Annotated in this window: 47 protein-coding genes, 7 tRNA genes and 1 pseudogene; 22 read left to right on the forward strand and 33 right to left on the reverse strand. The window is 34.8% G+C overall.

Annotated elements, in window-relative coordinates:
- Together ACFFIT_RS07605 and ACFFIT_RS07610 are read right to left on the reverse strand one after the other, a co-directional pair.
- The coding region (locus ACFFIT_RS07605) for an Ig-like domain-containing protein (protein WP_385877064.1) at positions 1 to 3,823 on the reverse strand (3,823 nt) is incomplete at its 3' end.
- 588 nt (positions 3,824 to 4,411) lie between these two features.
- Entirely contained in the window at positions 4,412 to 4,813 is a 402-nt protein-coding gene (locus ACFFIT_RS07610) for a hypothetical protein (protein WP_385877065.1), read from the reverse strand.
- Between the two features lie 619 nt (positions 4,814 to 5,432).
- Here ACFFIT_RS07610 and ACFFIT_RS07615 point away from each other — a divergent pair.
- Positions 5,433 to 6,065, forward strand: coding sequence for an IS1634 family transposase (locus ACFFIT_RS07615; RefSeq protein ID WP_446697453.1), 633 nt, complete (start codon positions 5,433 to 5,435; stop codon positions 6,063 to 6,065).
- Positions 6,066 to 6,345: 280 nt separating this feature from the next.
- On the opposite strand, the gene ACFFIT_RS07620 is transcribed toward ACFFIT_RS07615, so the two are convergent.
- The 11 genes and pseudogenes from ACFFIT_RS07620 to ACFFIT_RS07670 form a co-directional block, all read right to left on the reverse strand.
- Complete coding sequence (locus tag ACFFIT_RS07620; protein ID WP_385877066.1) at positions 6,346 to 7,092, reverse strand: UU032 domain-containing protein; 747 nt, start codon at positions 7,090 to 7,092, stop codon at positions 6,346 to 6,348.
- A gap of 3 nt (positions 7,093 to 7,095) precedes the next feature.
- Positions 7,096 to 7,563, reverse strand: coding sequence for a Panacea domain-containing protein (locus ACFFIT_RS07625; protein ID WP_385877067.1), 468 nt, complete (start codon positions 7,561 to 7,563; stop codon positions 7,096 to 7,098).
- 60 nt (positions 7,564 to 7,623) lie between these two features.
- Positions 7,624 to 8,355 carry a hypothetical protein gene (locus ACFFIT_RS07630; RefSeq protein WP_385877068.1) on the reverse strand — a complete coding sequence of 244 codons (732 nt, stop codon included), beginning with the start codon at positions 8,353 to 8,355 and terminating at the stop codon, positions 7,624 to 7,626.
- A 34-nt stretch (positions 8,356 to 8,389) separates the two neighbouring features.
- Positions 8,390 to 8,854 (reverse strand): Panacea domain-containing protein, encoded by a 465-nt coding sequence (locus tag ACFFIT_RS07635; protein WP_385877069.1) that lies wholly within the window; start codon positions 8,852 to 8,854, stop codon positions 8,390 to 8,392.
- A 143-nt stretch (positions 8,855 to 8,997) separates the two neighbouring features.
- Entirely contained in the window at positions 8,998 to 9,435 is a 438-nt protein-coding gene (locus ACFFIT_RS07640) for an antiterminator Q family protein (RefSeq protein WP_385877070.1), read from the reverse strand.
- Between the two features lie 18 nt (positions 9,436 to 9,453).
- Positions 9,454 to 10,029 carry an ATP-binding protein gene (locus ACFFIT_RS07645; protein WP_385877071.1) on the reverse strand — a complete coding sequence of 192 codons (576 nt, stop codon included), beginning with the start codon at positions 10,027 to 10,029 and terminating at the stop codon, positions 9,454 to 9,456.
- A gap of 3 nt (positions 10,030 to 10,032) precedes the next feature.
- A complete protein-coding gene (locus ACFFIT_RS07650) occupies positions 10,033 to 10,185 on the reverse strand; it encodes a hypothetical protein (protein WP_385877072.1) in 153 nt (50 codons plus the stop codon).
- The gene (locus ACFFIT_RS07655; protein ID WP_385877073.1) at positions 10,169 to 10,537 is read right to left on the reverse strand and encodes a hypothetical protein; all 369 of its coding nucleotides are present in this window, start codon (positions 10,535 to 10,537) and stop codon (positions 10,169 to 10,171) included. Before ACFFIT_RS07655 ends, ACFFIT_RS07650 begins: the two co-directional genes overlap by 17 nt.
- A gap of 18 nt (positions 10,538 to 10,555) precedes the next feature.
- Positions 10,556 to 10,801, reverse strand: coding sequence for a helix-turn-helix domain-containing protein (locus ACFFIT_RS07660; RefSeq protein WP_385877074.1), 246 nt, complete (start codon positions 10,799 to 10,801; stop codon positions 10,556 to 10,558).
- Positions 10,802 to 10,938: 137 nt separating this feature from the next.
- Positions 10,939 to 11,265, reverse strand: a complete 327-nt coding sequence (locus tag ACFFIT_RS07665) for a hypothetical protein (protein WP_385877075.1) — start codon at positions 11,263 to 11,265, stop codon at positions 10,939 to 10,941.
- Between the two features lie 35 nt (positions 11,266 to 11,300).
- A pseudogene (locus ACFFIT_RS07670) lies at positions 11,301 to 11,522 on the reverse strand (transcriptional regulator); the annotation flags it as partial.
- A gap of 156 nt (positions 11,523 to 11,678) precedes the next feature.
- Here ACFFIT_RS07670 and ACFFIT_RS07675 point away from each other — a divergent pair.
- The 5 genes from ACFFIT_RS07675 (at position 11,679) to ACFFIT_RS07695 (ending at position 14,859) form a co-directional block, all read left to right on the forward strand.
- On the forward strand, positions 11,679 to 12,347 hold the full coding sequence (locus ACFFIT_RS07675) for an XRE family transcriptional regulator (RefSeq protein WP_385877076.1): 669 nt from the start codon (positions 11,679 to 11,681) through the stop codon (positions 12,345 to 12,347).
- A 163-nt stretch (positions 12,348 to 12,510) separates the two neighbouring features.
- Positions 12,511 to 13,233: a PD-(D/E)XK nuclease-like domain-containing protein gene (locus ACFFIT_RS07680; RefSeq protein WP_385877106.1), complete on the forward strand. Its 723-nt coding sequence runs from the start codon at positions 12,511 to 12,513 to the stop codon at positions 13,231 to 13,233.
- Positions 13,230 to 14,144 carry a RecT family recombinase gene (locus ACFFIT_RS07685; protein WP_385877077.1) on the forward strand — a complete coding sequence of 305 codons (915 nt, stop codon included), beginning with the start codon at positions 13,230 to 13,232 and terminating at the stop codon, positions 14,142 to 14,144. Before ACFFIT_RS07680 ends, ACFFIT_RS07685 begins: the two co-directional genes overlap by 4 nt.
- 46 nt (positions 14,145 to 14,190) lie before the next feature.
- On the forward strand, positions 14,191 to 14,577 hold the full coding sequence (locus ACFFIT_RS07690; protein WP_385877078.1) for a hypothetical protein: 387 nt from the start codon (positions 14,191 to 14,193) through the stop codon (positions 14,575 to 14,577).
- Between the two features lie 51 nt (positions 14,578 to 14,628).
- Complete coding sequence (locus ACFFIT_RS07695; RefSeq protein ID WP_093319356.1) at positions 14,629 to 14,859, forward strand: MerR family transcriptional regulator; 231 nt, start codon at positions 14,629 to 14,631, stop codon at positions 14,857 to 14,859.
- Positions 14,860 to 14,865: 6 nt separating this feature from the next.
- On the opposite strand, the gene ACFFIT_RS07700 is transcribed toward ACFFIT_RS07695, so the two are convergent.
- The 7 genes from ACFFIT_RS07700 to rhlB all read right to left on the reverse strand — a co-directional run bounded on the left by ACFFIT_RS07700 (position 14,866) and on the right by rhlB (position 20,183).
- Complete coding sequence (locus tag ACFFIT_RS07700; RefSeq protein WP_385877079.1) at positions 14,866 to 15,849, reverse strand: tyrosine-type recombinase/integrase; 984 nt, start codon at positions 15,847 to 15,849, stop codon at positions 14,866 to 14,868.
- Between the two features lie 390 nt (positions 15,850 to 16,239).
- Positions 16,240 to 16,326: transfer RNA gene (locus tag ACFFIT_RS07705), tRNA-Leu, on the reverse strand.
- A 16-nt stretch (positions 16,327 to 16,342) separates the two neighbouring features.
- Positions 16,343 to 16,416: transfer RNA gene (locus ACFFIT_RS07710), tRNA-Cys, on the reverse strand.
- 14 nt (positions 16,417 to 16,430) lie between these two features.
- Positions 16,431 to 16,506, reverse strand: a tRNA-Gly gene (locus ACFFIT_RS07715).
- Between the two features lie 183 nt (positions 16,507 to 16,689).
- Positions 16,690 to 17,265, reverse strand: coding sequence for a CDP-diacylglycerol--glycerol-3-phosphate 3-phosphatidyltransferase (gene pgsA, locus ACFFIT_RS07720; protein ID WP_385877080.1), 576 nt, complete (start codon positions 17,263 to 17,265; stop codon positions 16,690 to 16,692).
- Between the two features lie 30 nt (positions 17,266 to 17,295).
- Positions 17,296 to 18,882, reverse strand: a complete 1,587-nt coding sequence (locus ACFFIT_RS07725) for a Ppx/GppA phosphatase family protein (protein ID WP_385877081.1) — start codon at positions 18,880 to 18,882, stop codon at positions 17,296 to 17,298.
- The gene (gene rhlB / locus ACFFIT_RS07730) at positions 18,879 to 20,183 is read right to left on the reverse strand and encodes an ATP-dependent RNA helicase RhlB (protein ID WP_385877082.1); all 1,305 of its coding nucleotides are present in this window, start codon (positions 20,181 to 20,183) and stop codon (positions 18,879 to 18,881) included. The genes ACFFIT_RS07725 and rhlB overlap by 4 nt, the downstream gene beginning before the upstream one ends.
- 422 nt (positions 20,184 to 20,605) lie before the next feature.
- Here rhlB and rraB point away from each other — a divergent pair, with 422 nt between their 5' ends.
- A complete protein-coding gene (rraB, locus tag ACFFIT_RS07735; protein ID WP_385877083.1) occupies positions 20,606 to 21,013 on the forward strand; it encodes a ribonuclease E inhibitor RraB in 408 nt (135 codons plus the stop codon).
- Positions 21,014 to 21,275: 262 nt separating this feature from the next.
- On the opposite strand, the gene hemN is transcribed toward rraB, so the two are convergent.
- Positions 21,276 to 22,661 carry an oxygen-independent coproporphyrinogen III oxidase gene (hemN, locus tag ACFFIT_RS07740; RefSeq protein ID WP_385877084.1) on the reverse strand — a complete coding sequence of 462 codons (1,386 nt, stop codon included), beginning with the start codon at positions 22,659 to 22,661 and terminating at the stop codon, positions 21,276 to 21,278.
- Between the two features lie 240 nt (positions 22,662 to 22,901).
- Between hemN and ung the strand changes: the two genes are divergently transcribed.
- Positions 22,902 to 23,555 carry a uracil-DNA glycosylase gene (gene ung, locus ACFFIT_RS07745; RefSeq protein ID WP_385877085.1) on the forward strand — a complete coding sequence of 218 codons (654 nt, stop codon included), beginning with the start codon at positions 22,902 to 22,904 and terminating at the stop codon, positions 23,553 to 23,555.
- 572 nt (positions 23,556 to 24,127) lie between these two features.
- Here the strand turns inward: ung and ACFFIT_RS07750 are convergent.
- The 5 genes from ACFFIT_RS07750 to ftsB form a co-directional block, all read right to left on the reverse strand.
- Complete coding sequence (locus ACFFIT_RS07750; RefSeq protein WP_385877086.1) at positions 24,128 to 25,231, reverse strand: peptidoglycan DD-metalloendopeptidase family protein; 1,104 nt, start codon at positions 25,229 to 25,231, stop codon at positions 24,128 to 24,130.
- Positions 25,232 to 25,364: 133 nt separating this feature from the next.
- On the reverse strand, positions 25,365 to 26,009 hold the full coding sequence (locus tag ACFFIT_RS07755; protein ID WP_385877087.1) for a protein-L-isoaspartate(D-aspartate) O-methyltransferase: 645 nt from the start codon (positions 26,007 to 26,009) through the stop codon (positions 25,365 to 25,367).
- 3 nt (positions 26,010 to 26,012) lie between these two features.
- Positions 26,013 to 26,486 carry a 2-C-methyl-D-erythritol 2,4-cyclodiphosphate synthase gene (ispF, locus tag ACFFIT_RS07760; protein ID WP_385877088.1) on the reverse strand — a complete coding sequence of 158 codons (474 nt, stop codon included), beginning with the start codon at positions 26,484 to 26,486 and terminating at the stop codon, positions 26,013 to 26,015.
- Between the two features lie 28 nt (positions 26,487 to 26,514).
- Positions 26,515 to 27,261 (reverse strand): 2-C-methyl-D-erythritol 4-phosphate cytidylyltransferase, encoded by a 747-nt coding sequence (gene ispD, locus ACFFIT_RS07765; RefSeq protein WP_385877089.1) that lies wholly within the window; start codon positions 27,259 to 27,261, stop codon positions 26,515 to 26,517.
- Between the two features lie 33 nt (positions 27,262 to 27,294).
- Entirely contained in the window at positions 27,295 to 27,579 is a 285-nt protein-coding gene (gene ftsB / locus ACFFIT_RS07770; RefSeq protein ID WP_385877090.1) for a cell division protein FtsB, read from the reverse strand.
- A gap of 558 nt (positions 27,580 to 28,137) precedes the next feature.
- Here ftsB and ACFFIT_RS07775 point away from each other — a divergent pair.
- The 8 genes from ACFFIT_RS07775 to ACFFIT_RS07810 all read left to right on the forward strand — a co-directional run bounded on the left by ACFFIT_RS07775 (position 28,138) and on the right by ACFFIT_RS07810 (position 33,222).
- The gene (locus ACFFIT_RS07775; protein WP_385877091.1) at positions 28,138 to 28,638 is read left to right on the forward strand and encodes a hypothetical protein; all 501 of its coding nucleotides are present in this window, start codon (positions 28,138 to 28,140) and stop codon (positions 28,636 to 28,638) included.
- 257 nt (positions 28,639 to 28,895) lie between these two features.
- Positions 28,896 to 29,969, forward strand: a complete 1,074-nt coding sequence (locus tag ACFFIT_RS07780) for a methyltransferase (protein WP_385877092.1) — start codon at positions 28,896 to 28,898, stop codon at positions 29,967 to 29,969.
- Between the two features lie 11 nt (positions 29,970 to 29,980).
- A complete protein-coding gene (ampH, locus tag ACFFIT_RS07785) occupies positions 29,981 to 31,168 on the forward strand; it encodes a D-alanyl-D-alanine-carboxypeptidase/endopeptidase AmpH (RefSeq protein ID WP_385877093.1) in 1,188 nt (395 codons plus the stop codon).
- A gap of 58 nt (positions 31,169 to 31,226) precedes the next feature.
- The gene (locus ACFFIT_RS07790; RefSeq protein ID WP_385877107.1) at positions 31,227 to 32,687 is read left to right on the forward strand and encodes an aminoacyl-histidine dipeptidase; all 1,461 of its coding nucleotides are present in this window, start codon (positions 31,227 to 31,229) and stop codon (positions 32,685 to 32,687) included.
- A 148-nt stretch (positions 32,688 to 32,835) separates the two neighbouring features.
- Positions 32,836 to 32,912: transfer RNA gene (locus ACFFIT_RS07795), tRNA-Met, on the forward strand.
- Positions 32,913 to 32,917: 5 nt separating this feature from the next.
- Positions 32,918 to 33,002, forward strand: a tRNA-Leu gene (locus tag ACFFIT_RS07800).
- A gap of 41 nt (positions 33,003 to 33,043) precedes the next feature.
- Positions 33,044 to 33,118: transfer RNA gene (locus ACFFIT_RS07805), tRNA-Gln, on the forward strand.
- A 29-nt stretch (positions 33,119 to 33,147) separates the two neighbouring features.
- Positions 33,148 to 33,222, forward strand: a tRNA-Gln gene (locus ACFFIT_RS07810).
- 67 nt (positions 33,223 to 33,289) lie between these two features.
- On the opposite strand, the gene ACFFIT_RS07815 is transcribed toward ACFFIT_RS07810, so the two are convergent.
- The gene (locus ACFFIT_RS07815; protein WP_385877108.1) at positions 33,290 to 34,036 is read right to left on the reverse strand and encodes a Nif3-like dinuclear metal center hexameric protein; all 747 of its coding nucleotides are present in this window, start codon (positions 34,034 to 34,036) and stop codon (positions 33,290 to 33,292) included.
- 252 nt (positions 34,037 to 34,288) lie between these two features.
- Between ACFFIT_RS07815 and ACFFIT_RS07820 the strand changes: the two genes are divergently transcribed.
- Positions 34,289 to 35,830, forward strand: a complete 1,542-nt coding sequence (locus tag ACFFIT_RS07820) for a methyl-accepting chemotaxis protein (RefSeq protein WP_385877094.1) — start codon at positions 34,289 to 34,291, stop codon at positions 35,828 to 35,830.
- Between the two features lie 682 nt (positions 35,831 to 36,512).
- Here ACFFIT_RS07820 and ACFFIT_RS07825 read toward each other — a convergent pair.
- On the reverse strand, positions 36,513 to 36,665 hold the full coding sequence (locus ACFFIT_RS07825; RefSeq protein ID WP_385877095.1) for a hypothetical protein: 153 nt from the start codon (positions 36,663 to 36,665) through the stop codon (positions 36,513 to 36,515).
- A 121-nt stretch (positions 36,666 to 36,786) separates the two neighbouring features.
- Between ACFFIT_RS07825 and ACFFIT_RS07830 the strand changes: the two genes are divergently transcribed.
- Positions 36,787 to 36,948 carry a hypothetical protein gene (locus ACFFIT_RS07830; protein ID WP_385877096.1) on the forward strand — a complete coding sequence of 54 codons (162 nt, stop codon included), beginning with the start codon at positions 36,787 to 36,789 and terminating at the stop codon, positions 36,946 to 36,948.
- Between the two features lie 139 nt (positions 36,949 to 37,087).
- Positions 37,088 to 37,216, forward strand: coding sequence for a transposase (locus ACFFIT_RS07835; RefSeq protein ID WP_385877097.1), 129 nt, complete (start codon positions 37,088 to 37,090; stop codon positions 37,214 to 37,216).
- 438 nt (positions 37,217 to 37,654) lie between these two features.
- Here the strand turns inward: ACFFIT_RS07835 and ACFFIT_RS07840 are convergent, their stop codons facing one another.
- The 4 genes from ACFFIT_RS07840 to ACFFIT_RS07855 all read right to left on the reverse strand — a co-directional run bounded on the left by ACFFIT_RS07840 (position 37,655) and on the right by ACFFIT_RS07855 (position 41,880).
- On the reverse strand, positions 37,655 to 38,125 hold the full coding sequence (locus tag ACFFIT_RS07840) for a Dps family protein (protein WP_385877098.1): 471 nt from the start codon (positions 38,123 to 38,125) through the stop codon (positions 37,655 to 37,657).
- 142 nt (positions 38,126 to 38,267) lie between these two features.
- The gene (locus ACFFIT_RS07845; RefSeq protein WP_385877099.1) at positions 38,268 to 38,915 is read right to left on the reverse strand and encodes an ATP-binding cassette domain-containing protein; all 648 of its coding nucleotides are present in this window, start codon (positions 38,913 to 38,915) and stop codon (positions 38,268 to 38,270) included.
- A gap of 3 nt (positions 38,916 to 38,918) precedes the next feature.
- A complete protein-coding gene (locus ACFFIT_RS07850; RefSeq protein WP_385877100.1) occupies positions 38,919 to 40,613 on the reverse strand; it encodes an ABC transporter permease family protein in 1,695 nt (564 codons plus the stop codon).
- Between the two features lie 40 nt (positions 40,614 to 40,653).
- Positions 40,654 to 41,880, reverse strand: coding sequence for an ABC transporter substrate-binding protein (locus ACFFIT_RS07855; RefSeq protein ID WP_385877101.1), 1,227 nt, complete (start codon positions 41,878 to 41,880; stop codon positions 40,654 to 40,656).
- A 170-nt stretch (positions 41,881 to 42,050) separates the two neighbouring features.
- Here ACFFIT_RS07855 and ACFFIT_RS07860 point away from each other — a divergent pair, with 170 nt between their 5' ends.
- Both ACFFIT_RS07860 and dolP read left to right on the forward strand, forming a co-directional pair.
- Positions 42,051 to 42,638, forward strand: a complete 588-nt coding sequence (locus tag ACFFIT_RS07860) for an SIS domain-containing protein (RefSeq protein WP_385877102.1) — start codon at positions 42,051 to 42,053, stop codon at positions 42,636 to 42,638.
- Positions 42,639 to 42,733: 95 nt separating this feature from the next.
- Complete coding sequence (gene dolP / locus ACFFIT_RS07865; RefSeq protein ID WP_385877103.1) at positions 42,734 to 43,330, forward strand: division/outer membrane stress-associated lipid-binding lipoprotein; 597 nt, start codon at positions 42,734 to 42,736, stop codon at positions 43,328 to 43,330.
- Between the two features lie 110 nt (positions 43,331 to 43,440).
- Here the strand turns inward: dolP and ACFFIT_RS07870 are convergent, their stop codons facing one another.
- Positions 43,441 to 43,722: a YeaC family protein gene (locus ACFFIT_RS07870; RefSeq protein WP_385877104.1), complete on the reverse strand. Its 282-nt coding sequence runs from the start codon at positions 43,720 to 43,722 to the stop codon at positions 43,441 to 43,443.
- A 69-nt stretch (positions 43,723 to 43,791) separates the two neighbouring features.
- Here ACFFIT_RS07870 and pgl point away from each other — a divergent pair, with 69 nt between their 5' ends.
- Positions 43,792 to 44,781 carry a 6-phosphogluconolactonase gene (gene pgl, locus ACFFIT_RS07875; RefSeq protein WP_385877105.1) on the forward strand — a complete coding sequence of 330 codons (990 nt, stop codon included), beginning with the start codon at positions 43,792 to 43,794 and terminating at the stop codon, positions 44,779 to 44,781.
- Positions 44,782 to 45,082 lie beyond the last annotated feature (301 nt).

Consider the following 45,082-nt stretch of genomic DNA (forward strand, 5'->3'; position numbering starts at 1 on the left):
CACGTTGTTTAACGCTTAAATCCCCTGACGTATTGTCAGTTAATTTGCCTTCTGGGATTTCTAAGGCAAAGTCTGCCTTGCCGTTACCATCCGTTGGGCCATAGCTCAGTGGGTACTCGCCCTCTTTAGGATCGGTACTGAACACTAACTCTTCACCATTTGGTAAGGTCACCACAACATCTTGACCCGCTTCGCCTTTACCCGTGATGGTTGGCGTCGTCGTATTCAAGCCATCTGTGTCTGGATTGTACCCTTCGATGTTCAAGTTTTCGATTGAACCTGGGCTACTAGTGTCAACGATAAAGTTCCACTCTTTTGATTTAGGGCCCTCATTTCCATATTGACTTAGTACCGCTACCTCAAATTTATGTTCTCCGTCTTCTAAATTTTCATCAGGTGTATAACTCCAGCTTCCATCTATTACTGGAACAATAGCAACTTCTTCGCCATCTAAGTAAACTTTAATTGTTTTTGCACCTAAAGGAGCTTTTCCTGTGAAAGTAGGCTTATTATCATTAGTTGTTTCACCTCTAGCGATAAATTCTTTATAATTTAAATCGCTATTTTCTTGTCCGAGCGTCTGTACATCATCAATTAGAAAAAGTAAACCATCATCATTTTCAGGCCATGGCGTAGTATTAAGCGTTGGATCATAATTAATGATTAATTCAGGACTAGGAGTTGACTCATCATTAACCATATCGACTGTTGTTACAGTGTATTTATTTTCGCCAATATAAGGGTTGACCGCAACAAGCTCCCAACTTCCATCAGATTTTACGATTGTCGTTCCAACTAATTTACCAAAATTATACAAATTTACAGTATAACCTGGCTCTCCCGTTCCTTTGATATAAGGCGCTGGATCATTATGTATTTTACCTTCACGACTAAGCACATCTTGTTGAACAGAACCTACAGTATCGAGTATTTCTGTTATTATTGGAGCATCAGGTAAAGCAACAAGTACTTTTAAAGAGAAGGTTTCTTCTTTAGCAGAAAGTAGCTCATCAGTATCAATATCACGATTTGCACCTACGATTCTAGCTTTAAATATATAATCCCCATCATTTAATGGTGACAATACTTTAAATGACCAGTGACCCGAGTCATCAACAACAGCGGTCCCTTTTTGGTCATTGACCGTTATCTCAATAATAGCACCCACAGGTCCAATTCCTTTTATTGTAGGTAAATTATCATTTATATAGGTATTTTCACCTGCAATCTTTAAGCTACCGTTTTTAGAGTATTCGGCACTTGTGATGACTAAATTACCTGGGATACTATCTACATTAACAATAAAAGGTTCGCTTGGTTGACTTTTATTTCCAACTTTATTAAGTTGTACCATGGTGATCGAATGTAGCCCATTAGCTAATTGATTAGGAGGAACGAAGATCCATTCTCCTTGATTATTCGTTTTTGTCGTCCCGATTAACAATCCATTATCATAGATTTCTATAGTTGAGTTGGCTAACCCTTTTCCTTTTAGTATTGGCAGCGTATCATCCGTCGTGCTTTGATTAACAAGGACATCTTTTTCTGCACCTTGATGATCTAAGACTTCGATTAATTCAGGCGCAGCAGGTTCGCTACGATTGAGCTTGATTTCCCAATCAGCCGTTTCCCATATTCCACCTGTTGAATCCGGCATTGACGCAGAAATTTTGTACACACCATCTTCTGCGGCACTTGAGAATGTTGAAAAACTTCTAGCCTGACCATTACTTAAGCTATCTAAATTCAACTCATATTCCCAATACCCTTTTTCATTAGACGTGGTAGTACCCACTACACGGCCGTCAACCATGATGTTAACCGTTGTATTAGGCTCTGCACTTCCCCTGACAAGAAGTTGATTTTGATTCGTCTCATCTTCAGGGTTTACCATACTGTAATTATCACCTATTTCAAGCACAGATAAGAGAGCGACTTGAGAAGGCAGTGCTCCTGTAAATTCAAATGAATAAGTGGGCGCATCTTGAACAGCCAATTCATAACCTGCTGCTGTCACAGGTACTACGTGTAATGTATTTGCCCCTGAAAGATATTGCTTAGGAGGATCAAATTGCCATACGCCATCCTCATCCACAGGAACTTGTGCTAAAAATGTTAATTGACCAAAAGGATCTGTCAGATATATTTTAATGCTTTGTATTGATGGCTCAGCTTTACCGCTAAGTACTGGAGTTGCATCATCTGTTGTACTGCCATTATTTATAGCGCCTAAAATAGTTCCTTGATCAGCTGTTAATGTCAATTCAGATACCATTGGATTTGATGCACTAGGCAGGTTTGTATCAACGGTAAACTCAACACTTGACTTTTCGCCAATGTTACCTGCACGATTTATAGGTGCAACCTCAATTTGATTGTCACCGTCATTTAATTTATCATCTATTTGATAGGTCCAATTGCCATTCTTATTGGTATCAACCCTTGCAACTTCTTTTCCATTAATAAATATAGCTATCTGACTAACACCTGCTGGTGCAGTTCCAGAAAGTGTTGGTTGATTGTCATCTGTGACATCACCATTATTTATTTCTTTACTCCCAATTAATTCATCTTCATTTGCATCATCAATAATTTTCCAACTATCTGGTGATAAAGCTTCAGGTGCTGGGCTTGTATCAACTTTCACATTGAAAGGAGGTGTATGATCACTTTCATTACCCGCTTTATCTGTGACGGTAAATGTAATAGTGTTATCACCATCCTTTAATGCAGCTGATGGAGGCAATTCAAAAGTCCAATTTCCCTGACTATCAACCGTTGGCTGACTCTCTTGCGCATTAAACGTTTGTTTTTCTCCATTAATATATACATTAACAATACCATCGGGTTCACCTTTACCTGTGAATGTAGGGCGGGTATCATCAGTGACATCTCCATCATTTAGATTCCCTTGATAATCGCCTATATTATCTAATGCAAACTGGTCGACTTCTGGGCTATTGGGAGCTGTTTTATCAACAAATAGAGGAATGTCCGTTCCTGGCCCTTTATTGCCATAACTATCTTTTGGCGTCACGGTAATATTCACATCACCTTCTGGCAGGTCATAATCAGGTGGAAGATTAATTTCAAACGTTCCATCAGGGTTAAATTTCCCTGGTAATTCCCCTGGACCTGGATTAGGCGAAAACACAAAAGTGTCATCTGCTTTTCCATCACCATTGGTATCAACATCAACGATAATGCTATCATCAGGATCACCTTTACCTTTTATTGTGGGCGTCCCTTTTCCAAAAGTACCATCCGGCTTTCTTCCATCTATAATTATATTTTCTAATTGGCCTGGAGGTGTTACATATACATCACCTATGCTTTTAGTATCACTGAATATTTCACCCCCTGCGATAATTGCACCGATTCCTACAATAGCAGCTAATAAAATAGCACCTGAAGAATCAAAATCAAATTCATCAAATACAGCAGTGTCAACTTCAAACTGTTGCCCTGTAAAATCAATTGAAACTGATTCACCATCTGACAGTGTTAATAAAGATTGTGTTTCTTCATTAATAGCATTTAGTGTATCATCGCCTGTCACAGCAGTTATTTTTATTGTTCCGTCTGTTAAGTAAAATCCTTTTAATACTAATACTTCAAGAGGATTTTCACTCAAAATAATTTCTAAATCATCACCTTTTCTAACCACTTCAAATTTTTCTTTACCGATAAAGGTATTTTTTTTCGCATGACGAATAATGACAACATCTTGATTAGTAACATTGATTTCAGTCTTGCCTTTTATTGTTCTAACATTAGCAGTCTTGTTAGCAGTATTTGTTAAAATCACTTTAAAATTTGGCATATATTTTCCTTTTTTGTTTTAAGTTATTTTTATTAAAGTTTGAATTCTCTTTTTAGTATTTCTTTGTTATTTAATGAAAACACCTAATTCACTTAATATATCAGTTTCAAGAAGTATCCTCTCCTTTTGAGGGCTATCGCTTATGAATATACTTTTTAGCCAATAGTCATAGATTAAATTTATTATAACGCTGAAAACCTTAGTTTTATAATAAAATACAGTTTTATGAGAATTTACATGGTTTTTTCAAAAATTAGGTGGGAAACTATGGCTTCCCTCCAATTCAATCCGTGAGTCTCATCAGTTCAAGTGAAACTCTATGAGCTAAAAAAATCATCATTAGCCTTAATTACGTGATCTAAGAACAAGCATCTTCTCACAAAAAATAGCTTTTTGTTACTCTTACCATCTTTATAATTAACATACTAAATAATTACTAATTCAAGTACCACTTAATTTATAAAAAATCACAATTAAACTTTTAAATCTTACATAATTTACTATTAGTTAACAAAAAACTACATTTTTACGAATTAAGCGATATTTATTTAGCCATTAACAATCTATTTTGGGGTTGCACGTATTATATTACACTAGCATCTTACGCTTACCGCCGACTTTATGATAATGCCAAAAAAAAGAGAGTTGTTTGTATAGCTTGCCACCTCTTTCTTTATCTAGCTTTATGCATCGATATAAGGTAGGAACGCTGACTGTTAAATGAGAACTTTTGAAAGCTAAACCACTCGACATATTATGTAAACTATGGGTTGTAGGAGATTTAAATTGCTCTTTAATATAATCCATCTGTTCATCAGTGATTTTAATCGCTTTGAAGGCCTTGGATTTACGAGTAACACATAATTGGTGAGTCTTTTGGGGAATATATTTGGATCTATTTGAATTGCGATTTAGCTCACGGCATATAGTTGATGCATTAACACCAATAGTTTTTGCTATTTTACACATTGCTTGACCTTGATCCCTCAATACTGAAATTTGAAACTGCTGTCCTTCAATCAGTTGTTAGTATAATTTCATCTTTTTTGGCATAGTGCTCTCATGTAAAAGTCAGCGTTCCTAACGGAACTTGTCAAGATAGCTGACGCCTCTCACATTACAAATCGCATAGAGATATTTACTCGACCAAAGATTGTAGCGGACCGTCCCAGGTTCTGCCTCTCAATAAAGCACTTAAAAATCAACGGCATAAAAAATGATCTTTTTTTGCTTGTTGTACTGATTTTACCTTAATTTATTACAAACAATATAGTCAATTGTCTTAAATAAATACTTTGCTTCGATCAGGTCTCCTACAATGACTGCTAGTTAAGTATACGAATGTTTAATTAATGATTTTTATCAAAAATAAACACATCTCACCTAAAACAAACCTTGACTCAGCCTATTTGTTTTGCTTATTTTTCGCTATAACGTATTCTTGAGTTTTAAACTCCTATGAAAATGAATTAATCGTTCTAACGTAATCCTCCCCTTCCATAAGATTTTCCAACCAACAATGCCTGTTCTCTTGGTGTCTTTCCAATAGACTAATTTTCCTACTGAAAGTGCACTCAAAACTTTTGATAAAGATGTTGCAAAAGGCAAGGTGCTTGAGGAGAAAAAACTTAGTAGCCTCATGAAGAAAAACTTCTCATGTGAGCACGATCCCTTGTCTCGCTTAGAAGAGTTCAAACGTGAGTTAAAATACACTGAAATCACAGATTACCAAATCAATTCATTCGCTCAATATTCAGGTCGTGGAGCACCTAAAAAGGATGCTGAGCCCGTCGGTTATAAGTACACGATTACAGCGAATATAGAGATTTGTGAAGCAAAGCTAGAGGAAGCTAAACTCAAATTAGGCATATTCATCTTAAGTACGAATGATATTAATAATACGCCAGATATGCATAAATTATTAAGCTTATATAAATCCCAGCAGAGAGTCGAGAGAGAGTTCAGATTCTTAAAAGATCCTTCATTCATGACCTCATCATTTTTTGTTGAAAAACCAAGCCGCATAGAAGCGTTATTATTTTTAATGGCCGCAGCACTGATGATTTATGCTGGTCTAGAGCATCAAATCAGAACGACACTCAAAGAGAATAAGAAAACCGTCACGAATAGTGTGAAAAAACAAACCGATAATCCAACGTTGAAATGGTTGTTTTTGAAATTCACTAAGATTAAATGTTTGATAGTGGACAAAACAACTGTGTATATCAAGGGTATTGATTAAGAACATAGACATATAATTAGACTGCTAGGAGAACCCTACAAGTTAATATATAGGGAGATTAAAAAATAACCATTTTTAACCTGAGAAATAATTATAAAATATAGTGCGGAAAGACAGTTCTCATCCATGTAAGCTCTATCAAAGTTCATATCGCTATAAATGACAAAGCCCCAGCGTTAGCATGGGGCTTAATAAATGTTATGGTGCAACTTTGCAAACAATGAAATAACCGCATGAACACCAAGAATAAATAAATAATACAATAATTTGCTAATTCATGTCAAGCCTTGAATGAATTTAGCGATGAAATGCCTGCTTCAAGTACATCAGCCGCTGAACATTCAAATTTTTCAAGAATTTTATTAAACTCTTGAAGTCTATGGTCATCCAAAAAATGAATTACTGCATTTTTAGGGATAGTTCCATCTTTAATAGTTTCAAGCTGTTCAATATTACCGCAGTCTTCAACACATTGGTTATTAGATTTAATTCTTTCTATTTCACTCAAAATCCAAGATGTCTCACAACTAAATGGTTGTGTTGGCGTCACTTTGTACTGCCTATTTTTAGTAGGACAAATATTATGCAATGGATCTAATAGTACTATTTGAAAACAATCCAGATGGTCAAAAAAACCAACTACTCGACCTAAACTAGCTGAAATTGCTAATTGAAAGAAAGGATATTCATCGTTATTTTCAATAATCTCATTAGGGATCCAATCAAACTCGTTTCGCTTGATTGGGATCCCTGGTTGTTCCCAAATGATTTGATGAATATGATGAGCATCCCTAAACCTATGATCCTCCTTAAAAGAGGCAGTTTTTTTACCAGAATAAGCTTTGAGCGCATTTAATAATGAAATGAACCACTTCTTATCCACCGATGCTGACCCAAAACCAAAATACTCTAACTGTTTCCAGTATTTTAATGAGTATGTAAACTCTTTATTTTCAATGAATTCAACTATTTTAGGTGAAATATCAATGTTAGGTTGCTTACCCGTCCTTATACTTTTTTTTCCCATAAATTATGAATCCAACCTCGCAGAATAATATTTCATCATCTCATCATTATCGATAATATTTTCACTGCGAGCCATTGGATTGACACCTTTTCTAGCATTAATCCAAGGTTGTTCTTTATGTGACATTTCTTCTAACTGCACGCCACTAAATTTTGCATATGAGCCAAGCACGTTATTAATATGATCTATGTCTTCTTCCTTTAATGAAGCAAGATTAAACTCAGGTCTAATATCGTTGATTGTTATATCAGAATAAAGTGATTTTTCGTCTTTAAATCTATCAAAAATTTCTTTAGATACGGGGCCATGTACCCATGCCTGAAAATTACTACTAAACATCGGTCTCTTTTCAAAAACAAGATGCCAAGCTTGAATGTAATATAAAAGTTTTTGAAGCTTCAAATTACTTAAGCTCTCACCTGCATTGTCTATTTTAAAAATCACATAATCACATGCGTCATGTATATCCATAATTTATTCCCTTCCATAGTAAAAACATTTAGTATCATTCAGCTGATTTGCTAATTCATGTCAAGCCTTGAATGAATTTAGCGATGAAATGCCTGCTTCAAGTACATCAGCTGCTGAACATTCAAATTTTTTAAGCACTTTATTAAATTCGTTAAGTTTTAAATCATCAAGAAAATGAACTACTGCATTAGTCGGTATTCCATTGTTTTTTATCTGCTTTAATTGTTCAATATTGCCACAATCTTGATCGCATTGATTATTTACTTGCAATGATTCAATCTGACTCAATAGCAATTTAAATTCACAACTTAAAGGCATGCATGGATCAACTTTATAATGTGTATGTTGCGTAGGGCAAATGTTGTGCAAAGGATCTAATAAAACTATTTGAAAGCAAAAAAACTCATCAAAATACCCAATTACACGACCAGAGCTTGCGCTGATAGATAGTTGATAGAATGGATAATCCTCGTTATTTTCAACAATATTTTTATCTACCCAAGTAAACTCATGACGTTGTATAGGTATTCCTGGTTGATCCCAAATAACTTCATGAAAACGCGCTACATTTCTAAAGCGATTATTTTCTAGGAAAGTTTCAATCTTTACATCAGAATAGCGTTTGAGAGCCTCTAATAATGAGGCGAACCATGAAATACCGATTTTATAAGATTTCAAACCAAAATTTTCAATTTGATTCCACTGTTTAAATGAAAATGTAAAATACCTTTTTTTGACATTTTGCTGTGCGAGCAAAGGGGAATGTATGTCAAATCCTATCCCTGGATTCATTTTTTTACCATTTATTTTTGCATCCTTGTATTTATTATTGCATCCTTGCTGAATAGAATCGCATCATATCATCGTTAGAAATTTCATTTTCACAACGCACTGTAGCATCAACTCCTTTACGAGCATTAATCCATGGCATTTCATTATGAGTCATTTCTTCTAATTGAATACCACTAAATTGAGCGTAGACATCAAGAACATTACTGATATGTGTTTTGTCTTCTTCTAATAAGCTATTTATGTCAAAATCAGCCCTAATATCATCCATTTCGATTTCAGAATAAAGGGATTTCTCTGCCTTAAATCTTTCAAAAATTTCTTTTGACACTGGCCCATGGATCCAAGCCTGAAAACCCGTATCAAATAAAGGTTTTTTTTCAAATGCTAAATGCCACGCCTGGGTGTAGTACAATAATTTTTGCAATTTTAGGTTACTCAAATTTTCACCTGCTTCTTGCATTTTTAAAATAATAAAATCACAAGCATCATGTATATCCATAATTTATTCCCTTCCATAGTAAAAAAACGGTTTAGTATTAGTTGTTTTTTTGGAGCTAATCACCTGTTCTTGAACATTAAACTTGCACTATAAACTCACAGATATCCATTGTGCCGCAATAGTAAAATAAGCTTTAATTTAAGTCAATTTGCACCGACTGTATTTGCGCTAACTTTACTCAATTTAACATAGTTTTCAAAAAGATACTTCCTTGTATTCTCAAGAGATTGATCTACCAAATTACGATAGGTGGAGAGTGAATGTCCTCTCGCATTCAATTCTCTATTTCGATAAAACATGACAGCAATTTGATACTTATTGTTCATGTAAACATAATATTGAATCAAAATTTCATACTCTGTACGACTCCGTAATTTAATATCACTGACAATACGAGATATCAATAATCCGGTATCGTCGTCACACATTAATCTTATAGGATCTTGAGGATTAATGCTTGCAATAAGCTTGCCAATCAGGCTGATTTGCCTAACCTCAATTCTCCCTGAGTAAACCCATGCACCCCATCCTTCCATTATATCATCAATCAAATCCATTTGTTGTTTTGTCAGTGTTTGCATCCATTTCTCACTTTTAAATTATTCAGCCAAGCTTTTTTTCTTCGAACGATATGATTGCCAAGTAAAAGAAACCCATAGGCCAGCACAAGTTTGACGATCCATGATTCGATTACCTAACAGTTTCAGCATTTCCTGATAATTTAGATTGGTTAACATGCCTGTAGGTTTTAAATTTAATTGCCGACGATCAATGAGTTGATTCAGCAGATTAATCTCAAAATCATTATTAGCCTGTTTTTGCACTCCAATTTCATCGAGTATGAGAAGATCTAATCCTACTAAGTCTTCTAACAACTCAGACTCTTTTATTGGACTGTCTTTCTCATAGCAAGATCTAAACCGCATAGCTAATTCTGCAATAGTGACAATAACAACTGATTTACCCTGTTGTATTAATCCTCTAGCTATGGCTGTTGCCAAATGATTCTTCCCTGTTCCAACATTACCAGAAAATACAAATCCCCCTTTTGAATCATTAAATCCCTTATAAAAATCAAGTGCTTTAGCAAGAGCGTCTTTTTGTTCTCGGGTGGTTGCTTGATAATTTCTAAATCCACACCTCGAGTGTAATTTTTGAATACCTGAGCGCCCCAAAATTCATTGGATTCGGGCTTGACGATTTCGCTCGTTAATTAAACGTGATTGTTTTAAGGCTTCAGCATCATGAAACTCAATTAGCTCCTCAACAGTTTTAAACTTAGGTTTAATATGCGTCGGCATAATTCGCTGTAATTCAGAAAGGCATTGCATCGATAACCTCCTGCGTGATAACAGGTGCCACGTAATCGGGGCTTGAATTTAAGAAACCTGGTGGAATTTCTTGTGTTGCTGGGGTCATTACCCTTGTGTTTTTGGGTTGTGTGTTCCCTATCCAAAATCTAGTTGAATTTCGAATCCAATTATTCAAGGCTGCCGACCAATCCTTGTATATTTTTCCATTCGCCCTGGCATGATCACAAAATTTCTCGAATTCTTGTATTAAATTAACACCAAGTTCATTTGCTAACTGCACGTGTTTCTCATCTGGTTTAAAATCTCTTGGAAGTGAAGTTGCATTTTGGGGTAATTTTTCTTTGGGCTCTTTTTGGACAATTTCCCCCAATGACGGTTCCTTACGGTTCTAGGTGTCACTGTGACACCCCTGACAAGGTGGCACCCCTTTATTAGTATTTAATGTCACATGTTTGAGTATATTATCTGGAGTTATTTTGTAGACATTAGAGCGCCCATCCTTTCTTTTAGTAACTAGCAACCCTAATTTTTCTAAAATCATTATGGCTCGTTTTACTGTTCTTTCGGATAAGCAAGTTCTCATTGATATAGTATCTATTGATGGCCAACATTTGCTCATTATTAATGTACTCATATATCCCTCAAAAACATACCAACACGTTCTGTTAAAATCAAAACTTACTAACAATAACAATTCTTAATAAATTCTGATTCGTGTAAAAATTCCTTTTTTGGTACTATACCTACGTTAGTTTTCGACAGCTAACAAACCTATGGCACTGAATCTATTGCTGTAGATTCAGTGCTCTCTTTTTGTAAAGAGAGCCAATTAACCGCATAGGTCAAGAGTATCCGATATTCACTTTCCTCAAGTACGCGCTCCCCTTCAAAAACAAAATCATTGATACCTAAGGCGGCTAATACTTCAAAAACCTCCTTAACTTTTTCGGTTCTTCTGAGGACTGTTGAATCAGCAACCCCTAGATTTTTTGCTACTTGAGTTTGAGTGATTTTTCTAATTGATGAATGCGCCCTGTTTAAGAGTAAATTCGTTGTACTATCATTCAAATTTCTTTTGCGTGTGTTTGCGTTCTGCATATGATTAATTCCTTCTTAGTTGGTTTATATATTGTTGATTTATGTGGTTTTGGAAATAGAGCGGGTAAATCGGGTCTAAGTTCACACCCCTGAATTTTGCCTTGAGTAGCCTCAACAATTCACACCACATTTTCAGGTGAAATTTTGATTTTGTTGTGTAACAATTTGTGGACAGCTGACTGTGATACACTGACGGCATCTGCCATTTTTTGCTGGCCTCCTAATAAATCAATAGCTTTTTTGATGACTAGATTCACAAATACTCCTTATTCTTGGCTTAAAACAAAAACAACATAATATTACTTTAGGTTTTAAATTTCCACTAAAAAATGCCTTTTTATTTATTTTTTACTAAAAAGTAAAGAATTTATTATTAACTTAACAAATGTTATTACTTGGATTATAATCTGACTATGAAAGAAAATACTTTAGCCAATAGGTTTTTACTTGCTCGCGAATTCAAGGGGTTAACCCAAAAACAACTCGCTGATAAAGTTGGAGTGAGTCAATCTTCTATTTTTAAAATTGAATCTGGGCAAACTCTAAAGCCTAGAGATATCTATGATTTAGCAAAAGTTTTGAGTGTTAGCGTTGAATGGCTAAAATCTGGCCGCCTAGAAGATCATCAAGATGCGTTATTAGATATAGATGATGAGGTACCCATTAACAATGGGGATATTATTTCTATTCCTCTAATTAGTGACTTAAGTGCAATTAGCTCTGAAGGGATCATTGATGACAACCAAGAACAATTCATACAATTTTCTAAATCAACATTATCGTTATTCCACAAATGTAATAATGTGAAATCTCTATTTTGCTTACTTTTGAACAATGATTCTTTAGAACCAAATATCCCTGAAGGGTCGACAATAACAGTGAACACTCGCGATAAAAATATCGTTGATGGAAAAATATTTGTTATTGAACAAAGCGGTTGGAAAAGAGTAAAAATCTTATATAGAACAGCGCCAGATAGAGTCTTATTGAAAAGTTATAATGCAAGTTACCCTGTTGAAGAAGTTAATCTAAGTGAAATTACTATCATTGGCAGAGCTGTTCAAGTCATGTTAGCTATATAACTACACCCTTACTATCTTCTCCTTTTAAAAAGCCACTCCTTTTAGTGGTTTTTTTTATTTCTAAATTTTATTTTTTTCAATAAAAACAATCACAAATAAAATCAAATTAAAAATTTTCAAAATCCTTACACAAGAATAATCCTAAAGTAATTTACTTTCAATTATTTTAGACTTATTATTTTATCATTGGTCGGATAACAGTAAATTAAATGCATTAAATATGGGTTCTGCTTTGCATTGTTTATTGCTTGAACCAGAAGAGTTTTCAAAGCGTTTTATCTTCGCCCCAACGGTTAATCGAAGAACCAAAGAAGGTCTTGAAATTGAGGCTAATTTCCTCAAAGAACAAGAAAAATCTGGTGTCACTATCATGACCAATGAAGAGCATCAAAAACTAATGCTTTTAAGAGAGAGTGTTTTCGCTCATCCAGCCGCAAAAAAGCTTTTGGAATTGGAGGGATATGCTGAACGTTCGATATATTGGAAAGATAAGGAAACAGGTGAATTATGCCGCTCTCGCTTTGATAAGCAGCTAAAAGATTACCCTATCATCGTAGATATTAAAAAAACCGCGCAAATCGATAAATTTTCTTCATTAATTCATGATTATCGATATCACGTACAAAAAGCAATGTATAAAGACGGATTTTTTAATCATTTTGGCGAGCCTGCTCAATTTCTATTTATCGTAGTCAGTGAGACCATTAACTGTGGTAAGTACCCTGTCCGCATCTTTGAATTAGATGCTGATTACTCAGCAGTTGGCCATAAATTGTATCGAAAAAATTTAGAGCTTTACCATCAATGTAAAACTACTAATGACTGGGGATTCTCAGAAATAATTACTGCACCTAAATGGATTAAAAACAAGGAAGAAATAGCATGAATACAGTAAGCATACAAAACCAACAACTTAATGATATCACCCCACAAACTTCAAACATTATTTTTTCTCCTGAGAATTTAATGGCAATCCAAAAATTTGCAGAAGTTATGGCACAAGGTGTAGTGACTGTTCCTCGGCATCTGCAAGGAAAACCAGCTGATTGCCTAGCAGTTGTACTCCATGCCACGCAGTGGGGGATGAATCCGTTCTCTGTGGCGCAAAAAACCCATCTAGTCAATGGCATACTTGGCTATGAAGCACAATTAGTTAATGCAGCCATTATGGCATCAGGGGCAATCCAGGGACATTTCAAATATGAGTATATTGGCAATTGGGAACAATTTAATCCCACCAAAGCTGATAGTGAAGTTGGCCTCGCTTGTCGTGTTGGTGCAATACTCAAAGGTGACAATGAGATCACCTGGGGAGAACCTGTGTATTTAGCTTTAGTAGGGGTAAGAAACTCACCTCTATGGAAAACGAATCCAAGACAACAAATTGCTTATCTTGCTGTCAAGTATTGGGCTCGGCTTTATACACCAGGTGCCATTTTGGGTATTTACACGCCTGACGAATTAGCTGACGTGCAGCCTCCAAAAGATGTGACACCTGTTAAACCAGCTCAGTCTCTATTAACGATAACAGAGACAGATGTAACAAGTCCTCAAATAATCGAGGAAGTAGTAAGTGATCATCAAAATCAAGAAGATCCGATTAGAGAATTCGATGAGCGATTGTTGAAATTTTGCGAGCATATTGATGCATTGACGTGCATTGATGCTTTAGATAAAGCTTTAGAACAAGCCAAATTGATTTTTAAGGAATCAAGCATACACCTCACTAAAGCTCATAACGCGTATGTAGTACAGCGCGATTCGCTTATAGAGATGGATTTTATAGAGCAACACTAAATAGTGCATACACTGATTTTATATTTTAATTTAAACAGGTACCCCCATGAAATTACATGAAATATTTAAACTTAAAGATTTAGTTTTTAGCCTTAACGGTCGTCATTTTCAAGAAAAAGAAGTGTTCTTAGCAGAGCTAGAAACTAATCAACCCGATCATGATATTAAATTTTATTGTGGTCAGAAAACTCAAATTTCTCATATCGACATGATTGATCCCTATAAAGTCATCACTTGTATTAGAGATGATGCGTTTGATTTACCGACCCTTGGGAGCATGGATGAAAGAAACTTGTATCTTGATGATATAACAGAAGCGCTTGAACAAGAGCTCGCCACTGTGATTGCGGATTTCTTTAATCGCAAAATAAAACAGCCCACATTCAGTGGGGTAAAAGACATCATCCAACTGAAAATTGTGAATAGCAACTAAATGAATAGATTTAAATACCGTAACTTATTATGATTTTAAAGGAGTAATATCATGGTTTATACAATGCAAGAAAATGAGTTAGAAAGATTATTATCAGAGGCAGCTAAACAAGGTGCAAAAATGGCAATTGCTGATTTTGCAGTTTACAATTATGCTGATGCCTGCAGAAAATTAGGAATGACGTATCCTACTCTACAGCGTAGGATCAAAGAAGGTAAAATCAAACAAATAGATGGCAAAATCACAGGTGCTGAAATTGCCAAATATTTAAGATTAATCTAATTGGAACTAGTTGAGATAATCCGCAAGCGATGATGCATGCGGATTATAATAAACCATCGCCATTTTAGGATCGCTCCATCCAAACATTTTACACAGATCAAGTACTTTTAGTTTTTTACTTAGCATGGTTGCGGCCGTATGTCTGGTATCATGCCAAGTAAATCCACTTAAACCCGCTCTTTGCCTCTGTTTTTTAAATGCTGAAGATAATGTTTGGGACGTCATGCCAAACACTAAAACATCATCTACACCACGCATTCTTTCTATTAATCCTTTTGCTTTATTTGACAAAGGTACATTTCTGGAATTACCATTTTTTGTTAACGGCAAATGAACATGTCTCTCAAATACATGAGACCATTCTAATCCGCACAATTCTCCTGCCCGCATGCCTGTTCTCAATGCAACTAGCATACAAACAGCAACGGCTTGTTTATTTGAAGTAATTTTCCCTGTTGTTTTGTAGCCTAAGATTTTAAGCATTGCCCTGATTTCATACCAACTTAACACTCGCTCACGGTGCTTAGGGCTACGTGGCTTGCGTATCTCTTTTACTGGATTTTTCTCACACCAGCGCCACTCAATTCTAGCGATTTCAAAAACGGAAGAAAGTAGATTGAGTTCGCGTAGTACACTTGCACCAGATACTTCTTTTAATCGCGAATCACGGTAAAGGGCTATATCATCATTATCTACATCACACATAAATTTTTCTAATGGCAGATTTCGTTCTTCAAATGCCGCGAGTCTAATTTGCTCCCAGCGGATCCCTCGCTTGGTGGGTGAAATTTCTTTTGAATATCTTCTAAGTGCTTCTCTTAGAGTAAATTTATTTGTTTCCTTGTTAGTAATTTGTTCTCTTAGCTCATTTTCACGTTTGAAAGCCCATTCCGTTGCCTCCCTTTTTGTATTAAATGTTTTTGATTCTCTAAAATCTTTTATTTTAATCTGTGCTCGATATCCGTTATTATTTTTTGAAATACTTGCCATATAAATCCTTTTCATGACTAAAAGTGTGGGGACAAACGTGCGCCCAAATGCGCCCAAAACGTAATTATGATTGATTTTAGAAAATGATTAAATAGCGGTTAAAGTAAATACAAATAAGAAAATAAATATGGTTAGACAAATAACTGAAGATTCTTTGAGAGATTCAAACATTGATCACTTAGATAGGCATTAAAATAAGAACGTTAATTTTTATAAAGCATGAATAGATATAGGTATAATTATGGGGACTTTGTGGGGCTTTAGTGGGGACTTTATGGGGAAATTGATATTAAATTAGGTTAAAAATAGTAAAAATGAATTTTTATAAAATATTATAAACGCTTGCTTTTGAAGTTATTTTGAATGTTTTGAACATCACCAAAGAGGAATTGGTGCCCAGGGCGGGACTTGAACCCGCACACCCGTAAGGGCGAGGGATTTTAAATCCCTTGTGTCTACCGATTTCACCACCTGGGCAGGTGTACTACATTTGTGGAGGCGCGTCCCGGAGTCGAACCGAGGTAGATGGATTTGCAATCCACTGCATGGCCACTCTGCCAACGCGCCCTTGTAACCATGCTTGGAGCGGGAAACGAGGCTCGAACTCGCGACCTCAACCTTGGCAAGGTTGCGCTCTACCAACTGAGCTATTCCCGCACTGCGTAACTTACGAACTTGTTTTAGTAAGTATCGCTGAACAGGTGTGCATTTTATAGATTTCTAAAAATGAGTCAACCTCTTTTTGCAATTATTTTAAAAAAAATGATTTAGTTGCTTCTTTTTATATCAATTCAGGCATTTTTTCATCAATTTAATTCAATTAATCCGTTATTTTTTAACTTATTCCTGAGCCTCAGTTGTTACTTCACTTTGTCGCAACAAATCCGTTTTGGCAGCTTTTAGATATTGAAACATAGACCAAAAAGTTAATAGGGTTGCAATATATAAAGAAATAAAACCTGCATATTCAATCCAATTATTAGGATGCCATAACAGACAGGTAATAGCTGTCATTTGTGCAGTGGTTTTTAACTTTCCAAGCCATGAAACAGCAACTAATCCTCTTTTACCTAATTCAGCCATCCATTCCCTTAAAGAGGATATAATAATTTCCCTAGCGATTATTGTGGCTATAGGCAATGACATCCACCATGTACTGTAATATTCCGTTAATAAAACAAGGGCAACTGCTACCATCACTTTATCAGCTACAGGATCTAAAAATGCGCCGAAAGGAGTACTTTGATTCCAACGGCGAGCTAAAAATCCGTCAAACCAATCGGTAATGGCTGCAATCAAAAAAATGCCCGCTGTAAAAGTGTATGTCCAAGAAAATGGTAAATAAAACGCAATTACAAAAACAGGAATCAATAAAATTCTAAAATAAGTTAATAGTATAGGAATGTTAAATGGCATTTTAGTCTCTCTTTTTTTATAAGTTGTATGTCATTCTATAAATTTGGTATGAATTTTGATGTCATACTTTACTTCTTCTATGAGTTCTTGCAAACTGTTTTGAATTAAAGGGTGTTGTTTAAAATAAGCTTTTTCTACTAATAATTGTATTCCCGCCTTCTTAATATTTTTATCAAATGACTCATCATTTAATGAATTATCAAAAGACAATTTCCCTATATTTAGTAACTCTACATTAACCGGCATGATTAATCTATCTATCCTATGAACACAACTTAAAACCGCTAGCTTAAGTAAAAACGCTAAAATCAATGCAATTTTAGGATGCATTAATTTTTGCTTATTAAATTGTATGGCTTTTATTTTTTGAGGATGTAAGGTTTGCAACCATAACGCCAATATGTTTTTTTCATGGCTAGAGAATCCAGAACCAGGAAAATGATTAAGTAAATATGTACTATGCTGATTGGCATTTTTTAATCCTACTATCAGCCCTAATTCATGAAGTTCAGCTCCTGAAATAATAAGATTAACTATTTGTTTTTGCAGTTTTAACTGGCTGCATTGCAATAAATACTTCTCAACTTGATTTGTTACCCTTCTAGCTTGGGCCGTATCTACTTGATAATGTTTTTGAATGCGCTTTATCATGGTTTTTGGTTCTATCGAACTGTCATTTATATCTTTCATTAGTGCATACATTAATCCCTCACGCAACGCGCCATCAGTCGGCATGAGTGCTTCTATATCGAAGACTTCGAAAAGAGCAATTAAAATAGATAGTCCACTTGGCAATACTGTGGCTTTATCAAAAAAAAGTCCTTTAATGTTTAAATTTTTTATTGTCCCTATGGATAGGATTTTATTTTGCAAGGAATACAAGAAATCACGAGATATAAAGGGGCCTTTTTTTTCAGCAAGTAAAATTTCATTAAGGGTTTGGACCGTTCCACAGGCACTGATGACCATATCCCACTGCAAATTAATCAATTGAGGAGACAGGGTCTCAAATAATTTTTTCGCTGCTTTAATTGCATGTTGAAAATTATCCGCATTAACCTCATCATTTGGGAAAAATTGTTGCTTCCATGTTACGCACCCTAATGAGAGACTGGCTAAGAATTTGATCTCTGCTCCGTCACCAACTATAACTTCTGTACTAGCCCCACCTATATCAAAGACAAACGGTTTATTCACTGAAGCAATACTCTTTGAGGCTCCTAGATATATAAGCCTAGCTTCTTCTTCCCCATCTATAACTTGGATTTTATGCCCTAAAATTTCATTCGCTTGCTTTAGAAAAGTCTCTCGATTTTCTGCTAATCTGAGTGTTGCTGTTGCAACACTTTTTATATTTTTAGCATCAAAATGTCCTATCCTATCAGCAAAAAGTCTTATACATTCAATACCCCTTGCTATGGCCTCATCACTCAAATTAAATGAGGCATCAAGTCCATTTGCTAATTGAACTTTTCGCCGTAATCGGCTAACTGGATAAAGGTGTCCTTCTGAATACCTAGCAATCAATAAATGAAAACTATTAGACCCTAGATCTATAACACCAAAAAATTCATTTTCCTTTAGTTCTTGAAATGTCATATGCGCAATATCAATCATAAGCTCTGTGTTTGAGGCTTAGGCGTTCTACGATTCCTATTGAAATTTGAATGCCTTCTTGGACCACGAGTATCATTACGGTTACCAGCCTTATTATTAAATACCTTGGTTGCAGGTTTTATATCCGTCAACATTTTAGTCGGGTCATAGTGTGTAACAGGAATTTGATGACCAATGTATGTTTCAATTACAGGCAAATTAATTGAGTAATCTTCACAAGCGAAACTGATTGCATGTCCATTAGCTCCTGCTCTACCTGTTCGACCAATACGATGTACATAATCATCGCACTCGTCAGGCAGATCATAGTTAAACACATGTGTCACCATAGGAATGTGCAATCCTCTTGCAGCCACATCCGTAGCAACCAAAATATCTAGATCCCCTTTCGTAAAAGCTTCCAATATCGCAATTCTTTTCTTTTGCGGTACGTCCCCTGTTAATAAACCCACACGATGGCCATCTGCATCTAAATAGCCCCATACATTTTCACAGCTTTGCTTTGTGTTAGCAAAAATTATGGCGCGTTCAGGCCACTCCTCTTCTAGTAGTGTTAATATCAAAGGGATTTTGTCGGTCATAGCCGGATAAAACAATTCTTCTTTTATTCTATGCCCTGTTTTTTGTTCTGGTTCTACTTCAATATAGACTGCATTGTTCATGTGTTCAAAAGCAAGTTCTCTAACTTTATACGAAAGCGTTGCAGAAAAAATCATACTTAGTCTTTTGGTTGGACTAGGTAATCTTCTAAAGATCCAGCGAATATCATTGATAAAACCTAAGTCAAACATTCGATCAGCTTCATCCAGAACAATCACTTCTATCGCAGCTAGTGAAACTATATTTTGTTTTGTAAAGTCAATAATTCTTCCAGTGGTACCAATAAGTAAATCTATTCCTTGTTCAATTTGTCTAGTTTGCTTTTCATATCCCTCTCCGCCATAGGCAAGCCCAATTGAAAAGTTCAGTTTATCCGCTAAAAATTTAGCATCATTCGCAATTTGTACAGCAAGTTCCCTTGTTGGAGCTATAATAATCGCTCTAGGTTGATTTTTTTGTTTATCTTGAGGAGCAAATTGGTTTCTTAAAAGATGGTTAAATGTTGCGATTAAAAAAGATAGTGTTTTACCTGTGCCTGTTTGCGCTTGTCCTGCGACATCTTTCGCAGTTAATGTCAAAGGCAGTGTTTGCGCTTGGATTGGTGTACATAAAGACAACCCTTTTTCTTCAAGTGCACTTAAAATATCAGAGTGTAAAGGAAAATCTTTAAAGTTTTTTTGTGTTAAATGAGAATGTTGCATAAATTACCAAATTAATGTTGCTACAAAATAAAAAATTTGAAAAATTGTCTATTAATCAAAAAATGAGTATGTATAGATTATGGACTATATTAGCAAAAAAATGTAACCTTTTTTTATTGATTTAAAGCATTTTTTCAAATAATTGTGATATCAAGTTCGATTTATTCATTATTTACTCTAATCATAATTGAAATTTCTATTCAATAAGCAAAGACAAGTGTATGATGATGGAGAACATTCGATATTTTTATGATTTAAATGTTTAAACCACATTAATTCTTATATGTGATGCATTTTTGACATGCTCCTTTAATCCGTTTAATCATATTTACATAATTGATTTTAGTTAATTGCAAAATTAAGCTCTAAATGATTTATTATCTTTACTATTTTTTTATTCCAACACAATTAAGGATAACTCTATGGCGATTACTTACCCAGAATTGAACAAAGAAAATCAACTTCGTTTTACAGAATTAAAAAAAGAAACTGCACAAATTATCCAAAACCTATTAGACGATGGCAGTTTACCTGACGTAGATTACCTTATTGAGCACCATTTCTATAGTGCTGATGCAGCCTTATTGGAGAAAATGGCATGCCACGCTATTCAAGTAGATCTTCACGTAACTGAGGAGGAAGAATTTGAAGATGAAGAAACAGGTGAATTATTATTTACTTGCGATATCATTTTTGAAATTCCACTTGATGGAAATATAATCAACGATCAAATTAAATTGATGCTTCAAATGAGTCAGCATTTTAATGTTGAATATGACGGTTGGGGTACTTACTTTGAAGATGGCTCAGAAGAATTAGAAGAAATCTAACTTTTATTTTTCTTTGTTCTCTATATTCCTTTTTATTGTATACTCATTTAAAACTGTACATATTTTTACTAAAACTCTAGTTAATTATTTTTATAACTTCTTATTTCTCTAGTTTTTTACCCAGTGAAATAAGAAGTATTGCCCTTCATATTCCATATCTCACGACTTTTAGTCTATTTTTTCCTATCACAGCAAATTTTTAATTTATGAGAAACGACTTCGTTTTTTTATAACTAATAACCGATTGTACTCTATCTTATAACTAAACAATTTTTGAGAACTTAATCAACCTAACTTGCTTTTGTTGTAAATACTTATCAAATTGCATTGCAATTGCTCTTATCAAAAACCATCCTTTAGTAGTTACCTCAAGAGAATCTGAGTTTAAAACACATAGTTCCTCTTCAACGAGTGAGTTTATCTTCAGCAATTCTCGGCTAAAGTAGGTTTGAAAATTTATGCTATATTTATCTTCTATCTCAGTGAAACTGATTTTTCCTTTGCACATTAACTGCATAATCACTTCATTACGTAATAAATCATCTTTACTTAGTGAGTATCCTCTTAAAGTAGGCAGTTTATTCTGCTCGACTGCCTCTACATAGTCATCTAACTCTTTGTGATTCTGTGCATAATGGCCATTAATATGACTAATCGCAGAAACCCCAAAAGCAATTAAATTACTTTTGGCGTGCGTTGAATAGCCCTGAAAATTTCTTTGTAATTCTCCCCTTTTTTTTGCTATCGCCAACGGATCATCAGGTAAAGCAAAATGATCCATTCCTATGTAGATATAGCCTGCTTTTGTTAACTCGTAAATTGCCATACTAAGCAGTTTGAGTCTTTCATCTGCACTAGGTAAATCTTCTTCATTTATCCGTCTTTGCGGTTTAAACCGTTCAGGAATGTGAGCATAAGCATAAAGTGCAACTCGGTCAGGTCTTAAATCTAAAAGTGTTTCTAAACTATGGGAAAATGTTTCTTCTGTTTGCTTCGGTAAGCCGTAAATCATATCCATATTAATTGAGGGTATACCTAGTTTTTTTGCTGTCAAATAAAGTTCTGCAACTTGTCTGAAAGGTTGAATTCGGTGTACTGCTTTTTGAACATCCCCATCAAAATCTTGAACTCCGATACTAATTCTATTAAATCCTAACGTTTGAAGATATATTAATCGTTTATGATCTACTGTGCGAGGATCTATTTCAATTCCACACTCAAGATCTTCTGTAACATCAAAATATTTTTTTACTTCTAATAGTATTTTAGCTATTTGCTCATCTGATATATATGTTGGGGTACCTCCACCAAAATGGATTTGACCAACTTTAATTTTTTTATCAAAATGAGATGAGACTAACGCTATTTCTTTAAGTAAAATGTCTACATAACTGTCTGCACGGTATTGATGCATTGTAATCACTTTATTACACGCACAATAAAAGCAGACTGATTTACAAAAAGGAATGTGAAAATAAAGTGAATTTATTTCATTAGTTGCATCTTTTTCTAATAAACTTAGCGTATTTTTATGCGTTTGTTCATTATAGCTGGAATTAAATTTATCCGCTGTAGGATAAGAGGTATATCTTGGCCCTGCTTTATCCATTTTGGCTATCAGTTCTTTAGGTAGAATTAATTCAGGCATAGTTACCTCAATCAGAAAAATAGATGTTGAAATTTGTTTACATACTTAATGAATTTATCGTTATTAGATGCAAATTTTAACTTATTTGATTTTTTTAGGATTTGATATATAACAAAAAAGTATATTTTAACATGGATCTGTTGTTACTTATTTATTTTTTTAATAATAACAACCTACCTACTTATGTACATAATAATTTACACAATGAGATTTATTTATACTAATTAAAATGGAAAATTTATGACTTGGAATGATTTTTTTAATTTACCTGAGACTGAGAGTCTACTAAGCACTATTTTGTTGCAGATTCAAAATGAAAGAAAAAAAAAGACCATTTATCCAACCGATGAAAAATTATTTAATGCCTTTGAGCTCACCCCTCTAAATGAGATTAAAATTGTCATACTAGGTCAGGATCCTTATCATGGCCCTAATCAAGCAAATGGATTAGCCTTCTCTGTCAATAAAGGAGTCGCAATTCCTCCTTCATTAAAAAATATTTATAAGGCAATTTCTTATGATTACCCAGAACAAACAATTCCTACTGATGGAGATTTAAGCTTTCTTGCAAAACAAGGTGTTTTTTTATTGAATGCAACATTAACTGTAGAAGCAAATGAAGCCAATTCCCATTCAAATATTGGTTGGCAATTTTTTACTGATGAAGTTATTAGAACGATCAATAAGCATAGACAAGGAGTTATATTTTTACTTTGGGGGAAATATGCCCAAAAAAAATCAGCTTTAATTGATGAAAAAAAGCATTACATATTAAAAGCCCCTCACCCTTCACCTTTGTCTGCTCATAGGGGATTTATTACCTGTGGTCATTTCAAGCAAAGCAATAGTTTATTACAAAGAAATAATCAGGACATCATCAATTGGACGATGTAGGCAAGTTAAATTAATATACGTTATCATAGGTCTTTTTAAACAAATAGAATAAAGTCTGTTGCCAGTAACACTATTCACTAAATTATGACAAACAACGAAGGGAATAAGTTATAAATAAACCAAAAGGCTATCTTCTCCTTACCTAAGAGATTTTGGCTATTTATTTAAGTCTTACTCAAAGAGCTCCTGTTTTGCGAAGATTTATAGTGATAGACAACTCCTTGATCACTTCTATTCTTCTTTTTCTTTATCCAATATGCTCAATTGACTGAAGATGCAAGTTTATAATTACTTAACACCGATTGAGTAGCAATCAGAATAGAACTCTGTCGTAACTTGATATAACTTCTGTTGATTAAGAGTCTCAGGTACGCTCTGCAAATAAAAAAATCTTAATCTTATTATCGTCAACATTCAACTTGACCTCGAAGACAATTTTTTTCTTTCGAATTTAGGTGTTTTGCACTTATTTAATTTGATGTTTTCGCTATGCTTTGAACTTATGAAAATATCAGCCTATCAAACTATTGATTTACTCGTTTCAAAGGATTCGATAGGCTAATAATTTACTATTATTTTGCTGGTAAAAATGGAATTGGATCGGTAGAAACGCCTTTATATCTGATTTCGAAATAAAGTTTTACTCTATCCGTTCCTGTATTTCCCATAGTTGCAATTTGCTGTCCTCCTTGAACGCTCTCGCCTTCAGTGATCATAATCGTATCATTATGGGCATAAGCACTCAGGTATTCATCGTCATGGTTTATAATGATTAAGTTACCGTAGCCCGCAAGTGCATTACCTGCATAAACAACTTTACCGCCTTTAGACGCAAATACAGGTTGACCTTGTACACCCGAAATTTCAATTCCTTTACTTCCACCATCAGCTTTAGAAAATCCAAGTATTACGTTGCCTTCAGTTGGCCATCTAAAACCTTTAGAGCTTACCTGACTTAAAGACCCACTACTCATGTTTGCAGAGGTGGATGAGACAGCAGGATTAGCTTGTGAAAGCATTTTTCCACTACTCGCCGCTTGTGGCTGTGATTGAGGTTCTGAATTAGTGTAAAAAGTTGAAGAAGCAGCATAACCTTGCTGAGAATTATACGTGGTAGGATTAACTTGGTTAGAAATGGTTAATTGTTGCCCTGAATTTAGAGCGTACGGATAGGTCAAGCCATTTAAACTTGCAAGTTCATTGACATTTGAACCTGTTATCCAAGCAACATAAAAAAGGGTATCTCCCGGTTGTACTGTGTATGTCGTGCCAGAAAAACTTCCTTTTGGAATCGAGTTATAGTCTCTTTGAGGCACCTGAGAGGTTGTCATAGCTTGATTATATTGAGTGTTTGGCGTATTTTGGACAGGTTGAGAATTTAAGTTCATAGGCTGATAGCCTGTTGATTGTTGTGTATTGAATGAACTACTACTTCCTTCTGGTTGTAATGGGACAATCCCTACACTACCAGAACCCTCTTGCTGATATATTTGTCCTGATTGTGCCATTGAGTCTACATTGCCATTTACAGAAACAACTGGCGCAGGCCCTTCATTGCGTGCACAACCAGACAAAATTATAGAAACCAAAATGGCTGGTAGTGTGTAAGTCAATTTCAAGCGATTCAAGGTTTGTTTATTTTTCATTTTTACGTCTAGTGAATTGGGTAAATTCATAGGATCCCCTGCTTATTTTATGGCCAGATAGATTATCAAAAGCCGTTGTAAGTAATAAGAAATATTAGTTTCTTACTGCAATAAATTCAAAAGATTATACACAATGTTTTTAACTTGGTCTATTTGAAGGAGATTACGCTAACTCTCCATTGATGAGAGGAACAAATTTTACTGCTTCTATTTCTTCAATATAAAATTTATCATAGCGTCTGGTGATAACTTTCAAAATTTGTTGTTCTTCACCCACAGGTAAAACCAATCTACCGCCTTCAGCTAGTTGATAAAGTAATGAAACAGGAATTTCTTTTGGCGCTGCGGTCACTATGATGCCATTAAAAGGAGCGTTACTTTTCCATCCATCCCATCCATCTCCATGCTTAGAAGATACATTATAAATGTCTATCGACTGAAGTCGTCTATACGCAGTCCATTGAAGAGATTTAATTCTCTCAACGGTAAATACTTGACTAACTAGTTTAGTTAATATCGCAGTTTGATAACCAGTTCCTGTGCCAATTTCTAATACTTTATCATTGGATCTCAAAGCAAGTAACTCCGTCATTCTAGCCACAACATAGGGTTGAGAAATAGTTTGACCACTTCCAATAGGTAGAGCTAGATTATCATAAGCTTGATGAGCTAATGCTTCGTCAATAAAACGTTCTCTTGGTACTTCGCTCATGGCCTTAAGAATCGCAGAATCTTTAATACCCCAATTAACCAACTGATTGAGCATATTTTTTACTGAGGGTGTTAACAATTCAAAATTAGGAATCATAATTTACCTTTTTGATATCAAAACTACTGCTGCACAGGCTATACCCTCTTGCCGACCTACAAAACCTAACTGCTCTGTAGTTGTGGCTTTAACATTTACTTGCTCAAAATGAATATTTAAATCATCTGCAATGTTGATTCTCATTTGAGGTATATGAGGTGCCATTTTAGGGGCTTGAGCCATCAATGTAATATCAATATTAATAACTTCATACCCTTCATTTTGAATTTTTTGCCATGCTTTTTTTAATAATATCCTGCTATCTATTCCTTTATAAGCAGGATCGCTATCCGGAAATAATTGACCAATATCACCCATAGCAGCAGCACCTAATAAAGCGTCAGTTAGCGCATGCAATAATACATCGCCATCAGAATGCGCTATAAATCCTTTAGGATACTCAATTGGAACACCACCAATAATTAAAGGACCTTCATTTCCAAAAGCATGTACATCAAATCCGTGACCTATTCTCATAAAAAATTCCTTCCTATAATCAATCAAATCAACTAGGTAATTGGTTAAGTCTTTTATTTAATACAAACTTTATATATTCTAAATCAGCAGGTTCTGTAAGTTTAATATTACTTGAACTACCTTGAACAATAAATGTTCGCCCACCAAAAAGTTCTATTGCCGACGCTTCATCAGTAACGGACAGACCTTCTTTCTTACAAAAATATAAGGCATCGAGGAGTGTTTTTGTTGGAAAAATTTGAGGGGTTTGCGCAGCCCAAAGCTTCTCTCGTGGTTCGGTTTTTTCTGTATAAATTCCATGCTCGAGATGGCTAATTTTTTTTATCGTATCTTTTAGTGGTGTCGCTAAGATGGCACCAATCGATTGCGTAAGATAAAATGCTTCAGAGCCTAAACTATCAATTAAACATTCAACATCATTTTTTGTAATTAAAGGCCTCGCTGCATCATGAACCAATATCCATTTCGGTTGGTATTTTTTTTGAGCATACGATACACCGGACAAAACTGAATCAGCTCGCTCTTCCCCCCCCTCTATGACATCAATCGAAATTTTGTCGCAAAAAGGGATTTGATGAATAAAAGAATCATTTTTTGAAACGGCTATAATAAATTTTACCAATTTAGGATGTTTACTTAAAGCATTAACCGTATGGGTTAAAATAGTTTGCCCCATTACATTTAAATATTGCTTAGGCAAAGTGGCCTGCATCCTACTTCCCATTCCAGCCGCTGGAATAATGACAATGAATTCATACGTTAGATTGATGGACATGTTTTATTGTTTATAATTGTAATTTAACTTAACTTAAGGCTGCAAATTTTTTTGATAGACACGATAAAAGGTTTCATCCGGTTTTATCATGTTTAATTCACTTCGAGCACGTTCTTCAATGGCGCCTAAGCCACTGGTTAAATCTCTTATTTCGGCGAACATGCGTTGATTACGCTGTTTTAGAACAGCTGCGTATTGAGTTTGTTTTTCTACATCAGCTTTTAATTGTTTATATTCCAACAAGCCGTTTTTTCCATACCAATAATTGTATTGACTGAGTAATAAAAGCGAAAATAGAATAAAAGTAAAAATTTTCATGATTTTTTTATGTTTAAAAAATAATTCAACCAAACAAAACTAAGATTTGATTTGATTTGATTTGATTTGATATATTTTGTCAAATCGTGATTAATCATTAAATACTAAGAGGGCAATTGAGTTTTAATGAATCGTAGCGATTAACTCGTTTAAGTTAGTCATTCTCAAATCAGTACAAGAGTATCTTCTTTATAGTAAGAAATAGCTATGAATCAAAAAGACACATTAATTCATGTAATGCATTATATTAGAAATTACATCCTAATGCATCATTTAAAAGGTTCATGATAATCGATTGAAATACACCTGCAAAAAAAGATATAATCCTTTTATATATCTGAAGCTACTTTGTATTTTACCGGCGTCAAAATTTAGCAGTAGAACATATAAATTTCTGTCTCTCGAATGTAAAAGATGGTTTTAAATGACTCTTAATCACCCTTTTTTGAAAATAGTGGTATCCCTTAACTATTGGGTAACTGAAATAAAAAGAGAACAATCTTACATACGCCTCCTGTTAATTTTATATAAACAATTCTAAATCGATAGAGGAATAATATGTCGAAAGAAACTGTAAATTGGAATGATTTTTTTTTAGATCACATCATCGAATGTGCTCTCATAGTAAATATGAATAGTACAGTTAAAGAGAAAATATTAGTTCTTCAAGAGCAATTTTTAGAAATAATCCCCTCCTTAGATATGCAATGTTCACTAGAAGATTGCCACCAAGTAGGAGATATCAATGACATTCCACTCCTTAGTCAAGCAATAAGTGAATCGCTCAAATTTGATGTGATTATTTACCTTGATGTGATGGGGAACAATGATCCTTTTTTACTCAATGAATATACAATTGTCAGCCATGCTCTTTTTAATATTGAAGCCGATAATGGTATTAAAATCGGTAAAATTGTCTTAAATGACGACAGACAGCTCAACAATCCTCAATATGTGAAATCTATTATTGAAAAATATCTATTTAATATCAAGAATCAAGTTAGGAAACTTATCAAGATTCGCTATGAGTCAACTCAAAATGAATTTCTAACGGAGTAAATTGAATTTTCCTAAAGATATTTTTTCTTATATGCTCCCTCAAGGGGGCCCTTTAATTAGCCACTTTAATGTTGTAGAATTAAGCGACAATAATGTTTATGATTTATAAGATGAAAATAACCACATGCGTCTTGAATGTATTAATGAGACGTTTTATATATTCTTACAATCAACATGATTAAAACACCATGCTATGAAAGCATTCCACTGTTCAAATACCCCGTCTACTAAGACCCCTATTTATATAAGAAGAATCCATGAAAACTATGTCACTTGCCAGTCAAATACTAGAAAGACATTCTGATTTGCTAACTCAGCACAATCTATTATTTGCAGGCGATATACAAGACAACTATGCAGCTAAGTTCCCTCACGCAAAAGTTTTAACCTCACAATTCCATCATCACATTCGTCTCCTTAAATCAAAAATTAATTCAACATTCGGAACAATTTTCGATGAGAAAGAAATCTCAGGAAGCACATTACTTGTTTATTATTGGCCCAAAAGTAAGGACGAAGCCATTTTTCAATTAACCCAATTATTATCAATAAGTCACGAAGGATTAGAAATATTGATAGTTGGCGAAAACAGAATAGGGGTAAGAAGCATAGAAAATCGTTTTGACGATCTTTTAAGCTGGCAAAAAATTGATACAGCCAAAAGATGCAGCCTTTATTATGCTAAAATTAAATCGATACCTTTATTCATAGTTGATCACTTTTGGTTTACCTACTTTCTTAATGATAAAATTAAGCATCACGCATTGCCTGGAGTCTTTAGTAGGCAACATTTAGATTTAGGTACTGACCTTTTGATTCATTCTTTTAAAAACAAAAAGAATGCACTTAAATCACATAAGCCGTCATACCCCTTAAAATTTTTAAGCCAACCCAAAATGTCTGCAGATATATTGGATTTATGCTCTGGGGCTGGCGTAATGACATTAGCACTTCATGAACTGTTTCCAAATTTAAAATGGACACTTGCCGACTCTCAAGCTCAAGCGATTACCAGTGCATTGCATAACTTAAGCTTTATTGACACCCAAGCAACAGTTATTGCTTCAGACCTATTCAGTGAAGTGACTGGTAAATTTGATATGATAATTGCAAACCCTCCATTTCATGATGGAAAACAAACGGATTATAGTCTTACTGAGTCTCTCATCAAAAATGCTCCGCTCTACTTAAGAGCTGAAGGTGCTCTTCGTATAGTTGCTAATGGATTTTTACCTTATGAAGAAATCATGTTTAGCGTTTTCAATAATGTTGAGATTCTGGAAAAAAACACCAAATTTATCATTTATCAATCTATAAAACTATCAAAGTAAAGGAATTATGTATGTTTTTACTATCAGAACATAGCTATCCGTCAGTTTTGACAAAGTTAGTCAGATTTTTATCACAAAGATGTTTTTTACTACTTACCTTGAGCATGGTAAGTTTAGCCACAAATGCGGCCTCATCATATGATAAAGAAGCATTAGCACAAGAATATGCCCTTAAAATATTTAACGAGGCAAAAGCAGAAGGCATGGCAATGGTTGTAATTCATAATGATACACGCTTATTTTTGAGTCATGGGGAAACCATAAAAGGGAATGGAAAACTCCCTCGACCTACTTCACTCATCCGAATTGCTTCTCTGACTAAACCAATGGTCAGCGAGGTATTGATGAATTTAGTTGATGAAAACATTGTCAATATTGATGATCCTCTTTCACAGTATGCCCCAAAGGGTAAGAAAGTTCCACTTCTCGATCCCAACCACCCAATTACTCTGTTATCTTTAGCCATTCACGCCAGTGGATTACCACGAGAACAACCGAATAAACCTGGTAAAAGAGCTGTATTTACTTGGCCAACTTACCAAGATAGATGGCAATATTTACCTTCTGCTGTCCCAGATGCTCCAGCAATGACAACAATCAGTTATTCAAATCTTGGCTATGATTTACTGGCTGATGCTATGAGTAATGCAACAGGCCAACCCTTTGAACAACTCTTACAAAAATATGTTTTTTCTCCAAATAATATGCGCAATACCACACTCACTCCAAGCCAAGCTCAATGTGATACTTTAATGAGAGGGTTTAACTATGGTCCATGCCAAGATAATCGTGCAGCCCATGGAAGTGGAGGGATTTATTCAACCCCTGAAGATATAGGTAACTGGATGCAGGGTTTTTTGAATCGTTCTAATCAACCTTCCAAACGTCTAACCAAAGAATTACTCTGGGCTGGCTTTAAAAGAGAACAATTTGCTGAAATTATTGGCATGGATGTCCCTGGTAAAGCCACTTACTTTGGACTAGGCTGGGCTGTACTTGATCCAAATGATGAATTAAATACCCCTAGAATTATCCAAAAAACAGGGGGGGGTGGAGGTTTTGTTACCTATATGGCATTAATTCCTGAAAAAAACATTGGTGTATTTACTGTTGTCACAAGGACAAATGAAAGTCGGTTCAAAGGAATGAGTGACAATGTAAATCAATTAGTAGCAAAACTTGCAGAATTATCGTTATAACATTTAAATTGTTATTAAATTAAACATTAAAAAGAGGACTCATATCGTGCCAGATTCAATCAAACCTATTACTCAGCTTACTCCCTCACGTCTTTGGGAAATTTTTAATGATATTTGTAAAATTCCTCGCCCATCCCATCAAGAAGAAGCTATCACTAAACAAGTAGAAAGCTGGGCAAAAGAATATGATATCGAATGCTTAAAAGATGATGTGGGTAACTTATTATTAAAAAAACCAGCAAGTAAAGGTTTTGAAAATAAGAAAACTGTTGTGCTTCAAGCTCATCTAGATATGGTGGCCCAAAAAAGAGAAAATTCTCCACATGATTTCTCTAAAGATCCCATACTCCCTCAAATTGTTGATGGCTGGGTGAAAGCGACCGATACCACATTAGGGGCAGACAATGGTATAGGTATGGCATCAGCTTTGGCAGTTTTATTTGATCCTTCTGTTAGCCATGGACCAATAGAAGTATTACTAACTGCATCAGAAGAAACTGGTATGGTGGGTGCTTTTGGTTTAAAGCCTAACTGGTTAAATGCAGATATTATGATAAACACAGATGCAGAAGAAGAAGGTGATGTTTATGTGGGGTGTGCAGGGGGAACAGATGTTGTGCTGCAATTACCGATTAGTAGAGTAGCCAAGCCCGAAGACCAAGAATTTTATGAACTCACTTTGCAAGGTTTAAAAGGAGGCCATTCAGGTATCGATATCCACAAAGGGTTAGGTAACGCTAATAAACTTTTAGCAGAAGTTTTATTTTCCCTTAATAACCAGTTTGCAATTAATCTCGCCAGTTTTAATGGTGGCTCGTTAAGAAATGCAATACCAAGATCAGCCAGTGCTTTGCTCTCATTAACTAAAGAGCAAAAAGCAAAAATTGACACTTTTTTAATTGATCACCTAAATAAATTAAAAACTATTTATCATATCAAAGCCCCTAACCTTAGCTTAACATTACAACCTTTAAATGCAATAAATGAATCAATTTTTGATAAAAAGACAACAAGTCAATTTATCAATCTAATCAATGCGCACCCGAATGGTGTCATTAGAATGAGTGATGCAGCGCAAGGAGTTACTGAAACATCATTAAATCTTGGTGTGATTTCAACACAAACAGATCACATAGAGATTATTTCATTAGTTCGCTCTTTAGTAGATGCTGGAAAATATGCGCTAGTTAATGAATTGAAATCACTTGCTGGCTTAGTTGGTGCTCAATTTACGACACAAAGCGATTATCCAGGATGGGCACCGGATATGCATTCGGACATGCTAAGTGTAGCAAAAGAAAAATATGCAGATCTATTCGGTATGGAACTTAAAACTATGGTCATCCATGCAGGCCTTGAATGTGGGCTAATAAAAAAACCTTACCCTAATTTAGATATTATATCTATTGGTCCTACAATCAAAGGAGCTCACTCCCCTGATGAAAGGGTAGATATTAAGAGCGTAGAAAAATATTGGCAATTTCTAATTTCATTGCTTAAGGCTATACCCGATGTTTAAGACCCAAAAAAAGCGCAATAATCCACCAAATTGATTATAACAACATCACTCAATCACTTTTTTATCCTTTTTTTTAAAAAAGTGGTTGACGAGTGACTCAGTAATTAGGATAATGCGCACCGTTAAGTCGGAAACGAACTTCACAAATGGCTACGTAGCTCAGCTGGTTAGAGCACAACACTCATAATGTTGGGGTCACAGGTTCGATTCCCGTCGTAGCCACCATGTATGCGGGAGTGGCGAAATTGGTAGACGCACTAGATTTAGGTTCTAGCGCCGCAAGGTGTGCGAGTTCAAGTCTCGCCTCCCGCACCATTCTTAGATGTGATATCTATGTCTGGTAACACAAATTCTTTTGGGGTATAGCCAAGCGGTAAGGCAGCGGGTTTTGATCCCGCCACGCCCAGGTTCGAATCCTGGTACCCCAGCCAAATTAATTCCAAATATAAAAATCTTCTTTTGGGGTATAGCCAAGCGGTAAGGCAGCGGGTTTTGATCCCGCCACGCCCAGGTTCGAATCCTGGTACCCCAGCCATACTGGTAAAGCTGACTATCTTTATTTCGACCCTAAAAGGCCGAAACTAATTATTAGGCTTACTCTGTTAAGCCGGATTATCAACATCTACGAATATAACTTCTATACCAAAATTATTTTTAACCCACTCTCCTAAAGCTTTTATACCATATCTTTCTGTTGCATGATGTCCTGCAGAAAAAAAATGAATCCCCATTTCCCTTGCTATATGTACAGTGCTTTCAGAAATTTCACCTGACAGATAAGCATCAACACCAAACTCTGCAGCCTTATCAATAAAACCCTGCCCTCCCCCTGTACACCAGGCCACTGTCTTAATGAGGCGAGAAACATTGCCACCAGAATGCAAAGGCACACGATCTAATCTATCATGCAACAACTGACTAACTTCTTGCCATGTCATAGGTCTTTCGAATTCCCCATGTAAAACCAAAGGCATTATTTCACCATTGATTTTAATGTCTAGTAACTGAGCTAGCTGCACATTATTTCCTAAATGCATGTGACCATCTAAAGGAAGATGGTATGCTAAAAGATTGATATCATGCTTTATTAGTTTCTCTATTCTTCTTTTTTTCATTCCAGTTATGGTTACAGGTTCATTTTTCCAGAAATAACCATGATGGACTAAAATTGCATCTGCATTAAGTTCTATGGCTTTTTCTATTAATGCTTCGCTCGCTGTTACACCGGTAACAATCTTAGTAATATTTTTTTTACCCTCTACCTGTAAACCATTAGGGGCATAGTCTTGATAATTCTCAACTTCTAATAATGCATCTAAAGAAGTGAGTAATTGCTTAAGCGTGATCATATTAGTATGGGTTGAAATGGTCATATGACTCCTTACATTAAAATAAACATGAAAAATATATTTACATAGCTAAATATTAAACTAAACTTAAAAAAATATGATAAATTGTAAAAAATGTTAATTCACATATATCAAATTAATAAAATTATTCATATAATGCGAATAACAATCTTAACAGATTGTTTTATCAGATTTAACACATAAATTCACCCTTTTTTTTAAGAATAACTTTGACAATATAAAGGTTACCCTATGTTTAATCGAGTAAAAATATCAATTGGATTGATCAGTGTTATAGTCGTATTTATGGCACTTCAGGTAGTAAGCAGTGCCTTTAGCTACTTAAGAGCGGAGAAAAACGACCTGGATTTTAATGATGTTGCATCATTGAATCATCAGTTTGACGATCTTAATCATTCTCTAGCGGGTTTACTTCACGCAAGAATTGAAACTAATCGAGTTGCATTAAGGATTGCCTCCGGACGTACTGAAGATTTAGACACTCTACTTCTTAGCGCAGAAGCCGCTATCACGGAAACAAAAAAGAATATTGACCAATTTTTAAGTGCAGAGCGATTAACTGAAAGAGGTCAAGAACTCACAAGACCAATTAAAGAAAAATCAGATCAAATTCTAGCTGTTTTTACAAAACAATTCCAAGCGCTCAGAGAAAAAGATGTTGAGGGTTACCTTCAGCATGATGCTGCTAATCTTCAACGTGAGCTTGAAATTGCGTTAAATGAATATGGAAAACATATACAAACACAAATTGATGAAAAAAATGCTGAAAGTATTTTAGCTAAAAAGATCGCAATTATTCAAATTATTATCCTACTGTTAATTGCATTAATTGTCGCTATAGTTTCTTTTACATGGGTACAAAAAGCCATTAAGAATCCTATGCAGGAATTATTAAAACACTTCCAACTCATTGCTGAGGGTGATCTAACTCAACGCTCTCATTTCGTAGGTAGTAATGAAATGGGACAGTTATTTGAATACTTTGGTAAAATGCAAGAATATCTAATCAATACCGTAATGATAGTTCGTGATTCTACTAATGTTATGGTTCGTGGTGTTGAAAAATTAGCTACAGGGAATGATGATCTTTCTGCTAGAACTGAACAACAAGCCGCATCTTTAGAAGAAACTGCAGCTTCAATGGAAGAATTAACCGCAACTGTGAAATTAAATGCTGATAATGCTAGAGCCGCATCAAATCTTGCATTAGAAACATCTAGTACCGCAGTGAAAGGTGGTGAAATCACAGAAACTGTGGTCGTGACTATGCGTCAAATTTCTGATAGTTCGCAAAAAATTGGTGCAATAACTAATGTAATTGATGGTATTGCCTTTCAAACTAATATTCTTGCACTTAACGCGGCCGTAGAAGCAGCTAGAGCTGGTGAACAAGGCAGAGGATTTGCTGTTGTGGCTGGTGAAGTACGTAACCTTGCTCAGCGAAGTGCTCAAGCGGCTCGTGAAATTAAACAACTAATTGAAGAGTCAATTGACAGAGTTTCAGCTGGTTCAGAGTTAGTAGAAAAATCTGGTGATACGATGAAAGAAATCGTTGATTCAGTTGCTAAAGTGACAGATATTATTGGTGAAATTTCTTCAGCATCTGATGAACAAAGTCGGGGTATTGAACTAGTATCTCAGGCTGTTAACCAAATGGATCAAGTGACGCAACAAAACAGTACTTTAGTACACGAACTCGCAAGTTCAGCACGCACCCTGGAAACCCAATCTATGGAGTTATCTAAAGCAGTCGCTGTGTTTAAACTCTCATAATTTGAATATTAATTGAGTTTATCATACTGTGTATGTTGAACTAAAATTGACCATAAACTCAAATAGCCAGGCTCTGCTTGGCCATTTGAAATTAGACACGCTTTTGACTTAACACGTTGCTATAGAGTAGTGCACAGAAACAACACCAACATTTTCAAACAGAACCAAACGTGAGCCTCATATCTCATCCAATACAACATTTAATAGGCTATGGTAATAAATTTTCTTTTTGCTTTTATGTAATACCAACCAGTTCAAAGGCTTTTATGCCTATTTTGAAAGCCTGCAGAACCTCCTTTTCCTTTCACTTAAGAAATATTATGAGTTAGCTTGCGATAATGGTGATAAAGACGGTTGTAATGAATATTCAGCACTAAATACAAAAGGCTATTAATAACACTGAATACAACCAACACATTAAGGAATTTTAAACCTAAACCGCCTAATAAAGCGCTTTTAATTCATCAGGCGCATTCCATCCTAAAAACCAAGCCTAAAAGAATAACCAATAACTCATATCAGACATTTTCTCTAAATTTTTAAAAGTTTAAGGTTGTGGCCATCATCTAGACTCGCCTTAGCTTGGATCGTATGCTTCCGATTAGCATAGATGCAAAAATAATTTTTTTTCACAGGGCTTAAATGGGAGCTGACCAGTGTTTACTATCAGAGGAGAGTTGATTTAATTGTTCTCTATGACTTCTAAGCCATGCATCCAAGGACTCTTGGATATATTGAGTTCTTTGGATACATCTAGCAGAGAACGGTCTCCTCGGTTATTAGCCAATTTAGTTGCATTCATTTTAAATTCATCTGAAAATTTTGGGTTAACCACATTTCTAAATCTCCTATTATTTAATGGTAGTGTACTATAAAATTATTAATAACTATCCTAATTCATAGGGGATGCGTTTAAACTTTTTCATGGGTCTCTCTTTTTAAAAACAAAAATAAGTATGTATTTTAATCTTATCCTTGTAGGAGGAAGAAGTCCATTACATCAATCGGGAGTTTTTTTCGTTGTTAGAGCAAAAGCAAATATCAATTCTCTTTTGGTAGCAAAATACAATGAAATGGGCTTTGAGCTTTCTCATAACGAAATGAAATTGACAGAATGAAAATCTAAAGACCATGATTTTGTTGACATGGATGTACTGTGGGCAAAAACAAATACCCCACTTAGAATCATTCAATTTTATGATAGCAAAAGAAAAGGCAAAGATTACCTAATAACAAACTTAGACAAGGCTCAAAAACGTGCAAAAAATCCTGTCACTTTATGGCTTAAGATGGCAAATTGAACTATTTTTCAAGGAATTAAAATCTTTTTTTAGCCTAAAAAAAGTCAGCACAGGGAACACCCATATTATTAAAATGCTAATATAGGCGAGCATTTTAACTTTGATAATAAAGCGTTACGTTGCTTTATCAGTCGGTATTTTATGGCAAACGATTATCTCAACACAGAAAACCTGCAGGAGCAGTTGAAGCTGACTTCCGAAATTAATGAATTATCTTAATTCAGAAGAGCAAGATATCAGTTTCTTAGATGAAATTTTCACATTTTTTCGAAAAATTGTAGGAGACCTAATACGAAACGAGATAAAGAAACGGAAATATTTACATCAGGCTTGATATCTTATTTCCAAATCATATAGATAGAATCAGACTTGCACAAAAAACGAACTTAAGTACTACCGTATGATTGAGTATTAGAATCAGAATTTACTAAGCAAATAATTAAACGCCCTGCAATTTTCTTATGGCGTTTAATTATTTTTCAATGTGATAAATACTTATAGCTTTTATTCAATTATTAGTGCATTACGCTAAAATACTTCTTAACATCCACGCTGTTTTCTCATGTACATCAAGACGTTGGGTTAGTAGATCTGCTGTAGGCTGATCATTTGCTGCATCGACGACATCAAATAGGCTTCTTGCCGTTCTTGCCGTTGCTTCTTGTGCCTCAACTAAAATTTTAACCATTTCATTTGCAGTAGGAACTGAAGTAACTTCTTTAATTGAACTTAATTCAATAAATTCTTTGTAGCTACCTGGTGCAGGGAAACCTAACGCTCTGATTCTCTCGGCAATAATATCTAGAGCATTCCATTGTTCGGTATATTGATCCATAAACATAGCATGCAATGAATTAAAATGAGGCCCTGTGACGTTCCAGTGAAAATTATGCGTTATAAGATAAAGTGTGAAGCTATCTGCTAAAAGATGGCTAAGGCCATCAGCAATTTTTTTACGGTCTGTTTCGTTAATTCCAATATTAATAGCAGGCATGTTACTCTCCTTTATTTTCAAAACATCAAATAGAACATATGATTATCTATGTTCCAAACTCTGAACTATATTGCCATAAAGTTGGAGGTAGGTTCAAGTGTTGAAAGTTGTTTAAGAGTAAATTATTCTATGAAAATATTACTTAGCCTCTTTGGTTACCTAAATAAGTGGCAATATGTCCCGTAGCTTCAACATCCTCAAGATCGTGAGTAACTAATAAAACCGGTATATTTTTTTCCCTGACATAGTTAAAAAGCCAATCTCTTACCTTAAATCGATTATTTGCATCTAATCTACTAAATGGCTCATCTAAAAGAAGGCCTTTAGGATTTGCTGCAATCGTTCTAACTAAAGCGACGCGGATATATTGTCCTCCCGAAAGTGTATTTGGCATTTGTTGGCTTATTTCACTTAACCCAACTTGGTGTAATAAGTCCAGAACATAGGCTTTTTTTTCTTTAGATGTGAATTTCTGAGAAATAGCATAATTGATGTTATCCAATACAGATAAATGAGGAAATAGCATCCCAGATTGAAATAAAATACCTAACTGCCTAAGATGCGGGGCTAAATGGGTTATAGCTCTACCATAAAGCTCTATTTCACCAGAAGCTGAAAAATAATTTTCAAGGTGCCCCAAAAGATAATTTAATAATGTTGATTTACCACTTCCTGAGGCGCCCATCAAAGCTTTGATTTCACCTGGTTTAATTTGCATTGTCAGATCATCAATTAACACCTTGTCTTGGGCCATACTTTTTTTTATTGTGATATTTTTTAATTCTAGCATTTTTTATCCTATAGCACTTTCGCTGTACAATTCACTCTTTCTCGTACATTTCCAGAGTAATCCACCCATCAATAATATCAATAAGGAAAGAGCGATCTGCATAATTGCAAATGCTGCTAATAAGCGCTTACTTCCTCCTTGAGCAAATATAAGGGCTTGGCTATTAAGTGTTTCAATTTCTCCTCCTGAGAGCAAGAATGTAGGGAGGTATTGATTAAAACTGATTATAAATCCGAGTAGAACCGTAAATATAATAGGGTGAATTAATAGTCTAATTTTTACAAAAAAATAGCTATAGGCTGGTGTTTTACCTAAACTTAATGACGCATATAGCCATCTTTTATCAAATGCGGCTAATGGCTTTTGTAGCATAAAATAAAAATAAGGCATCATATAAATCATATGCCCAATTACAACTGCGAAAAACGGGGGGATGTTTAATTGGTTTAACAAAATAAGTATACCCAACAAAAAACCTATCATAGGCATTAACAGCGGTAAAAAAAGTAACATAGAGGCATAATGTCTAACCTTGGTACCTTTAGTTATTTCAATTAAAAACATCACTATGATAAGAGAGAATAAAACCGAGATAAATGCTATCAAAAGCGTATTAAACAGTAAAGGTAGACTCAAAATAGCCACTTCTTTCCAATGGACTAAAGTTAGGCTTTCTGGCCACAACATTGGATATGGCCAATATGTAGCAACAGACAAGATAAATAAACCTATTATTCCGAGCACTAGTGTGAATCCAATAAAAAAATTTAAGATAGGCACTCCATTCATTAAATATCTGACTGAATAGCTTTTTTTGATTGCACTATGGTGCGTCATAATAAAATGAAATAGATCACTACATATTTTAATAATCAAATGGAATAGTAATAGTGCGAATAAGCCAAGAATAATTAGCCATCCTCCCAATAAAAAAGCCTGGTGCCTTGAAAATTCATTGGTTTCATTGAATAGTGTTAATATCATTACTCCTAGTGTTTGGGGCTCAAAAGGCGCGAGAATAACTGCCATTTCAACATGCCCTATGACAAAAATAATTATCGTATAAAGAGGAAATTTTAGATGTTGATAAATTTGAGGTAAAATACATCTTATGATTGCAAATGCTTCTTCATAACCAAGGCTTTGTGCAACTTTAATTTGATTTTTGAAATCATGTGTAAGAGTGACGCCAAGTAAAATGAACCAAATAAATGGGGCCTCCTTAATTGCCATAGCCAATATATAAAACCCACCTGATGGTGAATGTATTAGTGATGTGGTATTGGGTAATATTGGCCTTTCACTCACAATAAACCATGTAAGCCATCGTTCTAACATACTTGCATTTGAAAAGGTGAGTTCTAATAAAATTGCAAATGTAGGGTGCGGAATAATAAAAATTGCACCCATTAGTATACTAATTAACTTAAATTGATTTTTTAAAAATGCATAAACGATGAATATGTAGCATAGTATTAATGCAATTAAAGTACTTAGCACAGCGACTTTAATTGAAAATATCGAGCTATCAACTAAAGCTGATTTATTAAGATTTGAGAAGCTTTTTGCTATGAAATCCCTAATTGGCCACTCTATACCCTGCCCTATCATTCCCCAAATAAAACCAAATACGCCATATCCAAGAGGGAGGCTTATTAAAATCATCAATAAAATAGGTAATGCCAACTTATTTTGCAATTGTTGTTCCTTTAGCTATCATTTTTTATTATTTTCTTCGTTATTTATAACGATATCTATTTTCCCATTCTTCGGTTAATGCTTTATCCCAACTTGGATGAAATTCACTGAGAGATAAAATATTTTCTTCATTTTGCAATAATGGTATGGATTTGAAATGCGTATTTTCCAGTTCAGTTAATTGGGAAAAATCTAATACTGTTTTATCCCCCCAATTTTCAGGACTCGCTTTATAGGCTTGCGCTTCAGGCGAAATTAAAAAATTAGCGACAACAAGTGCGGCCTCTTTATTTTGAGTAAATTTAGATATCGCAATAAAATGAACATTGCTTAAGCTGCCTGCAGGCATATGAAAAAAATCAGTTTCTTTAGGTAAATCGTATCTTATTTTCATACCTTGTAAATTTGCCGCATTAAATGTTATTCCCATAGATAAAATTTCATCATCAAATAATCGCAATAAAGTGTTCTGTGAATTGGAAAAATAGTTACCTTCAAAATATAGATTAGGATGTAATTTATCTAAATATGACCAAAGTGGATAGGTTAATTGCTCAAATTCTTGCCTATTGATTGCATTTACATCTGAATAAAACCTTGGATCATCCGCCAATTGGGAAAGTGTTTGTTTTAAAAAAGACACTCCTACAAATTCAGGTGGTGCTGGGTAACTAAATCTCCCTGGACTATTTTTTGTAAATGATAGAAGTTCCATGGGGTTTTTAGGCAGTGATTTTTTATCAATGATTCGGCTATTGTAGTAAAATGTCAGATTCGCAAGTCCCCATGGCACTTCACTTCCTTCCGTAGGAATACCAAAATCCTTTGTTAAAAAGGGTCGTTCGGTAACATTTAACAATGCATAGTTAGGTAAAACATCAACCCAATCTTTTAACAGCTTTTGATTTTCTTTTAAAATGGCAAAGCTTTTACCATTGACCCAAAGTAAATCGACGCTACTCACTGCTCCATCTTGTTTTTCACTTCTCTCAGAGAGCATCAAAGAGACGGCGTCTGTTGTACTGTTTATTTTGATATGTTGAAAATCTATACCGTATCTTTGGCTTAATTGCTCCGAGACCCAAACTAAATAGCGATTGATGGAAGGATCACCACCAAAAGCAAAGAACTTTACTCGTTGCCCACGGCTTTTGTTTTCAAGCAAAGCCCAGTCTATTTCATCCGTGCTAGTCTTCATTGAATAAGGAAGTTTGCTCATTAACGTAAATGATGAAAATAAACAGATAATTAAAACAATAATTTTCACTAATAAATATTCTCCGACTTATATTGGACAAAGTATACGCTTGTTTTTAATTTTCTTCATCTTAAAGAATTTTAATCTTTATTTATACTTTCTATCATCGAGCCGTTATAATATAAAAATGATGCATGAATGATAACTATATTTAAGTCATCAACTTATAAGGAACACATATGCAAGATAAAATTAGGGCTATATTTACAGAAAACATTCAAACACAAATAGCATGTACTGAAAATTTACCTCAACAAATCGAAAATGCAGTAACTTCAATCGTTAATGGTTTGATACAAGGTCATAGAATTTTATGCTGTGGAGAAGGGATTAGTTCATGCTTAGCACAAATTCTTTCTATACATCTTATTAATCAATATGAAACACCAAGACCTAGCTTACCCGCTTTTTCTTTAGGGCATGGCCATGCGCTACTAGATTTTCATTCAAAAGATAGTGATGAGGGCATATTTGCTAAACAAGTTAAAGCCCTTGGACAAAGTAATGATATCCTTTTTGTTATTTCGCCTAAAGGTTTGTGCAAAGAAAGCATCCAAGCTATTGAAGCTGCGGTCACTAAAGACATGATTATTATTGCACTCACTGGAGCAGATGGCGGGGAAATTGCAGGGCTTCTAAATGATAACGATGTTGAGATTAGAATTCTCTCTCAAAATACCTCCAGAATACATGAGATTCATCACTTTGTTATCAATTTGCTTGCAGAAATGATTGATAATAGTTTGTTTAACATTCAGCGTAATTAATACATCTAATGAAAATCATGTTATTATAGTGATGAGTATTTTATAAGCAATTAATTCGTATTTATTTGGCGTATCTGAAGTTTATAGGGAAAATTATGTATTTTTTATCTAACAACATTAAAAAAGTGAGTGCTATTGCACTTCTTGTATCGTCTGCCTTTTTACTCCAAGGATGCATTGCTGCTGTTGCTGGTGGAGCAGTTATGGCAACAAAAACAGTGACTGATCCAAGAAGTGTTGGTACTCAAGTAGATGATGGGACTTTAGAAATTCGTGTTGAGACCACGATTAGAAAAGATGAGCAGCTCAGAAAAGAAGCCAGGATTTCTGCGACTGCCTATGAAGGGACTGTTGTACTTGCAGGACAAGCACCCTCCCAAGACTTAATAGACAGGGCCAGACAAATTGCTGAGGGTGTTGATGGCGTTAAAAAAGTCCATAATGAAGTTAGATTAGGCTCGCCTATAGGTTTAGATGTTGCTGCTAGTGATTCATGGACAACAACCAAAGTCCGGTCACAATTACTGACCAGTAGTGATGTAAAATCTTCAAATATCAAAATCAATACCGAAAATGGAGAAGTCTTTCTTTTAGGACTTGTTACTAGACAAGCCGGTGCTTCAGCAGCAAATCTTGCATCGAATACCGCTGGAGTAAGAAAAGTAATAGTTGTCTTTAATTATTTAGACTAATTCATACTTATTTTGACTGAGGTCAAATAATACTATTTTCCTCAGTCAATCTTCGGTAAGACCTAAAGTATGGCTAAACCTATGCTATTTTTGCATTCAATGCTATTTACTTAGGATTTTACAACAACCTCTATATTTTCTTCTTTAAATTTATTTTTTAGTGCTTGCTTGGATTCTTGCACAATTTCACCACTGGTGCTAATAGACATATGATCCGCATGGCTATTATGTCTAGATTGCCAAAGCATGACTAATTTTATTGTATCTTCCCTCTGTTTTTCAGTTAATTTAACCCCGTCAGCCCATTTCCCTGTTTCTACCGCCTCTACAAGCCTTTTATAGATGTCGGGGGTCATTGAAGCTAATATGGTTTCTATAGTATTATAGTTCATATTTTTTTCCTCTTTATTTCTTTTTTTGCTATGCTTACTATATCATTAAAACGAAGAGGGAGTTACATTATGAATCAAAAAGTTTACGTTGCCTGTCCAGAAAACCAAGAAATACATGTTTTTACTCTATCTACACAAGGAGAATTGTCCCTTGTGCAAATTGTTGCAGTGCCAGGTCAAGTTCAACCGATGGTTTTTTCCAAAAATAAATCATTTCTATATGTTGGAATAAGACCTGATTTTCAAGTACTAAGCTATGCAATAGCCCCTGAATCAGGAGAACTCTCTTTTGCTGGTTCAGCTCCTTTATTAGGTAGTCCGACCCACATTGCTATTGATAATACAGGTAAATACTTTTTCAGCGCATCATACAGCTTTAATCATGTCAGTATTTGTCCTATTTCACAAGAAGGGATAGTAGAAGCTCCTATTCATACAATAGAAGGCATTTGTGCACCTCATTCAGTCAATCCTATTAGCGATTCAAACACTATCCTTATTCCAGCACTTAAAGAAGATAAAATCAGAGTATTTAATCTAGCAAACGGCACATTAATAGAAGCTGACACCGCTTATATGATTCAAAAGGGTGCCGGACCTAGACATATAACATTTCATAACACAAAACAAATTGGATATTGTCTAAATGAACTAGATAGCACCATCTCAACAATTAAGTTGCCTGATGAAAATTCCACCCTTGTTGATATTCTTCAGACTCACTTATCAGTACCTGTTGATTTCAATCAAACTTACTGGTCAGCAGATATTCATATAACCCCTAACAATCGTTTTCTCTATTGCAGTGAAAGAACCTCTAGCCTTCTTACAGCAATAGAATTAAATTCTGAAGGTCTTATAAATAAAACAATTGGCTATTATGACACTGAACTTCAACCTCGTGGATTTGCTATTGATACAACTGGCAAATTCTTGATTTGTGCAGGTCAACAATCAGATAAACTTAGCCTATACCATATCGATCAAAATTCTGGTGAGTTATTGCATAGAACTCAATACTCTGTTGGCAAAGGTGCCATGTGGGTCTTAATCAAATAATCTAGGCATCGTGATTCGATTCATGTCCCAATCCTTCATTTACCTCATTTAGATATAAGGGGCAATGATTTTGATTTATTAGTAAAATTGCTAGCTAAATAGTAGAGCAAATTTATTTTATAAAATGTGTTCATTATATTTGGCTATTAACACTAAAAAGAGTCTCTTAAAATTAATCGAAGATGTTAATTAAATTTTTACTATTTAATGAAAACACCTAAATTTTACTACTGGTGAATTATCGAGTAGAGCCCAGGAACCTCCCCTGAACCCTCTCACAGAACCGTACGTGAGCCTCTCG

The organism is Thorsellia kenyensis (assembly GCF_042432445.1).
Taxonomy (GTDB): domain Bacteria; phylum Pseudomonadota; class Gammaproteobacteria; order Enterobacterales; family Thorselliaceae; genus Thorsellia; species Thorsellia kenyensis.

What these genes read in the sequence shown, in the direction of transcription:
- ACFFIT_RS07620 (WP_385877066.1), bottom strand. Translation starts at nt 7,092, where the DNA reads ATGGGAAAAAAAAGTATAAGGACGGGTAAGCAACCTAACATTGATATT.
- ACFFIT_RS07625 (WP_385877067.1), bottom strand. Translation starts at nt 7,563, where the DNA reads ATGGATATACATGACGCATGTGATTATGTGATTTTTAAAATAGACAAT.
- ACFFIT_RS07630 (WP_385877068.1), bottom strand. Translation starts at nt 8,355, where the DNA reads ATGAATCCAGGGATAGGATTTGACATACATTCCCCTTTGCTCGCACAG.
- ACFFIT_RS07635 (WP_385877069.1), bottom strand. Translation starts at nt 8,854, where the DNA reads ATGGATATACATGATGCTTGTGATTTTATTATTTTAAAAATGCAAGAA.
- ACFFIT_RS07640 (WP_385877070.1), bottom strand. Translation starts at nt 9,435, where the DNA reads ATGCAAACACTGACAAAACAACAAATGGATTTGATTGATGATATAATG.
- ACFFIT_RS07650 (WP_385877072.1), bottom strand. Translation starts at nt 10,185, where the DNA reads ATGCAATGCCTTTCTGAATTACAGCGAATTATGCCGACGCATATTAAA.
- ACFFIT_RS07660 (WP_385877074.1), bottom strand. Translation starts at nt 10,801, where the DNA reads ATGAGTACATTAATAATGAGCAAATGTTGGCCATCAATAGATACTATA.
- ACFFIT_RS07665 (WP_385877075.1), bottom strand. Translation starts at nt 11,265, where the DNA reads ATGCAGAACGCAAACACACGCAAAAGAAATTTGAATGATAGTACAACG.
- ACFFIT_RS07675 (WP_385877076.1), top strand. Translation starts at nt 11,679, where the DNA reads ATGAAAGAAAATACTTTAGCCAATAGGTTTTTACTTGCTCGCGAATTC.
- ACFFIT_RS07685 (WP_385877077.1), top strand. Translation starts at nt 13,230, where the DNA reads ATGAATACAGTAAGCATACAAAACCAACAACTTAATGATATCACCCCA.
- ACFFIT_RS07690 (WP_385877078.1), top strand. Translation starts at nt 14,191, where the DNA reads ATGAAATTACATGAAATATTTAAACTTAAAGATTTAGTTTTTAGCCTT.
- ACFFIT_RS07695 (WP_093319356.1), top strand. Translation starts at nt 14,629, where the DNA reads ATGGTTTATACAATGCAAGAAAATGAGTTAGAAAGATTATTATCAGAG.
- ACFFIT_RS07700 (WP_385877079.1), bottom strand. Translation starts at nt 15,849, where the DNA reads ATGGCAAGTATTTCAAAAAATAATAACGGATATCGAGCACAGATTAAA.
- pgsA (WP_385877080.1), bottom strand. Translation starts at nt 17,265, where the DNA reads ATGCCATTTAACATTCCTATACTATTAACTTATTTTAGAATTTTATTG.
- ACFFIT_RS07725 (WP_385877081.1), bottom strand. Translation starts at nt 18,882, where the DNA reads ATGATTGATATTGCGCATATGACATTTCAAGAACTAAAGGAAAATGAA.
- rhlB (WP_385877082.1), bottom strand. Translation starts at nt 20,183, where the DNA reads ATGCAACATTCTCATTTAACACAAAAAAACTTTAAAGATTTTCCTTTA.
- rraB (WP_385877083.1), top strand. Translation starts at nt 20,606, where the DNA reads ATGGCGATTACTTACCCAGAATTGAACAAAGAAAATCAACTTCGTTTT.
- hemN (WP_385877084.1), bottom strand. Translation starts at nt 22,661, where the DNA reads ATGCCTGAATTAATTCTACCTAAAGAACTGATAGCCAAAATGGATAAA.
- ung (WP_385877085.1), top strand. Translation starts at nt 22,902, where the DNA reads ATGACTTGGAATGATTTTTTTAATTTACCTGAGACTGAGAGTCTACTA.
- ACFFIT_RS07750 (WP_385877086.1), bottom strand. Translation starts at nt 25,231, where the DNA reads ATGAATTTACCCAATTCACTAGACGTAAAAATGAAAAATAAACAAACC.
- ACFFIT_RS07755 (WP_385877087.1), bottom strand. Translation starts at nt 26,009, where the DNA reads ATGATTCCTAATTTTGAATTGTTAACACCCTCAGTAAAAAATATGCTC.
- ispF (WP_385877088.1), bottom strand. Translation starts at nt 26,486, where the DNA reads ATGAGAATAGGTCACGGATTTGATGTACATGCTTTTGGAAATGAAGGT.
- ispD (WP_385877089.1), bottom strand. Translation starts at nt 27,261, where the DNA reads ATGTCCATCAATCTAACGTATGAATTCATTGTCATTATTCCAGCGGCT.
- ftsB (WP_385877090.1), bottom strand. Translation starts at nt 27,579, where the DNA reads ATGAAAATTTTTACTTTTATTCTATTTTCGCTTTTATTACTCAGTCAA.
- ACFFIT_RS07775 (WP_385877091.1), top strand. Translation starts at nt 28,138, where the DNA reads ATGTCGAAAGAAACTGTAAATTGGAATGATTTTTTTTTAGATCACATC.
- ACFFIT_RS07780 (WP_385877092.1), top strand. Translation starts at nt 28,896, where the DNA reads ATGAAAACTATGTCACTTGCCAGTCAAATACTAGAAAGACATTCTGAT.
- ampH (WP_385877093.1), top strand. Translation starts at nt 29,981, where the DNA reads ATGTTTTTACTATCAGAACATAGCTATCCGTCAGTTTTGACAAAGTTA.
- ACFFIT_RS07815 (WP_385877108.1), bottom strand. Translation starts at nt 34,036, where the DNA reads ATGATCACGCTTAAGCAATTACTCACTTCTTTAGATGCATTATTAGAA.
- ACFFIT_RS07820 (WP_385877094.1), top strand. Translation starts at nt 34,289, where the DNA reads ATGTTTAATCGAGTAAAAATATCAATTGGATTGATCAGTGTTATAGTC.
- ACFFIT_RS07830 (WP_385877096.1), top strand. Translation starts at nt 36,787, where the DNA reads ATGTATTTTAATCTTATCCTTGTAGGAGGAAGAAGTCCATTACATCAA.
- ACFFIT_RS07840 (WP_385877098.1), bottom strand. Translation starts at nt 38,125, where the DNA reads ATGCCTGCTATTAATATTGGAATTAACGAAACAGACCGTAAAAAAATT.
- ACFFIT_RS07845 (WP_385877099.1), bottom strand. Translation starts at nt 38,915, where the DNA reads ATGCTAGAATTAAAAAATATCACAATAAAAAAAAGTATGGCCCAAGAC.
- ACFFIT_RS07860 (WP_385877102.1), top strand. Translation starts at nt 42,051, where the DNA reads ATGCAAGATAAAATTAGGGCTATATTTACAGAAAACATTCAAACACAA.
- dolP (WP_385877103.1), top strand. Translation starts at nt 42,734, where the DNA reads ATGTATTTTTTATCTAACAACATTAAAAAAGTGAGTGCTATTGCACTT.
- ACFFIT_RS07870 (WP_385877104.1), bottom strand. Translation starts at nt 43,722, where the DNA reads ATGAACTATAATACTATAGAAACCATATTAGCTTCAATGACCCCCGAC.
- pgl (WP_385877105.1), top strand. Translation starts at nt 43,792, where the DNA reads ATGAATCAAAAAGTTTACGTTGCCTGTCCAGAAAACCAAGAAATACAT.